Origin of the sequence: Pseudoalteromonas sp. L21 (genome assembly GCF_021728035.1) — a bacterium.
In the GTDB taxonomy this organism is placed as follows: Bacteria; Pseudomonadota; Gammaproteobacteria; order Enterobacterales; family Alteromonadaceae; genus Pseudoalteromonas; species Pseudoalteromonas arabiensis.
Map to the genome: position 1 here is coordinate 14,693 of NZ_JAKKCV010000004.1, position 57,671 is coordinate 72,363.

General features: G+C 41.6%; 47 protein-coding genes, 5 tRNA genes and 1 pseudogene (1 of these 53 cut by a window edge). 26 read left to right on the forward strand and 27 right to left on the reverse strand.

The annotated features are described in order from the left end of the window. Window positions 1-44: 44 nt before the first annotated feature. The 6 genes from L3V41_RS11840 to L3V41_RS11865 all read left to right on the forward strand — a co-directional run bounded on the left by L3V41_RS11840 (window position 45) and on the right by L3V41_RS11865 (window position 1,907). A tRNA-Lys gene (locus L3V41_RS11840) sits at window positions 45-120 on the forward strand. A 54-nt stretch (window positions 121-174) separates the two neighbouring features. Further along, a tRNA-Lys gene (locus L3V41_RS11845) sits at window positions 175-250 on the forward strand. Between the two features lie 50 nt (window positions 251-300). Next, window positions 301-376 (forward strand) — tRNA-Lys (locus L3V41_RS11850). A 49-nt stretch (window positions 377-425) separates the two neighbouring features. Beyond that, window positions 426-501, forward strand: a tRNA-Lys gene (locus L3V41_RS11855). Window positions 502-630: 129 nt separating this feature from the next. Beyond that, window positions 631-1,671: a quinolinate synthase NadA gene (nadA, locus tag L3V41_RS11860; RefSeq protein WP_193987430.1), complete on the forward strand. Its 1,041-nt coding sequence runs from the start codon at window positions 631-633 to the stop codon at window positions 1,669-1,671. Between the two features lie 148 nt (window positions 1,672-1,819). Continuing rightward, window positions 1,820-1,907, forward strand: a tRNA-Ser gene (locus tag L3V41_RS11865). A gap of 10 nt (window positions 1,908-1,917) precedes the next feature. On the opposite strand, the gene L3V41_RS11870 is transcribed toward L3V41_RS11865, so the two are convergent. After that, window positions 1,918-2,442 carry a hypothetical protein gene (locus L3V41_RS11870; protein WP_237127797.1) on the reverse strand — a complete coding sequence of 175 codons (525 nt, stop codon included), beginning with the start codon at window positions 2,440-2,442 and terminating at the stop codon, window positions 1,918-1,920. Window positions 2,443-2,671: 229 nt separating this feature from the next. Here L3V41_RS11870 and L3V41_RS11875 point away from each other — a divergent pair, with 229 nt between their 5' ends. Beyond that, window positions 2,672-3,556: an AraC family transcriptional regulator gene (locus L3V41_RS11875; RefSeq protein WP_237127798.1), complete on the forward strand. Its 885-nt coding sequence runs from the start codon at window positions 2,672-2,674 to the stop codon at window positions 3,554-3,556. A gap of 26 nt (window positions 3,557-3,582) precedes the next feature. Here L3V41_RS11875 and L3V41_RS11880 read toward each other — a convergent pair whose 3' ends face one another. Together L3V41_RS11880 and L3V41_RS11885 are read right to left on the reverse strand one after the other, a co-directional pair. Continuing rightward, a complete protein-coding gene (locus L3V41_RS11880) occupies window positions 3,583-3,981 on the reverse strand; it encodes a DUF2750 domain-containing protein (protein WP_237114174.1) in 399 nt (132 codons plus the stop codon). An 85-nt stretch (window positions 3,982-4,066) separates the two neighbouring features. Then, complete coding sequence (locus L3V41_RS11885) at window positions 4,067-4,648, reverse strand: TetR/AcrR family transcriptional regulator (protein ID WP_193987427.1); 582 nt, start codon at window positions 4,646-4,648, stop codon at window positions 4,067-4,069. Window positions 4,649-4,769: 121 nt separating this feature from the next. Here L3V41_RS11885 and L3V41_RS11890 point away from each other — a divergent pair, with 121 nt between their 5' ends. The 5 genes from L3V41_RS11890 to L3V41_RS11910 all read left to right on the forward strand — a co-directional run bounded on the left by L3V41_RS11890 (window position 4,770) and on the right by L3V41_RS11910 (window position 15,334). Next, a complete protein-coding gene (locus L3V41_RS11890; RefSeq protein ID WP_237127799.1) occupies window positions 4,770-5,813 on the forward strand; it encodes an alkene reductase in 1,044 nt (347 codons plus the stop codon). Window positions 5,814-5,934: 121 nt separating this feature from the next. Continuing rightward, complete coding sequence (recC, locus tag L3V41_RS11895) at window positions 5,935-9,258, forward strand: exodeoxyribonuclease V subunit gamma (RefSeq protein WP_237127801.1); 3,324 nt, start codon at window positions 5,935-5,937, stop codon at window positions 9,256-9,258. Further along, window positions 9,245-12,820 (forward strand): exodeoxyribonuclease V subunit beta, encoded by a 3,576-nt coding sequence (gene recB / locus L3V41_RS11900; protein WP_237127803.1) that lies wholly within the window; start codon window positions 9,245-9,247, stop codon window positions 12,818-12,820. Before recC ends, recB begins: the two co-directional genes overlap by 14 nt. 44 nt (window positions 12,821-12,864) lie before the next feature. Beyond that, window positions 12,865-14,892 (forward strand): exodeoxyribonuclease V subunit alpha, encoded by a 2,028-nt coding sequence (recD, locus tag L3V41_RS11905; RefSeq protein WP_237127979.1) that lies wholly within the window; start codon window positions 12,865-12,867, stop codon window positions 14,890-14,892. Then, window positions 14,879-15,334, forward strand: coding sequence for a GNAT family N-acetyltransferase (locus tag L3V41_RS11910; protein WP_193987422.1), 456 nt, complete (start codon window positions 14,879-14,881; stop codon window positions 15,332-15,334). The genes recD and L3V41_RS11910 overlap by 14 nt, the downstream gene beginning before the upstream one ends. On the opposite strand, the gene L3V41_RS11915 is transcribed toward L3V41_RS11910, so the two are convergent. Both L3V41_RS11915 and L3V41_RS11920 read right to left on the reverse strand, forming a co-directional pair. Continuing rightward, the gene (locus tag L3V41_RS11915) at window positions 15,331-15,960 is read right to left on the reverse strand and encodes a trimeric intracellular cation channel family protein (protein WP_062569289.1); all 630 of its coding nucleotides are present in this window, start codon (window positions 15,958-15,960) and stop codon (window positions 15,331-15,333) included. The two genes, L3V41_RS11910 and L3V41_RS11915, sit on opposite strands and share 4 nt — an antisense overlap. A 113-nt stretch (window positions 15,961-16,073) precedes the next feature. Further along, window positions 16,074-17,363: an amidohydrolase gene (locus tag L3V41_RS11920; RefSeq protein WP_062569288.1), complete on the reverse strand. Its 1,290-nt coding sequence runs from the start codon at window positions 17,361-17,363 to the stop codon at window positions 16,074-16,076. 50 nt (window positions 17,364-17,413) lie between these two features. On the opposite strand from L3V41_RS11920, the gene L3V41_RS11925 reads away from it, so the two are divergent. The 6 genes and pseudogenes from L3V41_RS11925 (at window position 17,414) to L3V41_RS11950 (ending at window position 23,442) form a co-directional block, all read left to right on the forward strand. Next, a complete protein-coding gene (locus L3V41_RS11925; RefSeq protein WP_237127804.1) occupies window positions 17,414-18,076 on the forward strand; it encodes a Crp/Fnr family transcriptional regulator in 663 nt (220 codons plus the stop codon). Window positions 18,077-18,130: 54 nt separating this feature from the next. Next, window positions 18,131-18,535: a hypothetical protein gene (locus tag L3V41_RS20015; RefSeq protein WP_237127805.1), complete on the forward strand. Its 405-nt coding sequence runs from the start codon at window positions 18,131-18,133 to the stop codon at window positions 18,533-18,535. A 103-nt stretch (window positions 18,536-18,638) separates the two neighbouring features. Further along, window positions 18,639-19,142 carry an Mpo1-like protein gene (locus L3V41_RS11935; RefSeq protein ID WP_237127806.1) on the forward strand — a complete coding sequence of 168 codons (504 nt, stop codon included), beginning with the start codon at window positions 18,639-18,641 and terminating at the stop codon, window positions 19,140-19,142. A gap of 21 nt (window positions 19,143-19,163) precedes the next feature. Beyond that, window positions 19,164-19,952, forward strand: a complete 789-nt coding sequence (locus tag L3V41_RS11940) for an SDR family oxidoreductase (protein WP_062569284.1) — start codon at window positions 19,164-19,166, stop codon at window positions 19,950-19,952. A 178-nt stretch (window positions 19,953-20,130) separates the two neighbouring features. Continuing rightward, a pseudogene (locus L3V41_RS11945) lies at window positions 20,131-21,132 on the forward strand (branched-chain amino acid aminotransferase); the annotation flags it as partial. Window positions 21,133-21,288: 156 nt separating this feature from the next. Further along, entirely contained in the window at window positions 21,289-23,442 is a 2,154-nt protein-coding gene (locus tag L3V41_RS11950) for a prolyl oligopeptidase family serine peptidase (RefSeq protein ID WP_237127807.1), read from the forward strand. A gap of 257 nt (window positions 23,443-23,699) precedes the next feature. Here L3V41_RS11950 and L3V41_RS11955 read toward each other — a convergent pair whose 3' ends face one another. Continuing rightward, complete coding sequence (locus tag L3V41_RS11955; protein WP_193987418.1) at window positions 23,700-24,995, reverse strand: anti-phage deoxyguanosine triphosphatase; 1,296 nt, start codon at window positions 24,993-24,995, stop codon at window positions 23,700-23,702. Window positions 24,996-25,208: 213 nt separating this feature from the next. Here L3V41_RS11955 and L3V41_RS11960 point away from each other — a divergent pair, with 213 nt between their 5' ends. The 4 genes from L3V41_RS11960 (at window position 25,209) to L3V41_RS11975 (ending at window position 27,854) form a co-directional block, all read left to right on the forward strand. After that, window positions 25,209-26,027 (forward strand): glucosaminidase domain-containing protein, encoded by an 819-nt coding sequence (locus L3V41_RS11960; protein WP_237127808.1) that lies wholly within the window; start codon window positions 25,209-25,211, stop codon window positions 26,025-26,027. After that, window positions 26,020-26,688, forward strand: a complete 669-nt coding sequence (locus L3V41_RS11965; protein ID WP_237127809.1) for a DUF2987 domain-containing protein — start codon at window positions 26,020-26,022, stop codon at window positions 26,686-26,688. Before L3V41_RS11960 ends, L3V41_RS11965 begins: the two co-directional genes overlap by 8 nt. 184 nt (window positions 26,689-26,872) lie before the next feature. Next, a complete protein-coding gene (locus tag L3V41_RS11970) occupies window positions 26,873-27,232 on the forward strand; it encodes a MerR family transcriptional regulator (protein ID WP_062569278.1) in 360 nt (119 codons plus the stop codon). Window positions 27,233-27,278: 46 nt separating this feature from the next. After that, window positions 27,279-27,854, forward strand: a complete 576-nt coding sequence (locus L3V41_RS11975) for an NAD(P)H-dependent oxidoreductase (protein ID WP_237127810.1) — start codon at window positions 27,279-27,281, stop codon at window positions 27,852-27,854. A 69-nt stretch (window positions 27,855-27,923) separates the two neighbouring features. Here the strand turns inward: L3V41_RS11975 and ttcA are convergent, their stop codons facing one another. The 11 genes from ttcA to ccoN form a co-directional block, all read right to left on the reverse strand. After that, window positions 27,924-28,832, reverse strand: a complete 909-nt coding sequence (ttcA, locus tag L3V41_RS11980) for a tRNA 2-thiocytidine(32) synthetase TtcA (protein ID WP_062569276.1) — start codon at window positions 28,830-28,832, stop codon at window positions 27,924-27,926. 95 nt (window positions 28,833-28,927) lie between these two features. Further along, the gene (uspE, locus tag L3V41_RS11985; RefSeq protein ID WP_062569275.1) at window positions 28,928-29,851 is read right to left on the reverse strand and encodes a universal stress protein UspE; all 924 of its coding nucleotides are present in this window, start codon (window positions 29,849-29,851) and stop codon (window positions 28,928-28,930) included. 101 nt (window positions 29,852-29,952) lie between these two features. Further along, window positions 29,953-30,687 (reverse strand): FNR family transcription factor, encoded by a 735-nt coding sequence (locus tag L3V41_RS11990; protein WP_062569274.1) that lies wholly within the window; start codon window positions 30,685-30,687, stop codon window positions 29,953-29,955. A 37-nt stretch (window positions 30,688-30,724) separates the two neighbouring features. Next, entirely contained in the window at window positions 30,725-31,396 is a 672-nt protein-coding gene (locus L3V41_RS11995; protein WP_062569273.1) for a sulfite exporter TauE/SafE family protein, read from the reverse strand. Then, a complete protein-coding gene (gene ccoS / locus L3V41_RS12000; RefSeq protein ID WP_036967866.1) occupies window positions 31,389-31,556 on the reverse strand; it encodes a cbb3-type cytochrome oxidase assembly protein CcoS in 168 nt (55 codons plus the stop codon). Before ccoS ends, L3V41_RS11995 begins: the two co-directional genes overlap by 8 nt. Beyond that, entirely contained in the window at window positions 31,553-33,928 is a 2,376-nt protein-coding gene (locus L3V41_RS12005) for a heavy metal translocating P-type ATPase (protein ID WP_237114171.1), read from the reverse strand. Before L3V41_RS12005 ends, ccoS begins: the two co-directional genes overlap by 4 nt. A 9-nt stretch (window positions 33,929-33,937) precedes the next feature. Beyond that, the gene (locus L3V41_RS12010) at window positions 33,938-34,429 is read right to left on the reverse strand and encodes a FixH family protein (protein ID WP_062569271.1); all 492 of its coding nucleotides are present in this window, start codon (window positions 34,427-34,429) and stop codon (window positions 33,938-33,940) included. A 150-nt stretch (window positions 34,430-34,579) separates the two neighbouring features. Beyond that, window positions 34,580-35,545 (reverse strand): cytochrome-c oxidase, cbb3-type subunit III, encoded by a 966-nt coding sequence (gene ccoP, locus L3V41_RS12015; protein WP_062569270.1) that lies wholly within the window; start codon window positions 35,543-35,545, stop codon window positions 34,580-34,582. Beyond that, the gene (locus tag L3V41_RS12020) at window positions 35,542-35,727 is read right to left on the reverse strand and encodes a cbb3-type cytochrome c oxidase subunit 3 (RefSeq protein ID WP_062569269.1); all 186 of its coding nucleotides are present in this window, start codon (window positions 35,725-35,727) and stop codon (window positions 35,542-35,544) included. The genes ccoP and L3V41_RS12020 overlap by 4 nt, the downstream gene beginning before the upstream one ends. 5 nt (window positions 35,728-35,732) lie before the next feature. Next, window positions 35,733-36,407, reverse strand: coding sequence for a cytochrome-c oxidase, cbb3-type subunit II (gene ccoO / locus L3V41_RS12025; RefSeq protein WP_062569268.1), 675 nt, complete (start codon window positions 36,405-36,407; stop codon window positions 35,733-35,735). 12 nt (window positions 36,408-36,419) lie between these two features. Further along, entirely contained in the window at window positions 36,420-37,853 is a 1,434-nt protein-coding gene (ccoN, locus tag L3V41_RS12030; RefSeq protein WP_062569267.1) for a cytochrome-c oxidase, cbb3-type subunit I, read from the reverse strand. 345 nt (window positions 37,854-38,198) lie between these two features. Between ccoN and L3V41_RS12035 the strand changes: the two genes are divergently transcribed. From L3V41_RS12035 to L3V41_RS12045, 3 genes are all read left to right on the forward strand, one after another. Beyond that, entirely contained in the window at window positions 38,199-38,609 is a 411-nt protein-coding gene (locus L3V41_RS12035) for a hypothetical protein (RefSeq protein ID WP_237127811.1), read from the forward strand. Between the two features lie 559 nt (window positions 38,610-39,168). Continuing rightward, window positions 39,169-41,871: a TonB-dependent receptor gene (locus L3V41_RS12040; RefSeq protein WP_237114169.1), complete on the forward strand. Its 2,703-nt coding sequence runs from the start codon at window positions 39,169-39,171 to the stop codon at window positions 41,869-41,871. Between the two features lie 108 nt (window positions 41,872-41,979). Beyond that, complete coding sequence (locus tag L3V41_RS12045; protein ID WP_237127812.1) at window positions 41,980-43,347, forward strand: hypothetical protein; 1,368 nt, start codon at window positions 41,980-41,982, stop codon at window positions 43,345-43,347. Between the two features lie 27 nt (window positions 43,348-43,374). On the opposite strand, the gene L3V41_RS12050 is transcribed toward L3V41_RS12045, so the two are convergent. From L3V41_RS12050 to L3V41_RS12095, 10 genes are all read right to left on the reverse strand, one after another. Next, window positions 43,375-43,632, reverse strand: a complete 258-nt coding sequence (locus L3V41_RS12050; RefSeq protein ID WP_062569263.1) for a hypothetical protein — start codon at window positions 43,630-43,632, stop codon at window positions 43,375-43,377. Between the two features lie 11 nt (window positions 43,633-43,643). Further along, entirely contained in the window at window positions 43,644-44,477 is an 834-nt protein-coding gene (locus L3V41_RS12055) for a peptidoglycan binding protein CsiV (RefSeq protein WP_237127813.1), read from the reverse strand. Beyond that, window positions 44,477-47,950: a transcription-repair coupling factor gene (gene mfd / locus L3V41_RS12060; protein ID WP_237127814.1), complete on the reverse strand. Its 3,474-nt coding sequence runs from the start codon at window positions 47,948-47,950 to the stop codon at window positions 44,477-44,479. The genes L3V41_RS12055 and mfd overlap by 1 nt, the downstream gene beginning before the upstream one ends. Window positions 47,951-47,979: 29 nt before the next feature. After that, window positions 47,980-48,873 (reverse strand): carbon-nitrogen hydrolase, encoded by an 894-nt coding sequence (locus L3V41_RS12065; protein ID WP_062569260.1) that lies wholly within the window; start codon window positions 48,871-48,873, stop codon window positions 47,980-47,982. Next, the gene (locus L3V41_RS12070; protein WP_193987408.1) at window positions 48,866-49,924 is read right to left on the reverse strand and encodes an agmatine deiminase family protein; all 1,059 of its coding nucleotides are present in this window, start codon (window positions 49,922-49,924) and stop codon (window positions 48,866-48,868) included. The genes L3V41_RS12065 and L3V41_RS12070 overlap by 8 nt, the downstream gene beginning before the upstream one ends. Before the next feature lie 84 nt (window positions 49,925-50,008). Next, entirely contained in the window at window positions 50,009-50,602 is a 594-nt protein-coding gene (locus L3V41_RS12075) for a PilZ domain-containing protein (protein ID WP_237114165.1), read from the reverse strand. A gap of 104 nt (window positions 50,603-50,706) precedes the next feature. Next, a complete protein-coding gene (locus L3V41_RS12080) occupies window positions 50,707-53,880 on the reverse strand; it encodes a multidrug efflux RND transporter permease subunit (RefSeq protein ID WP_193987406.1) in 3,174 nt (1,057 codons plus the stop codon). Window positions 53,881-53,894: 14 nt separating this feature from the next. Next, window positions 53,895-55,097 carry an efflux RND transporter periplasmic adaptor subunit gene (locus tag L3V41_RS12085; RefSeq protein WP_237114164.1) on the reverse strand — a complete coding sequence of 401 codons (1,203 nt, stop codon included), beginning with the start codon at window positions 55,095-55,097 and terminating at the stop codon, window positions 53,895-53,897. 255 nt (window positions 55,098-55,352) lie between these two features. Further along, the gene (locus tag L3V41_RS12090; RefSeq protein WP_237127815.1) at window positions 55,353-56,045 is read right to left on the reverse strand and encodes a haloacid dehalogenase type II; all 693 of its coding nucleotides are present in this window, start codon (window positions 56,043-56,045) and stop codon (window positions 55,353-55,355) included. 70 nt (window positions 56,046-56,115) lie between these two features. Continuing rightward, a complete protein-coding gene (locus L3V41_RS12095) occupies window positions 56,116-56,769 on the reverse strand; it encodes a peroxiredoxin-like family protein (RefSeq protein WP_193987403.1) in 654 nt (217 codons plus the stop codon). A gap of 106 nt (window positions 56,770-56,875) precedes the next feature. Here L3V41_RS12095 and L3V41_RS12100 point away from each other — a divergent pair, with 106 nt between their 5' ends. Further along, window positions 56,876-57,671, forward strand: partial view of a LysR family transcriptional regulator gene (locus L3V41_RS12100; RefSeq protein WP_062569256.1) — the 5' portion only. 80 nt of this gene lie beyond the right edge of the window; only the first 796 of its 876 coding nucleotides appear in the window; it begins with the start codon at window positions 56,876-56,878; its stop codon lies beyond the right edge, outside the window.

Consider the following 57,671-nt stretch of genomic DNA (forward strand, 5'->3'; position numbering starts at 1 on the left):
ATGGCTATATCGGCGGATTTACGCAGCTTAACAAGCATCAGAGCGGGTCATTAGCTCAGTTGGTAGAGCAGTGGACTTTTAATCCATTGGTCGATGGTTCAAGTCCATCATGACCCACCATTCTTTTTGAATGGCTATATCGGCGGATTTACGCAGCTTAACAAGCATCAGAGCGGGTCATTAGCTCAGTTGGTAGAGCAGTGGACTTTTAATCCATTGGTCGATGGTTCAAGTCCATCATGACCCACCATTCTTTTGAATGGCTATATCGGCGGATTTACGCATCTTAATATCCAGAGCGGGTCATTAGCTCAGTTGGTAGAGCAGTGGACTTTTAATCCATTGGTCGATGGTTCAAGTCCATCATGACCCACCATTCTTTGAATGGTTATATCGGCGGATTTACGCATCTTAATATCCAGAGCGGGTCATTAGCTCAGTTGGTAGAGCAGTGGACTTTTAATCCATTGGTCGATGGTTCAAGTCCATCATGACCCACCATTCTTTATTTATCTTTTCTATCTAAGTTATCCTTTATTTATCTTAACAGCTTACAGCAATACTGTTCTTTAGCGTAAGATTCTCGTATAATTCGCGCCATGAATGCACTGTGGACTAAGTGGTCGAGAAATGAGTCTAGCCGAACAAATTATGCCTGAAGATTATATCTTCCCTCCAAAGCCTGCGCCGTTATCAAAAGACGAGCAAGCTGAGTATAAGGCACGTATCAAACAATTATTAAAAGATAAGAACGCCGTTCTTGTTGCCCATTATTACACTGATCCTGAAATTCAAGCGCTTGCTGAAGAAACCGGTGGTTGTGTTGCTGATTCACTAGAGATGGCACGTTTTGGTGCAAAGCATGATGCTGATGTAATCGTGGTGGCAGGTGTTCGTTTCATGGGTGAAACAGCTAAAATCCTAACGCCTAATAAAACAGTTGTAATGCCTACATTGGCAGCAACCTGTTCGTTAGACGTAGGCTGCCCAATTGAAGAGTTTTCAGCGTTTTGTGATCAGCACCCCGATCGCAAAGTTGTTGTATACGCGAATACCTCAACAGCTGTTAAAGCGCGTGCAGATTGGATTGTTACCTCATCATGTGCTCTTGAAATTGTTGAGCATTTAGATGAGCAAGGCGAAAAGATCATTTGGGGCCCTGATAAACACCTAGGTTCTTACATTCAAAAGAACACAGGTGCCGATATGATTATGTGGAATGGCGCTTGTATCGTTCATGATGAGTTTAAAACCAAAGCGCTTAAGGATATGAAAGCCTTACACCCAGATGCGGCTGTATTGGTTCACCCAGAGTCTCCTGCGGAGATTGTAGCTTTAGCTGATGCAGTTGGTTCAACAAGTCAGCTTATTAAAGCTGCGCAAACTATGGACAATAAAAAGTTCATCGTAGCGACTGACCGTGGCATCTTCTATAAAATGCAGCAGTTATGCCCAGAGAAAGAATTCTTTGAAGCACCTACAGCAGGTGAAGGCGCAACATGTAAAAGCTGTGCACATTGCCCGTGGATGGCAATGAATGGTTTAAAAGCAATTGAAGAAGCACTAACAGACCCAGAGGGTAAAGAAGTATTTGTTGATATGGATTTACGCGAAGGCGCATTAAAGTCGCTTAACCGTATGTTGGACTTCTCTGCATCATTACAACGTTAATAACACGTGTAGTGAATATGAAAGGCAAGGTATTTACCTTGCCTTTTTTGTTTAATTACTAATCGCTTAACCACAGTATTTTAAAAACCCCTTGCGTATGTAGGGTTGTTTTCATACTATAACGCCGCGCTAAACTCAAAGCGCCTTAGGTGACGTGTCCGAGTGGCTGAAGGAGCACGCCTGGAAAGTGTGTATACGGCAACGTATCGAGAGTTCGAATCTCTCCGTCACCGCCATTTCTTAAATTTACCCCACCATAGCAAAGTGCTTTTCGAGATTACATTTAGCACGCATGGCAATATTGCTACTGACTTTTCTAGCAAGTTCTATCACTAATAATTCAAGTTGTTCACGGCTATAACCAAGTAATACACAGCGCTTAAGTTGCTCGTTTACTAAACTGCTGGCATCCTCTAGCGCAAATAGTGCGCCTAAAGAAGCAAGCTCAAATACGGTGTTGTTTTGTTGCTCGATGCCAAAAGGTAGCTGACCAAATGTGAGTGCGGTTTTTAGTTGCTGCTCTGTGCGCTTGATAAGTAACGTATTTGAACCTTGAATATCATCAAGCGACTTTAAAATCTCTAGCGCCATCAGTGATTTTGGCACCCCAGAATACACACTAATATGCGGTAAAATGTCACATAACGCTTGCATTGATACACCATCATTCAATGCGTGCTGACATGCTCGTTTTAACAAAGGCTTGTCATGAACGGTGACCAAAGCAGCGATCGCGACAAACACAAATAAATCCGTGTTGTTTAGGCTCATAATTTCTCTTTTTATTTTAGATATTGAATGTATTGAGGTTTTGTAGCAGTGGTTGATTGCAAAGACTAAGCAATCGAAAATGTGAAAATATATTATGGTCGATAACAGATGTTTATGCTTGCTATAAATGATTTAATTTTTGCCTAAAATAACGAACCATCATCATAAATACTCCTAAGCTTAAATTACGGTGATACACTTAAATGAGTAATTAAAAGAGGTAAGCTAGATGCGTCAGGCATTAATTGAAGCAGTAAAAGCGATTGCAATTGAAGATGGTAATTTTGAAACAACGATTCCTGAGTTACTCGTTTACAGACGTAGTGAAGTGTCGTTACCCATGGCCTGCGTATATCAATTAGGTTTGGGCATTAGTTTACAAGGCTCAAAATGTGTTGTGCTTAGCGAGCACAGTTATGATTATACGGATGGCCAATCATTGGTGACATCGGTTGATGTGCCTGTTACATCACACATTACGCGTGCCAGTAAAGAGCAGCCATTTTATGGCTTGTACCTACGCTTAGATGCCCATGAAATAAGTCACATTGTTGCTGAAATGGAATTCGCAGGGCAAGACAAGTTCCCTAAACACCAAGCCATGTCGGTGGTTGATACTGATAACGGTTTGCTTGATGCTTTGCTGAGACTTATCAAACTCGACAATGAGCCATTGCTAAAAGCTAATTTAGCGCCACTGATTAAAAAAGAGATCATATTGCGGTTATTAAATAGCCCGCATAGCCCTTATTTAAGGCAAATTGTGATGTCTGGTTCAGCTCATCAAAAAATTGCCAAGACCCTATGTTGGTTGAAAGAAAACTTCAGTAGTCAATTTTCGATTGACGAGTTAGCACGAAATGCACACATGAGTCCTTCAACATTTAGGCTGCACTTTCGAGATGTTGTTAAAATGAGCCCGTTACAGTATGTAAAAAACTTACGACTGCAGGCAGCAAGGCAAATTATGCTCAATGAACGCATTGATGTAGGCTCTGCGGCGCTTAAAGTTGGATACGAAAGCGCATCGCAATTTAGTCGCGAGTACACACGCTTTTTTGGCAAACCACCCATAAAAGATATTTCAGCATTACGTCTACAGCAAACGGCATAAATAAGGGAGCTTAAAGCTCCCATAATTTAAAATCGTCTTTTCGGCATTCTCAGTTGTGAGTCAAACTCATCGGGGAATAAAATTGTGCCGTCATCTTCATCAGTTGGAAACACGGCAATGAGTAAGTCATCTTGTTCAAGGCCTGGTGTCCAGCGGCTTAACCAATCTTTTATTGGTATGGCTTTTGGCGTGCAATCTTGCCATTCGCCCGTAGCCCAGCTTTGTGCAAATTCACGGCTAGGCCATACAGGTACACAGTCGTCGTCTTCATTGGAGAGCATGACGCAGCCATGTTCATCATTGAGGATCCACACTTGTTTGAACTCTTGAACCGTTTCAAACATATAAGCGAGTCGTTTCTTAGCGCCTAAAGCGAGAATAGTATCAAACTCAGTTTCAACACGTTTAGCAGTTGCATTATTCATGACAGGCTCACTCTTTTAGTTATACACAGCTACACCTTAATCATAAGGTGATAAATAAATATGACAAGTAAAGTTATTGGGTAAATTAATTTATTAATGCAACGAATAGATCATCAGCAAGTTGCTGCAGAGCCTTAGAATCTTGATTTGTTAGCGCATAGGTACGAATACCGTATATGCCCATCACTAAAAAGCGCGCTAGTTGCTGCGGTGTTTTAGTCGTTGTAAATTCGTTATTATCCAGCGCCTTTTGCAGTTGCTCGGCGAGAGTATTTTCGTAAGCGTTTAAGTTACCACGCAGTACACTGCAAATTTGTGGATCGTTGCCTTCGACTTCAGAAATACTCTTGGTAAGCAAACACACTTTAGCAACTTCACCTTCAATACATTCATCAACAATCACAGTTAAGTAATGTTTCAGGGTCAATAAAATAGGTTGTTGGTCATTAAAAAGCGCTGTAAACTGCTGGTTTCTATCTTTTTGATATTGCTCTGTCGCAGCTAGAAATAGACCTTTTTTATTGCCATAAGCCGCGTAAATAGAACCCGGATGAAGGTGAGTCACTTCCTTTAACTTTTGCATACTTGTCTTGGCATAACCATGTTGCATAAAAGCATGCATGGCTTGGCGTAGGACAAATTCAGTATCAAATTCAGCAGTTCTCATTTGGGTTCCTCGGTGCTTATTGATGAAGTTTACGTAATCTTGAACGATTATTCAAAATAAACCTTGAAGTATGTTTGTTTCGCCCTTATCTTGAATGTATGTTCAAGATAAGGATAAAACCATGACAACCGATTTACTTTCTCCATTTAAACTAAATGACAGCATTGAGCTTAAAAACCGCGTACTAATGGCACCACTGACACGTTGTATGAGTGACGATAATCTCGTTCCAACCCAAGCGATGGTTGATTATTATGCTCGCCGTGCTGATGTGGGTTTAATTATTAGTGAAGCAACCATTATCCGCCCAGATGCACAGGGCTACCCAAATACGCCAGGCCTATTTACCAGCGAACAAATTCAGGGCTGGAAAAAAGTCACCGATGCGGTGCACGCGAAAGGCGGCAAGATGTTTGCTCAGCTTTGGCATGTAGGCCGTGTTGCTCATCCACACTTTTTTGGTGGGGATGTACTGGCACCCTCAGCAATCGGTGTTGAAGGGACTGTTCCTCGTATGCGCGAACTTACTTATGTTACGCCAAAGGCTGCAACCATTGAAGATATCCAAGGTTTAATTACTGATTACGCAAAAGCGGCCGAAAACGCTATTGAAGCAGGTTTTGATGGGGTGGAGATTCATGGTGCAAATGGTTACTTGATTGATCAATTTTTACATTTTGCTGCCAACCAACGTGAAGACCAATACGGTCAAACACCAGAAAACATGTCACGTTTTGCTCTTGAAGTCGTCGATGCTGTCATTGCTGCAATTGGTGCAGATAAAACAGCGTTACGCTTATCACCTGGTGCATACTTTAATATGGATGAAGACAACCGCGATAAAGCTGTGTTCGATTATTTATTAGCGGCTCTTGAAAGTCGCCATCTAGCTTATCTTCATGGCGGTATTTTTGACGACAGCATGCGTTTTGCAAGCTTAGAAGACAAAACGACGTCTGAATACTTACGTAGTGCGTACAAAGGCACCTTAGTGGGAGTGGGTAGTTACACGTTTGAATCAGCAAAAGAGTCAATTGAGAATGATCAATTTGATTTAATTGCGATTGGTCGCCCATTCATTGCGAACCCAGATTACATTAGTAAAGTTAAAAATGGTGAAGCGTTAACACCATACAGCGACGAAATGCTGGCAGAACTAATTTAATTTCATAGGCAGCTTAAATTGTCACCTAAGTATTCGCTTAGGTGACGCTTATACCTATCCCATCTAATTAAAATATCTTACACTGTGTCAATTAGTTAGTTTCAGGCAAGGACAGTGTAAAGTGCTGAATATAATTCAATCAAATCGCATGGAAGCACTGCAAGCGCGGTTTCACGCGCTGCTTAAAGTTAATCCGTTAACAAGTCCCTTTAAAAAAGAAATTGTGCTTGTGCAGTCACCGGGTATGTCGCAGTGGCTAAAAATAGGTTTAAGTGAACACTTAGGGATTGCCGCTCAGGTCGATTTTCCGCTGCCTTCGAGTTTTATTTGGCAGCTTTACCAACAATTATTGCCTGATGTACCCAGTGAATCTCCGTATAACAAAGCTAACCTTGCTTGGAAGCTGTTTGCGATTTTACCAAACTGCATTGATGAGCCGCTGTATTTACCACTCAAAACCTATTTAGATGGTGACAGTGAAGGGCAAAAAACGTTTGCCTTGTGCGAGAAAATTGCCGACGTTTATGACCAATACTTAATGTATCGCCCCAATTGGATTGCCACTTGGGAGCAGGGCATCGATGAGCTTGATGATGTTGATGTAGGCATTGCGCCATGGCAGCCAGATCTTTGGCGCAAGCTGGTGGCGCACAGTAAAGAGCTTGGGCAAAGCCAATATCACCGCGCTAATATGCAAGACAAACTCCTTGCAGCCCTTGAAAAAATGGACGCAAGCCTGTTACCTGAGCGTATTAGTTTATTTGGTATTTCTGCAATTGCGAGTAGCCAGCTTGAAGTGTTTCAGGCCATTGCGAAAAAAACGCAGGTATTTTTGTTTTTCTTTAACCCCAGTGAACATTACTGGGGCGACACACTCGATGAAAAAACAGCAGCCAAAATTACCGCTAAATATGCCAAACGCCCACAGTTACAAGCACTTGAAGACAGTGCGAAAAACCCTGATCACGAGTACTTTTTTATCGGTAACCCGTTACTCTCATCGTGGGGTAAATTAGGCCGAGACTATTTTGAGCAGTTACTACAACTCGATGCGCAGTGGCTAGACGGATTCGATAACGAGTTTGATCAAAGCTTGCTATCGCAAATTCAGTCTGAAATTTACCAATTAGCTTTTAAGGGTGAATCACTAACGCCTGATAAAGAATGGTTTATCAATGATGAGGGCAAACTGCCAATTAAGGCCGATGATACCAGTATTGTGCTGAGCGATTGCCACACGCCTCTTCGTGAAGTAGAGCGACTACACGATTACTTGCTCAATCTATTCAATGAAAATAAAGCGCTAACACCGAAAGATATTATTGTAATGATGCCAGATGTTGGCACATACAGTCCGTATATTGAGGCGGTGTTTGGTGGTGCAGAGGGGCGACGCTTTATTCCTTATGCGTTAGCCGATTTAGCCATAGAGCAAGAAAAACCCGTGCTTAGCTCGTTTGCCAGTTTGGCCGATTTACCTTATTCACGCTTTGGTGTGTCTGACATTCTTGATTTACTGCAAGTTACGCAAATTGCCGAAAAATTTAACCTCGAACCCCATGAATATGAGCAAATTGGCTTTTGGCTTGAACGCGTTGGCGTTAAATGGGGCTTAGATGCCGCCCACAAAGATAGTTTTGGCTTACCCGCAATAGATTTAAATACTTGGCAACATGGCCTAAACCGCTTGTTATTAGGTGTTGCACAACGTGATGAACAACTGCCTTTCTCGGGTATTTACAGTGCCGATGAAGTTGAAGGCATGGCACTAAATACTTTAAATAAACTTATTGAATTTATTGATGTACTGGCCCGTTTTAAAGCTAAGCTGCAAACTGATGCACCGCTTCACGAAAAGGCAGAAACTCTAAAAGAATTATTAAGCGCTGTGTACAGCGAGGAAGGCGAACAAAGCTGGGATTTATTAGTGTTGCAAAAAGTGCTCGATACACTGATTAAGCATTATGATAATGGTGATTACCAACAAAACGTTTCGCAGCGCATTATTAGTTACCTAGTTAAACAAGGTATACAAGAAAAAGGCGTAGGGCAGCGCTTTTTAGTGGGGCAAGTTAACTTTTGTACCTTGATGCCAATGCGTGCGGTGCCATTTAAAGTGGTGTGCATGCTAGGTTTAAATGATGCGGATTACCCGCGTACAGTTCAGCCAATTGGCTTTGACTTAGTTCCTTACTCAAAACGCCAAAAAGGCGATCGTTCTCGCAAACTCGACGACCGTTACCTGTTTTTAGAAGCGATTTTAAGTGCCCGTGAGAATCTATACATCAGTTATATCGGTCGCTCTTGCTTTGATAACCAACCAAGAATGCCCTCAACCTTAGTGAGCGAGCTGCTGGAATATATAGCCCGTAGTTTTGAATTTGCTGACCAAGAAACTCACTTAAAGCTACCAGAGGCGCTGATTAATTATCAGCACTTACAACCATTTAATCCGGCTTATTATCTGACAGAGAAAAGTGCTATCGAGCAAAAAGCAGACAAACCGCTAGCCACACAATTGCATAGCTATAACCCTGTTTGGATGCCAACTCAACCTGTTAACCCTGAGCCTCAGCAAGCGCTTAGTGTTCAGCCAGAAAGCAGTGTTGAGTTAACTCAGTTTATTCGCAGTATTTGCCAGCCTCACGAGAGCTTTTATCAGCAAAGCTTGGGTTTACGCTTGCCGCAATTTAACGATATTGCTAAAGATGAAGAACCGTTTAGCTTAGACGCGTTACGTCGCTACTTTTATCTAGACGAAATTCTCGAAGCCAGTATTCAAGAAATGCCCCTAAACCAAGCGCAAATTATGCAGCGTGGTGAATTGCCACAAGCCCATGTTGGCGACCTTGTATTTGAAAGTATGCAGCACCGAGTCGACGCGCTTGCAGGGCAAGTAAAAGCGCATATTCAAGGTGATGAAGCATTACCCGTTGAAGTAAATATTAAAATTGCCAACACCACACTAGAAGGTTGGTTAAATCATATTTATGGTCAAAAACAGGTGTTTTATCGCACCGCCAGTATTAAAGCAAAAGATGTAATTCGTGGCTTTGTGCATCATTTAGCGGCGCAAATAATGGGTCAGCCAGTTGAAACCCTCATTCTTGGCTTAGACAAACAAATTAGTTTTTCACCCTTGTCAGAAGACGATGCCCGCAAGTATTTAAACGATTGGTTCTCGCTCTATGAAACGCTTTTAACTCGCCCAGTGGCGTTTTTCCCTGTCAGTGGTTACGAGTACATAAAAACAGATAAAGACATGGTCAAAGCAAACAATAAATTCGCACCGCAGTACATAGGCATGGGTGAAGGTGAAAACCCCTATATTCGCTTAACTATAAAGAGCCTAAAAGACTGTGAAGAAGAGTTTATAAAATGGAGCGAGCTGCTGTTATCGCCAATTGTTGAATTAGCACAGGAGGCAGATCATGCAAACGCTTAATCCAATGAGTATGGCGCTGTGTGGGCAGAGCCTTATTGAAGCCAGTGCCGGTACGGGTAAAACCTACACCATCACAGGTTTGTATTTACGGTATTTGTTGGGTTTACAAAAAGCGACCGATGAAGATGAACAATTAAATACGCCGCTTAGTGTTGAGCAAATACTGGTGGTGACCTTCACTGAGGCCGCAACGCAAGAAATTAAAGACCGTGTGCGGGCGCGTATAATCAATGCCAGAGATGCACTGCTTGGTAAAAAGCCCGATGATGAGCTGATTGAGCAAGTAATTAACGAGGTGAGTGACAAACACGCCGCATTTGATTTGTTAGACGCTGCGGCAAAGTCGATGGATGAAGCCGCCATATTCACCATTCATGGCTTTTGTCAGCGAATGCTTAAACAACATGCTTTTGAATCAGGTGTGGCGTTTAACTTAGAGTTTATTTTAGATGAGCGTGAGCTTATTCAAGAAACCCTTAATGACTTTTGGCGTGCCTTTGTCTACCCACAATCAAAAGAGCGCACCCAAGCAATTACCGATATTTTCCCAGTGCCTGCATCACTGTATTCACAGGTAGTGAGTTTACTCAACAAGCAAGGGGCAACAATCACCCCTGAGTACGACCTTGACGATATATGGCAAGCGCGCGACAACTTTGTGGCAAAAGTACCGGCATTTAAAAAGGCATGCCTTGAGAGTGAGTTTATTAATGCTGTAAAAGCATCTGATTTAAGTGGCTCAAAAACCCCAGGTCGAAAAAACAGCCTTGCAGCGCTTGAAGAATACCTTAACAATGACGAGCTGTTCTTTGTATTTGGTACAAATAAATACTCCTTTGAAGTGTGGAGTACAGAGAATTTAAGCGACCCTGCAAATTACAAGAAAAACGGCAATTTGCTTAGTCATGAAATGGTGGCTCAGTTTGGTGAAATGGCCAAACTCAGTAGCCTTATCAATAACGGATTGAATATTGCGATAGTGCAATACGCAGCTAAATGGGTCGCAAATGCATTAGTTAAACGCAAGCAAGAGCAAGGCGTGATCACCCCTGATGATTTATTAAGTAACCTGCATCAGGCGCTTTTAAGCGAGCAAGGGCAAGCATTAAGTGAAAAAATTGCCGCCTTGTTTCCGGTTGCCATGATTGACGAATTCCAAGATACCGATCCAATTCAATACGGCATTTTTAGCCGCATTTATGGCATTAAAAACACCACGCTTGCCATGATAGGTGACCCAAAACAGGCTATTTATGGTTTCCGTGGTGCAGATATTTTTACTTATATTGGCGCAAAAGAAGCTGTTGCGAAAGATAAACAATACACCCTAGATACCAACTACCGCTCAAGTGAAGGGGTTGTTGATAGCGTAAACCGCTTATTTGCTAAAAATGACAATAGCTTTATTTATAACGACGCAATCCCATTTCAAAAGGTCAATGCTAAGGGAAAACAGCAAGACAAAGCGTTTTTAATAAACGGTGAAATGCCCAGTGCGTTTGAGTTTTCGGTTTTTGTTGATGAATACGCCGAAGCGAACAATAAGCCAACCAGCAAAGGGGTGGCTCAACAAGCATTGGCTTTGCAGTATACGAAAAAAATCACCGAGCTACTCAAGCAAGCTGATGCCGGCTATGCGACTATCGCAGGAAAACCACTCACCGCTGCCGATATCTGTGTGTTAGTGCGTGACCGAAACGAAGCACAGTTGATGAAAACCGCACTGGCAGAAGCCGCCATTGCCAGCGTGTATTTGTCGCGTGATAGTGTGTTTAACCAAGAGCTTAGTCATCATTTACTTAACTTTTTAACGGCATTGCATGGTCAGTATGATGAGTCATTATTGCGCGGTGTACTTGCTGGGCCATTGTTTTGCTTAAGCTACAACCGCATTTATGAGCTTCACGAAAATGAAAGCGCATGGCAAGAGCATTTAAACTTTTTTGCTCAGCTAGCCCATATTTGGCATAAACAGGGCGCTATGGCGATGCTCGAGCGTTTATTGAGTCATAATCAACTTGCAGCGCGTTGGCAAGGCTTAGGCTACAACGTTGAGCGCTGGCTCACCGATTTCCGCCATTTAGGGGAAATCTTACAGCAAAAGCAAATTGAGCTTGAGGGAACCCATAGATTGCTGCGTTGGTTTGCGCAAAAAGTCAGTCAACAAGATGGCGAAGCGGTGCAAGTACGCCTAGAAAGCGATGCTAATTTAGTGAAAATTGTCACTATGCACGCCTCAAAAGGCTTAGAGTACCCGATAGTATTCATGCCGTTTGCCTGTGGCTATCGGGAAAGCAAAGAAGCCCTTTATCATAAAGACGGTAAGCTGATTTATGACCTTGCTAAAAGTGACGAGGCAATGCAAAAAGCAGAGCAAGAGCGCTTGGCTGAAGATTTACGCTTACTTTATGTGGCGCTGACTCGTGCCGTGCATTTTTGTTCTGTGGGTATGTATAACATTTCGCAAGGTCGTAGTGCTCGCCCTGGTATTCAAAGTACCAGCATTGGCCACGTATTATTTGCAGGGGTAGAGATCAAATCGGGCGATGAATGGCGCGCAGTGTTACAACAATTTTGTGAAGGCTCAGCGCACATGCACTATGAGGCGTTTCGCCAAGCAGATGAGCTTGAAAAGTTAACATTTGCTGGAGCTGACAGTGAGCAAACCTATCAAGTTAATACTGTAAAAGCAGACATTCAGCGTGATTGGCGCTCAACCAGCTTTAGTAGCTTAACGCTGAAAAAGCATACTGACCATATTGAGCTTGGTCGCAGTGATGAAGACCACGAAAAAGATGAATTTTTAGCCCAAAATGCCAATGCTTTAACTCCTTACAGCTTCCCTAAAGGGGCTAAGCCTGGTAGTTGTTTGCATGAAATTTTTGAGCAATTAGACTTTACCGACCCTTATGCGTTAAAGCGTCCAGCTAGCGAACAAGAAGACCATGCACTTGATAAAGTGATCAAAACGTTATTCGAAAAATACCATATTGATGATAGCTGGCAGGAAATGACCGAGCAGTGGATCCTTGCTACACTGAATTGCCCATTAAACGATAAAGGGCTTAGTTTATCAGTACTTGAGCCTGATACCTGTTTGGTCGAAATGGAATTTAACTTACCGCTGTTATCGCTCTCAAGCGATAAGCTGAATCAAGTGTTGGTAAAACATTTTAACTTACCCAGTCAGCTTGATTTTAGTGAGGTGCAAGGCTTACTAAAAGGCTTTATAGATTTAATATTTTGCTGGCAGGGTAAGTATTATATTCTTGATTATAAATCGAATTTTTTAGGTAACAGTGCGGCAGACTACCAACATGAGCAATTAGAGCAAGCCATGACCAGTCACCAGTATCATTTGCAGTATTTGATATATACCGTGGCATTGCACCGCTTATTAAAACAACGTATTCAAGATTACGATAGCGACACGCATTTAGGTGGTGTTTACTACACCTTCTTACGAGGTATGAGCGAAGGGCAAGGGGTGTATTTTAATCAGCTTACGAAACAGCAAATAACTGAGCTTGATAGCTTATTCGCACAAGGAGCCATGCTATGAGTCAAATGACATTCGGCTTTGATGACCATGAGCCAAACGAGCCAATGAATAAGCAGCCAGAACAACATGCCCAAAGCGATTTAGTGTTGCCTGCCACAGAACTTAAAACACAGCCGTTACTGAGTTATTTACTTGAGGCAAAACGTATTCGCTTAGTTGATGTTAAACTTGCAGAGCTACTTACTGGAACAGAAACAGTAGCCGGTTCGCAATCGTTGATAGAGAATAACGATGCAGCGAACAGTGAAGTATTTTACCTGATTTTATTACTTGCGGCTGCGCAGCAAAGTCAGCACAGTTGTTTAGAGCTCGTGAATATAAACTGGCAAAACCCGTTTGAAATTAAAGAGCAAAGTTTAGCTGATGCCAGCATTGCATCCCCCGAGGTTTTAACCCCGTTTGCGACAGAATTTGGCCTTACTGAGGCCGTTAATAAATTAATGAATGCTGATTGCGTAGGGGATGATAAGCCACTGCTGTTGTTTGCGAATAAACTCTACTTTGCCCGATTGGCTGAATACGAAACCACACTGGCATCACGTTTACATCATTTAGCAACGAAAGAACTCACCCTTGATGAAGGTGAATTAACGGCATTACTTGAGGTGTATTTTCCTCACAGTGAACATACAACAAACCCAAGCTATGCTATTAAAACATTAAACTGGCAAAAAGTAGCCTGTGCGATTGCCGCAACAAAAGGCTTTAGTGTGATAACCGGCGGCCCAGGTACCGGTAAAACCACCACGGTAACTAAACTACTAGCCATTTTACAATCTTTGTATGCCAGTGCGCCGCTAACAATTAAGCTGGTTGCACCGACAGGTAAAGCGGCAGCTCGTTTAACTGAGTCCATTTTAGGGGCAAAGCAAAAGCTTAATATGATCCCTGATAATATCGTGCCACTTATTCCAGACAGTGCACAAACGATTCACCGTTTATTGGGCGTCATTCCGCATACTAATAAGTTTCGCCATAACAAGCGTAACCCACTGCATTTAGATGTATTGATCATTGATGAGGCATCGATGGTAGATTTGTCGCTTATGGCAAAACTAATCGAGGCATTACCGAGCCATGCAAGGCTTATTTTACTGGGTGATAAAGACCAATTAGCTTCGGTTGATACGGGCAGTATTCTCAGCGACCTATGCCAAGGGCTAGAGCTTGGCAAAATGCCTGATTACAGCAGTGAAAGAGCAGCGCAGCTTAATCGCGTTTGTTTTAATAATCAGAGCTTTATACCCGCGGCGAGCAGTCATTTTGTACTTAACGATTGTATTGCGTTTTTACAGCAAAGTTATCGTTTTGATGGCAGCAGCGGCATTGGTCAATTAGCCCAAGCTGTAAATACCAATAACAGTGGCTTACTGGGCTTCGTTGAGCAAACGATTAATCAAGGTGGCTTTAAAGACCTTAAACTTAATTACAGCGTGATCAGTAAACCTATTGAGCAATTTGTGCAACAAGCGGCGTTGCAATATCACGATTATTTGCAGCTTATCCAGCAAGGGGCAAGTGTTGCCAGTGTGCATAAAGCATTTGCGTATTATCAGTTACTGGCTGCCGTTAGAGAGGGAGATTATGGTGTAAATAGCCTTAATCAGCGTATTGAAAAAGCACTGGCTCAACAAGGTTTAATTTCGCCATATCAAAGGCATTATGTGGGTATGCCAATTATGATCAACCAAAACGACTACCAGTTAAAACTGTTTAATGGCGACATAGGTATTTTAATGCACGATGAGCAAGGTCAGTTAAAAGCCATGTTTGTTGATGAACAAGAAAATATTCGCGCCTTTTCGCCCGCACGTTTACCTGCTCACGATAAAGTGTATGCGATGACAATTCATAAGTCGCAAGGCTCAGAATTTGCTTACACAGCGATGATTTTACCGCCAATAAAACAGGCTAATCAGGGCATTAACAGGCAATTGGTTTACACGGGTATCACCCGCGCGAAAAGTACATTTGAGCTGGTGGCCGATAAAAATGTATTGCTTATGGCAATGAATAAATCTGTTACTCGTGCATCGGGTTTATATGATAGGTTAAAACATGAAGCTCGTTAAAGTAACGAGTAACCAACTCAACGAGTTAATGGGTTGGTTTAACACAGAGGCAGAACTGCGTATTTGGTCAGGGCCATTTTTTAATTACCCATTTGATACGCAAAGCTTTAAAAAAGATTTAAACCTAGATGAGTTGAATTCATTCGCGTTGATTAATGACGAAGGCCAGATGTTAGGGTTTGGTCAATACTATTTACGTGAAGGTCGTTGCCATTTAGGGCGGCTAGTTATCGCGCCAAGCGAGCGTGGTAAAGGTTTTGCAAAGCTGTTGATAAATCTATTAGGAGAGCAGGGCAAACAGCAATTGAACTGCGATAGCTTGTCGTTGTTTGTATACACCCACAATATCCTCGCTAAAACGGCCTATGAGAAACTGGGGTTTATTCAAACTCAGTACCCAGCTGACATGCCCCTCGATGGCTGTATTTATATGACCTGCTAAGAGCGTTTAAAGCTGCTTTTACGAAATAGATTAGGTTGCCAGCCAAAATGAAGAGCGCCTAATCTTAAAAAAACGGTGACAACTAAACCACCAACAATACACCAGATATAGTCCACCTCTAAAGTAAATAATGCAGCATAAGTAAGCCCGCCAGATAGGCAAGCGGTTGAATAAAGCTCTTCGCCCATTACCAGTGGAACTTCTCGACAGATTACATCGCGCATCAAGCCACCAAAAATACCTGTTGTCATACCCATAGTAATGGCAACAACCATATCAGCCCCTTCAATAAGTGCTTTTTCAATACCGATAATATTGAAAATTGCCATCCCTACAGCATCCATTAATAGCATGGTGGTGTTACTTAAATCGGGGAGGTGACGAATTGATAAGATAGACGCGAATATGGCTATGTAAGTTGCGTATAAATAATCTGGTTGGGCTATCCAAAATACCGGCTTGTTGAGTAGGATATCTCGTAAAGTACCACCACCTATGGCTGTTACCGTGGCAACCACCACTACACCAAAACCACCGACACTTTTTTCATGACCTAGCAAGGTGCCAGAAATAGCAAAAAATGCCACCCCAATAATGCTTAAAAAGTGAAAGTATTCTGATGTCATGCGGCCTCCTTACCTGTTAGTAAGTTAACCCTAGCAAAATGAACTTTATTGGCGCTGAACAGATAAGAAAGTAGGGCGGGTAATGACCTTACCCGCCAGTGTGGAATTATTGATTATTTAAGGTAATCAACCACTAATTGGGTCATCGCATTTACACCAAGCTGTAATGCTTTCTCGTCTGCAAAAAAGTGTGGTGAATGGTTACTAGGCGCTGTAACTGCATCTTGACCTTTTGGTGTGACACCTAAGAAAAAGAACATGCCTGGTGTTTCTAAAGCGTAGTAACTAAAGTCTTCGGCACCTGTGATAAGTGGCGTTGTGATCAGGTTCTCTTTGCCAACCACACCAGCAAGTGTTGGCGCCATTTTCTTAGTTAATTCAATATCGTTCACGGTTACTGGGTAACCATGGTCAATGTGAACATGCGCTTGTGCGCCACCGGATTCAGCCACCATCTCGGCGGTTTTAGCTAAACGTTTTTTAATGTCAGCGCGCATTTCTTGGTCAAAGGTACGAATAGTGCCCACCATTTCAACTTGATCTGGGATGATGTTGTTACGTACACCGCCATTAATAGCACCAAATGAAACTACCGAAGGCGCTTTGGTTACATCAACTTGGCGCGAAGCAATGGTTTGTGTTGCCATAATAATTTGTGATGACGCTACAATTGGATCAACCCCATTCCAAGGGCGTGAACCGTGGGTTTGACGACCTTTTACTGTGATTGTAAATTTGTCGGCGCTGGCCATCAACGGTCCTTCACGAAAACCAATTTGTCCGGTATTTAGCGAGCTGGTTACGTGTAAACCAAATACGGCTTCTGGCTTTTCTTTAAATAAGCCCTCTTTAAGCATAAGCTCCGCACCGCCTTCTTCACCATCTGGTGCACCTTCTTCAGCTGGTTGGAAGATAAACAGAATATCTCCCGCGAGCTCTTCTTTTATTTTGACTAAAGACTCAGCGGCCGCCATTAAAATAGCCACATGGTTATCATGACCACAGGCATGCATTACGCCAACGGTATTGCCTTTGTACTCTGTTGTTTGAGTTGACGCGAAGGGTAAGTCTACTTGCTCTTTAACAGGTAGTGCATCCATATCAGCGCGCAGCGCAATAAGCGGACCTTTTTTGCCCCCTTTAAGTTTGGCAACCACACCGGTATGAGCCACACCTGTTTGCACTTCAAGGCCTAAAGAACGTAAATGCTTCGCTACGTATTTGGCTGTTTCAAACTCACGGTTACTCAGCTCTGGATATTGGTGTAAATGACGGCGCCATTTAATGACTTTTTCACTGACGCTTTTATTTGCAGATTTAAGCTCAGTATTAATATCACTAGCTAATGCAGGGGTCGAAATCGCACTGAGTAGTAGGCTGGTCGAAAGTAATTTGTTTAACATCCCGTATCCTTTTATTATTAATTTATTAAACCAATGTAAAGTATAAAGCTTTGAATGAACAGGAACAGGCGCTAATAAATCAAGATAATTGGTTTGGGCAGCGCACACAGAACTTTAAAGATAGCCTACTTAAAAATGCTAAATTAATCACCTTAAATGCAGGTGATGCATTGTTTTTGCGTGGCGATGAAAATACCGGTCTGTATTGTGTTATTGATGGCGTGCTTAGAGTTTCTGGGGTTAATAGTCAAGGCAAAGAAGCGGTGCTCAGTTTTATAACCAGTGCGATGTGGTTTGGTGAAGTTGCTTTGTTTGATGGGGGTAAACGCACCCACGATGTGTATGCACAAACTGCGGTACGGCTTTTACACGTACCTGAGCGGGCATTAACTCAGCTATTACAAGAGCATCCTGCCTATTGGCATGATTTTGGGCTGCTGCTTACCAATAAAGTGCGAAACCTGTTTGACTCATTAGAAGATCACGCACTCCTTACAGCAAAGCAAAAGGTGAGTAAGCGGTTATGCATGCTTTATCAGTCGTCAAGCCAAAACCCTTTGCCGCTTACCCAGCAACAACTTGCCGATATGACCTATTTAACACGGCAAACTATTAATCAAATATTACAAACCCTGCAAGCTGACTCAATTATTAATCTTAAATATCAATCGATTGAAATAATTAATATAGATAAATTGCAATCACAGTGCTGATTTGGAACTAAAATTGCTACAAAGCAGCAATCAAGCTTAAACGGAAGACAGCGTGTGGCAATTACATTTCATAATCAGTACAACCCTTATCATTATTCTGGCACTAAAAATAGTGAGACGTCGCTTACTCCATCACAAGCAAAACCCATGGCTCAATCTTCTTCAGCTGCACAACAGTTGTTAAGAAAACATACAGAGCCAAGCTCATTTTTAGAGACAGCAAAGGAAGCGCTTGTTTATCAGCGTTTAGGCGTGGACAAAGAGAAAATTGATGAAATTAAAGCGCAAATAGAAAAGCTTGCTGAACAAATGCAACAACAAGGCGCGGATATGGAAGCCCTGCAAGAAAAAATGGAAGAGTTACAATCTATGCTAGAAGAGGAATATCAAAAAGGACGCGACCGCATGGACATGCAACCAGACGCTGAAAAGGGCAGGGTTATCGATGCACTGGTTTGATGTGTAAGTTAATGCTGGTTCGTTAAATGTCGGCTAGTTGACATTCTTGGTAGTGAATTTTCTGCTAATCTGAACTTTGAACACAGTTTTGTCAGGAAAAATAATGAAAACATTAAAACAACAACTAACAAATTACGCCCTCTATCACCGCTCTAAACGTAATATTTACACTCACTTTATTGGTATCCCATTAATTGTGTTTGCAATTATTTGTTTATTGCAACGCGTCACGCTTCTCTCAGAGCCTGCTGTTATCTCCTTGGCAACTGTGGTGATTGCACTCACTTGTCTTTATTACTTAATGCTTAGCTTATCTATGGGGTTAATTATGGCTGTATGCTTAAGTGTGTTAAGTATTGCCGCTAAGCCTGTGGTATCGCTTTCGACCGAATTATGGCTAGCTGTGAGTATTGGTGGTTTCGTTGTTGGTTGGGTGTTTCAGTTTATTGGTCATTATTTTGAAGGTAAAAAGCCAGCCTTTGTTGACGATTTAATTGGTTTGGTAATAGGGCCTTTATTTGTATTAGCAGAGTTCTTGATTATGCTTGGCTTTTATAAAGACATTGCTGATCATATCGAACAACATGCAGGGCCTAACAAAGCATAACAACAATAATAAGGAACACACATGCAATTAAATGGTAAAACAGTTTGGGTCACAGGGGCATCTTCTGGAATTGGTGAGGCACTTTGTGAGCAACTGGCGGCAAAAGGGGCAACGCTAATACTGTCTGCCCGTAATGAGGAAAAACTCAACGCTCTTAATGCAAGGCTCGGCGGCAATCATCATGTGGTCGCCCTTGATTTGGCAAAGCCCGAAGCCCTACTTGAAGATATGCCAGCGGTGATTGAACGACTGGGCCGAATTGATGTACTTATCAATAACGGTGGGGTGTCGCAGCGTAGCTTATTTTTAGAAAACGAATTTACGGTTTATCGCCAACTGATGGAAGTGAATTACTTTGGTTTAATTGCTTTAACCAAGGCCGTAGTACCACAGATGGTGAAGCAAGGTATGGGTATGGTGGTCTCAATTAGCAGTGTGGCAGGTAAAGTCGGTTCAAAGTTCAGAACAGGTTATTCGGGCTCTAAATATGCGGTTGTGGGTTTTATGGATTGCTTAAGAGCAGAACTAGCCGACAAAAATGTGAATTGCCTGACAATTTGCCCAGGTTCAATCAAAACAGCTATTGCACATAATTCGTTAGATGGCCAAGGTAAACCGCAAAATAAGCCAGAGCAATCAATCGAGAATGGCATGGATGTCGCAAAAGCCGCTGCAAAAATGATCAAAGCCATTGAAGCCGAGAAAGATGAGGTTGTGATTGGCGAGGGAATAAGTGGTTTAGCACCGACCATTAAGCGTTTTTTTCCAAGCTTTTTTAATCGCCTCACAGCAAAAATGAATTATCGATAATTTATAGTCATAAGTTAGTGAATGATTCTTGGTAAACAATGCGCAGCTTAGGTTGCGCATTTTTTGTACCAAACGGTCGAATTTTTAACACTTTAATCGATAAAAGGCACTAGTTTGCTATGGTTAAACGGGGATGGATTAGCTTACAATGAGGTAAAAGTAGTCCAAACAAGAGAGAACAACAATGGCCGCATTTGGTACTGTATTTATGCCACAAATGATCCAAGCACGTTTTGCTGATAACTCATGGAGTGAAAGCGCGCTGGTCCCATCTGATAAAATCGAATTACATGCGGGTGCTCACGTATTACATTACTCAAGCACCTGTTTTGAAGGATTAAAAGCATTTCGTCACGAAGATGGCACGGTCTATATCTTTCGTATGGATGCTAACATTGCGCGTATGAAACAAAGCTCTAAGTTACTAAACTTACCTGACTTTGACGAAAGCATGCTTGAGCAAATGATCAAAGACATTGTAAAAGAGTATGCCGACGAAACACCTACACCTCCGGGGTCTATGTATATTCGCCCTACGCACATTGGGACAGAAGCCGCAATTGGTAAAGCGGCTGCGCCGTCAATGAGTTCCTTGCTTTATGTATTACTTTCGCCAGTGGGTGACTACTTTGCTGGTGGCGCAACGGCACTCCGTGTATTACTTGAAGAAGATGGCATGCGCTGTGCGCCACATATGGGTATGGTGAAAAGTGGTGGTAACTACGCAAGTGCATTAGGTCCAATCTTACAGGCTCGCTCTGAGCACCAAGCAGACCAAATTTTATTCTGCCCAGGTGGCGATGTACAAGAAACCGGTGCTGCAAACTTCATTCTAATTGATGGGGATGAAATCATCACAAAAGCACTTGATAGCACATTCTTACACGGTGTAACGCGTAATAGTATTTTAACGATTGCTAAAGATTTAGGTATGACAGTATCTGAGCGTAATTTTACTGTGTCTGAGTTGCTTGAAAGAGCCGCTAAACCAGGCACTGAAGCTGCATTATCGGGTACCGCTGCGGTATTGACGTCGGTTGGCACGCTTATTCATAATGACCAAGAGTTTAAAGTGGGTTCGGGCGAACCTGGCGAAAAAGTCGCAAAATTACGCCAAGCATTGAATGATATTCAATGGGGTAAATCAGCGGATAAACACGGCTGGTTAACAAAAGTATAATTGCGCAGTAAATATGGAAAGCCACGTAAATTGCGTGGCTTTTTTGTTTTTACATTGGTTTACAGCTCTACCCGTGTTTAGGCGCAAATTACTAGACATTAATGGGTATTAACTTTATTTTCATTTTGTTAATAATGACTAACAAGTAAACCTATTATGATCAAGAAAACGCTTGCATGTGCGATTGTTGTTGCACTGGCGGGGTGTGGTGAATCAACCCCAAAAAATACAGAACAAACTGTAAAAACTGCAGAGGTAAAAGCTGCTGTGAATTATCCAGAAACTAAAAAAGGCACTGTTGTCGATGAGTACTTCGGTGAAAAAGTGGCCGATCCGTATCGTTGGTTAGAAGACGATATGAGCGACGAAACAGCACAATGGGTCAAAGCTGAAAATGACGTCACGTTTTCTTATTTAAAAAATATTCCTTATCGTGATGAGCTTAAAACCACGCTTGAAAAGCTGATGAACTATGAAAAAGTCACAGCACCATTTGAAGAGGGTGAGTATACCTACTTTTATAAAAACGATGGTCTGCAAAATCAATATGTGGTGTATCGCAAAAAAGGCGACTCAGAAGCTGAGGTGTTCTTAGACCCAAATACTTTTAGTAGCGACGGCACAACCTCAATGTCGGGCTTAACCTTCACAGAAGACGGTACGTTAGCAGCTTATCAAATCTCTGAAGGCGGCAGTGACTGGCGTAAAATTATCATTATTGATACAGCGACAAAACAGCCAATTGAAGAAGCGTTAGTCGATGTGAAATTTAGTGGTATTGCTTGGCTTGGTAACGAAGGTTTCTATTATTCGAGCTACGATAAGCCAAAAGGAAGTGAGCTGTCTGCCAAAACAGATCAACATAAAGTTTATTATCACAAATTAGGTACAGCGCAAGCTGATGACCAATTAATTTATGGTGGAACTGAAGTACAAAAGCACCGTTATATTGGCGCAGAGGTAACCCGTGATAATCGTTATTTAATTATCGCTGCAAGTACTTCAACATCAGGTAATAAACTGTTTATAAAAGATTTAACTAAGTCTGATAGCGAATTAGTGACGATTTTGGATAACACAGAATCAGATACTTCTATTATTGATAATGACGGCTCGAAACTCTATTTAGTGACTAACTTAAACGCACCAAATATGCGTGTAGTGACTGTTGATGCCGCTGATCCACGCCCTGAAAATTGGCAAGATTTAATCCCAGAAACTGACAATGTGCTTAGTATTTCAAAAGGCGGTGACTACTTCTTTGCTAAGTATATGGTTGATGCGATTTCGCAAGTAAAACAATACGATAAATCAGGTAAACTGGTGCGCGATATCAGCTTACCAGGTGTGGGCACTGCATACGGCTTTAGCGGTAAGCACGATGCACAAACATTGTATTACTCATTCACAAATTACACCACGCCAGGTAATACCTATTCGTTTGATGTTGAATCAGGCAAGTCTGATGTGTATCGCAAGTCGGGCGCTAAATTTAATAGCGAAGACTATATTTCTGAACAAGTATTCTATACATCAAAAGATGGCACTAAAGTGCCGATGATTATCTCATACAAAAAAGGCACCGAGCTTAACGGTAAAAACCCAACTATTTTATATGGTTATGGTGGCTTTAACGTAAGCCTAACACCAAGCTACAGTCCTACGGTTGCGGCATGGCTTGAGCACGGTGGTGTGTATGCGGTAGCGAATATTCGTGGTGGTGGTGAATACGGTAAAGCGTGGCATGTGAATGGTACACAACTTAAGAAGCAAAATGTATTTGATGACTTTATTGCTGCTGCAGAGTACTTAAACGAAAAGCAATACAGCTCACCTGATTACTTAGCGGTGCGTGGTGGTTCTAACGGTGGCTTATTAGTCGGTGCGGTTATGACTCAGCGTCCTGAGCTATTTAAAGTTGCGCTTCCTGCCGTGGGCGTATTAGATATGCTGCGTTACCACACCTTTACAGCCGGTGCTGGTTGGGCCTACGACTATGGCACGAGTGAGCAAAGTAAGGAAATGTTTGATTACTTAAAAGGCTACTCGCCTGTTCACAATGTTAAAGCGGGTGTAAGTTATCCTGCGACTTTAGTGACAACAGGGGATCATGATGACCGTGTTGTGCCTGCGCATTCATTTAAGTTTGCTGCTGAGTTACAAGAAAAAGGTGCGAAACAAAACCCGTACCTGATTCGAATAGAGACAAATGCAGGACATGGAGCGGGTACTCCTACTAGTAAGGTTATTGATATGTACGCTGATATCTATGGTTTCACACTTTATAATATGGGTGTAAAGAGTCTTTAGTAAAAAGATAACGAGGCTAAATACAACGCCGAGCAATTGCTCGGCGTTGTTGTTTTCAGGCAGCTTTAATACTAACGTCGCGCTCTTTGTGTAATGGGTCGGGAAGAGTGTCAGCGCCGTAGCTCATTGGGGAGTGAGCTAATATGGCACTAAGTATCGTTGAAGCTTTATTGCAATCCATGTTCATTTAATGCGTGAAAAATTTGTCATTCAGTTCTAATTACTCAAGGTTAGACCAACTTCTAAACACACAATGATTAACTAACAGGAAGAAATAATCGCTGATAGGTTTTATATGCGTACTCGTCACTCATTCCCGATAAATAATCGCAAATAATGCGCATTGAGTTTTCTTGTTTGTCATGGGCACTCAACCACATTTCTTGGGTTGTTTCGGGCAGTAGACGCATAGGATCACTGGCAAACGCACTGAATAGCTCAATCAATAAATTTTGTCCTTTAAATTCAACTTGCTGCATTTTGGGTTCACGAATTAAACGCTTAAACACAAAATGCTTTAAAACATTAAGAATGGCTGCGAATTCATCAGGTAAGCTGACCGTGTACTGCAATATTTCAGACTCAAAATCAGCGTTTTGAACCACCAACTGAGCATTAATAATAAAGGTGTTAACCAACTCTCCAATGGCGTCTTTTCGCTCGTACTCATATTCTGAAAATAGCCGTTTGGTTATCGAGTTTAAATGCCCATTTAACCAAGGTGAATTAAGAGCGTCTAATTGTTGTTGAGCGTGGTTGAGCCAATCTGACAGGGTAAGCACTTCTGTTGCTATGGCATCTTCGAGATCATGCACGGCATAGGCAATGTCATCAGCCAACTCCATGATTGCAGCGTCGAGTGATTTATAATGGGTTCTAGCTCTAAATTCATCGGCTTGGTAATGACTAGACAAAAGCTTTTTATCATCGCCTGAAAGCGGAGCGATTATCCAGCTAAATACATCTTGATCATCTTTGTATAAGCCTTTAGCAGGGCGCCAATGATCCGCTTTTATAAAGCTTCTTTTTCCACTTAAAGGCGGAATGGTATGCCATAAATCATCAATAAACGCTGGGTATTTGATAAATCCGAGTAAAGTGCGGCGTGTTAAGTTCATACCGTAACCATTACTATATGGTTCCAGTTTTGAGACAATCCGTAATGTTTGCGCATTGCCTTCAAATCCACCATTTTCACGCATCATGTAGTTAAGTGCTATTTCCCCACCATGTCCAAAAGGGGGATGGCCTATATCATGAGCTAAACATAGAGTTTCAAGTAAACTTGCACTGGGAAAATGTTTAAAATTAGCGTGTTGCGTTTTTAAATGTCTAAGTAGGCCACTGCCAATTTGCGCAACTTCTAGAGAGTGTGTCAGGCGAGTTCGGTAAAAATCATTAAGGCCAATGCCCATTATTTGCGTTTTTGCTTGTAAACGCCTAAATGCGGCTGCGTGTATAATACGTGATCTGTCTACTTGCCACGCAGAACGGTTATCATTTGGGCGATATTTTTGTTGATCAATGATACGGGCTTGCCAATATTGGCACATAAAATAACCTTATAATTACTCGCTCAGATGCCTTTTAGTATACGCAAGCACTTGAAAAATGCGAGCTAATTACTTGAAGCCCGACATAAAATGTAAGGCTATTAAATAACCTTTTTAGTGAAATTCGCCAAAAAAAATACCCTTTGATATAATTCGCTTTTATATGTGTGTGTGACGTTGCCGCACAGAGTTGTTGTTTACTTGAGAGAATACATGTTTAAATACCTTTTTCGAGGCTTACTTACTGCTTTCTTTACTTGGGCATTACTTTATCCATTTATAAATACAGACCATGTTGTTAAAGGCGTAGAACAATCAGACAGCACAAAAAAAGGAACACAACGTGTACAAAAAAAAGAGAAACCTTTACATAATGTAAAGCTGCCTGACTTTTCGAGCTTTACAGATGTAAAAGAAAAAAAGCATGCTTTTTTTGATTTTATTCGTCCGCACATTGAAGCTGAAAATAAAAAGATTTTACAGCAACGTGCAACGTTAGAAATTGCCCGCATGATGCTTGAGTTTAATGAGCCTTTATCTAACAAGCAAAAACAAGATATTAAAAAAATCTTAGCCAGCTACAAGTTACCTAGCTCACTGGATGTTTTATCACTTACGCAAGCATTACGGCGTGTTGATATCATACCCAAAGAACTTGCACTGATGCAGGCTGCAAATGAGTCAGCTTGGGGAACATCTCGCTTTGCAAGAATTGGCTTAAACTTTTTTGGCCAGTGGTGCTACAAAAAGGGCTGTGGCATGGTTCCTCGACGCCGTGCAAATGAAGCCGCACACGAAGTTACTGCATTTAAGTCTGTGCGTGCAGCAGTCAGTTCTTATTTTAAAAATATTAATACCCACGCAGCGTATTCAGATTTGCGCTCAATTCGCGAAGACTTACGACGTCAGCAAAAACCTATTGAAGCGACGAAGCTAACACACGGGTTGATGTCATACTCTGAGCGTGGTGAAGCGTACATAGAAGAATTAAACACAATGATTAATCAAAACAGAGCATACTTTGATGAATAAAACGGTTTCATGGTTGAAAGTAATTGGTGCTGTTGCGGCTTTGAGCTTTTCAAGTTTTAAGGTCGCGGCGAGTGAGTTTGTTGTAGCCTACGATGGTTTTTATGACCGCTTAAAAGTGGTTAATAAAGGTGAGTTTCAATATGCACAAGTGAATTTCTATTTAACTGATATTGCGACTAACGAAGTATGTACCATTAAATCAGGAAAAATCATTACAGAGCAACAAGAGTTTGATCTAACTTATACTGATCAAGCGCAGCTTTTACTGCCTTTTGATAAACAGTTAGATACTGACAAAGCTGTGATTGTGGTACAGCCTATGAATCCTAAACATGATTGTCAGCTTAAGTTACAGATTGAGGCAACACAACTGGATGAGTTCGCATTAACAAAAGCGAATCTATTTGCTCTTGACCAAGAATTTGATGAACTACTCTCCGACCTTTCAGGGTTTTTTGTGAGCAAACTAATGTGGTTCCTGTTACCTGAACAAAAAGGCGTTGTGTTGAAGTTTGATAGCACAGATGCAATGTCAGCAGCAGGAGTTAGCTGTAAAGAAAATCGCTGTTTTATTAATGTTACTGACGACTGGGAGGAGGATGAAACTCGTCTTAGTAATAATGGAGCGTTATTAAGTGCAACTCCTTGGATTGCGAAATAATATTTGGGAGTGCACATTTGCCAGCATAGGTAACTTTTCAAAAAAAGGATCTTAACAGGTCCTTTTTTATTGATTTTAAATTACTCTTTAAGTATTTAATATGACAGATGTTGATAGCTAACACGCTCACATAAATACAATAAAGCGTGTTATATAAATTGATTTGATGAATAAGGAAGTTCGAATGTATATCAATGAGGCGTCAAAACTGACAGGGGCAACACAAAGAGCGATAAGACTTTATGAATCAGTTGGGCTGCTGACTGTTTCTCGCCGAGGCAAGTATCGAGTTTATAGCCAAGAGAATATTCATCTAATCAAATTAATAAAAGAGGCTCAAACTCTAGGTGTTGCCTTGTCAGATATGGTTGCTTTAAAGGGAGAAAATGAGGATTTTGATTGGCAGGCAGTCAGCCATTACCTCATTCAAAAGCAAGCTCTAGTCGAAGAAAATATAAAGCAGCTTGAACTCCAAAGACAGCGTATTAAAAATTATCGAATTTCAATTGATAAGTGTATTCAAGAACTTGACTCTCACCCTTAGGTGAGAGTTTACACTGTATCCTTACTGTAAATGGATATGTAAGTGTATGAAAAGAATACTAGTAATTAATGCGAACCCAAAATCAATGAGCTTGTGTAAATCTTTAGCAGAGCAGTATGCCGCTGTTGCGATAAAAAAACACGATGTGAAACAAGTTCATATTGGTGACTTGAATTTCGCAATAAATTTAGCAGAAGGCTACGATGAAGTAATTGAGTTAGAGCCTTGTTTAGCCGATCTGCAAAAGAAAATCCTTTGGGCCGAACATATTGTGATAGTTAGCCCTGTTTGGTGGGGAACAATGCCTGCTAAGTTTAAAGGGGCGATTGATAGAGTTTTTTTACCAGGGTTTTCGTTTAAATATGTTGAGGGTAAATCTATACCGCAAAAGTTATTAGAAGGGCGTACATCCGAGTTGCTAGTAACGTTAGATACCCCTGTCTTTTGGTATAAATACATTCAAGGAAATGTTATCTATAAGAACTTTAAACATTGTATTTTAGACTTTTCAGGGATTAAAAATAAAGCCACCACATACTTTGGGCCCGTTATAAACTCTAGTAGTGATAAAAGAAAAGCGTGGCTTAACAAAGCAGCTCAATTAGGAGCGAAAGTTACTTAGACTATTTGTGTTCTAAAATTAAAAAGGAGAGCGAATGACTCTCCTTTTTAGCATATTGAATAGAGCTGGTTAGCTTAAATTAATTGTTACTACGTTATTTTCCTGCTCTTGTTCAAGCGCAGGTTGTTTCGGGATATCAGGCTTATCTAGAGCGATATCACCGCCATCAATTACGTCACCACCGGTTTGAAGGTCTTTAAAGTTAAATAAGGCATTGTCAGCTAAGTGTGACGGTACAACGTTTTGCATGGCTGTAAAAATACTTTCAATGCGGCCTGGGTGTTGTTTATTCCACTCTGCAAGCATTGCTTTAGTGTGCTTACGCTGTAAATTTTCTTGTGAACCACACAGGTTACAAGGAATGATAGGAAACGCCATACGGTCTGCATATTTTTCAATATCAGTTTCTTTACAATAAGCAAGTGGGCGAATAACCATGTGCTCGCCATTATCACTCATTAATTTAGCAGGCATGCTCTTTAATTTACCGCCATAGAACATGTTTAAGAAAAGTGTTTCAATCATGTCATCACGATGATGACCTAAGGCTATTTTGGTTGCCCCCATTTCTTTTGCTGTGCGATATAAAATACCACGACGAAGGCGCGAGCAAAGCGAGCAGGTTGTTTTACCTTCAGGAATAATATCGGTGACAATACTGTAGGTGTCTTCTTCTACTATTTTGTATTCAATACCAAGCTTGTCTAGGTATTCGGGTAACACATGCTCAGGAAAACCTGGTTGCTTCTGATCAAGATTGACTGCAAATAAGTCAAACTTAATTGGCGCAACGCGTTGCAAATGTTGCAGAGTATCCAATAGGGTGTAGCTGTCTTTACCACCTGATAAACACACCATGATACGATCGCCTTCTTCGATCATATTAAAGTCCATCACGGCTTGGCCGGTTAATCGACGTAAGCGTTTTTGTAACTTATTAAAGTTATATTGCGCTTTAGCTTCTACTGAGTGAGACACTACGCCCCCTTAAAAATACATGGGTAAAATAAAGGGGCGTATTATATTGGAAGCGCGGGGAAACAACAATTGTTAGTTACCCTTTGCACGGTTAATTATTTTGCAAGGGGACTGATGTAGCCATCAGGTTTCAATGCTAATACATCGCAATCAAGACTATCAATTACATGCTCGGCTGTGTTACCAACCAGTGCGGCGCTCAAACCTGTGCGTCCTACCGTACCAATAACCACTAATTCGCTGTTGAGCTTAGCGGCAACATCAGGAATAACATCTTCAGGTAAACCTTCTTCAATATGACAGTGTTCTTCACTAATTGAAAAGCTCTTTGCAAGCGCTAAGGTTGATTCGAAATGATGTTTTTTTACTGATTCGTTATAAACGCCTGGGTTGAACTCGGGGATTTCAATCGCAATGTTTACCGGCGTTGCTGGGTAAGCATTAACAAGATTAAGCTGCGCATTTGCGAGTTCACAAATAAAGCGGGCGTCATTGATGATACGTTTATTTAGCTCTAGATGTTGTTCATTTTCAGTTACGGCATTAACGGCAGCTAAAATATTGCCCTGAGCCGGCCACTCTTTTTCTTTAACGAGTAATACAGGGGCAGGGCACTTACGAATAAGGTGCCAATCAGTGGGAGTGAAAATAACCGATTTTAGAGTGTCATGCTGATGTGTGCCTTTGACGACAAGATCAAATCCATCATTAATAACAGTATTAATAATCGCTTCGTAAGGGCGATTATGCCAAACAACACACGACTCTATGCTAAGTTCAGGGTAGAGTGCAATTTGCTCATCTAACCAGACTTGCCTATCTTTGATAACAGCTTCGCGCATGGCTTCTCGCTCATCACTGGAAAGCATAGTGGTCATTTCATAAGAAAAATCATAGATACTGAGGAATGCGGTGATGGTGGCACCAGATTTTTTCGCCAAATCAATTGAACGGCTTAAGCCATGTTGGTGTTCTTTAGTTGGGTCTATAACTGCTAGGATTCGTTTAATTGCGTCCATGTGCTGCTCCTTAACTGTTCCGCAAAAAGTATAGGTTGAGTGTAACCTATATTCAGAACAGTTAAAGGGGCAAGCCAGATAAAGTTGCGCTAAATCAAACTCTATTTACATTTGATAGCAGCAGTTGTCGCCAGCGCTTGTTGATCTAAAATCGTAATAAACTTACCTTCAACCTTGATAAGCCCCGCTTTTTGGAAGCGACTTAGTAGACGACTAATCGTTTCAACGGTTAAACCCAGATAGTTGCCGATTTCTCCGCGTGTCATGGTTAAACGAAACTCTTTGCGTGAAAAGCCGCGTTCGCCAAAACGCTCAGCGAGATTAAAAATAAAGCTGGCTAAACGTTCTTCAGCAGATTTTTTATTGAGTAGTAGCAGCATTTCTTGGTCATAGTTAATTTCGTTACTCATCAAACGCATAATTTGCTGACGTAGCTTAGGGAGCTTACCTGCTAACTCGTCAAGGGTATCAAATGGAATTTCACATACCATAGAGGTTTCAAGTGCTTGTGAGAAGCTTTGATGTGCCATTTTATTTATAGCATCAAAGCCAACAAGATCGCCCGCTAAGTGGAAACCCGTTATTTGTTCATCACCCTGCTCAGAGAGTGTATAAGATTTGAATGACCCTGAGCGTACTGCATAGATTGCATTAAGGCTTGCTCCAGACTCGAAAAGGTAATCGCCTTTGTGGAGTGGCTTTTTACGTTCAATAATTTCATCAAGTCGATCCATTTCCTGACCATTGAGTGAAAATGGCAAACATAGCTGACTGATACTGCAATTGTTGCAGCTAATCGTACATAAGCTTTTTGACTTGTTTTGAGAAAAGTCCATACATCCAATCCATTCAAATAAGTTAACAACACGAATACTAATGAACGAGTTTATCGGTTGCTATAATTAATAAGTATATACCGTACCATATTATTACACTTCCTAGAATAACCCTAGTCCAAACATGGTTTAAAAAAGTGTTTATTTTATGGCTAACAAGCCCAACACTGACCATTGCAGGGAAGGTACCTAGTGCAAAAAAGAGCATAACACCGGCGCCATGTGCTGCTGATGGGCTTGTTAGTGCCCATGTTAACGCCGAATAAACCAAGCCACAAGGAAGCCAGCCCCATAATGCACCATATAATAATGCTTTTGGTAGGGAGTTAACCGGCAAAAGGTGGCGATTAAGTTTGACTAAATGCTGCCATATTAGAGTTTTTCCAAGTTTCTCAAGCCATTGTAAAGTGGCAGCTAAACGCATAATGTAAATTCCAACGAGTAGCATAAATAGGCCGCTGAGGAAGGATAATACAATGGCTAACTGAGAATTTTGTGCGGCAAATTTGCTACTGATCCCAGCGACTAGTGCGCCAGCAAGCATATAACTTAGCGCTCTGCCAAGATTGTAAGCAACAGAATAACTGACAGCTTGTTGTTTTTTTGCAGCAAGCTGTAAACTGCTTGCTATACCACCGCACATAGCAAGACAATGCCCACTCCCGAGCAAACCCATAACAAAGGCGCTGATAAATAGGGGGTCAATCATTACTTTTATTATGTTGCTCTTTGTCGTCTTCAAATAAGATGCTGTGGCCTTGCTTATTTAAATCAGAAAATTGTTCGCTTTTTACAGCCCAAAAGAAAACGCCAATTGCAATAATTACAAATAATATAGCAATAGGGATTAGCATATAGATAATACTCATAGTTTTAATAACCTTAATGAGTTAGTAATAACCAGAATGGAGCTTGCAGACATACCAATTACAGCCATCCAAGGTGCAACGAGGCCAAGAGCAGCCAGTGGTAAAATCGAACCATTATAAATGAGTGACAACGCCAAGTTTTGTTTCACAATTCGACGCGTTTTTTTCGATACAGTGAGCAAGTGTTCAATTGCATTTAAGTCACTGTTGAGTAATACCACATCTGCACTATTTTTGGAAATATCAGCCCCTGTTTCCATGGCAATAGATAAATGCGCGCTGGCAAATACAGGGCTGTCATTGACACCATCACCCACCATAGCAACAATGGCACCTTTACCTGCAAGTGCTTCAACATGAGTTTGTTTATCACGAGGGCTACATGCTGCATGCACGGTATCTAGATTTAGCTGCTTTGCGAGTCGCTCACCACTGTTTGACGCATCGCCCGTTAACATATGGCATTTGAGCTGCTGTGAATGAAGTTTAGTAATCAATTTTTCTGCGTTATCACGTAAGCTGTCAGCCAAATAAAAACGAGCAATAACTTGTTTGTTGATATATAACGTTGCTTGTGCATCCGCTTTGTCAGTATCAAACCAACCACTTTTACCTATCGCAAGGTGTTGATCATTAAGCTCAGCTGTAATGCCTTTACCAGGCTCGATGGTAACATTTTCGATTTGATTCACAGTGTCGTTATAACCAGCGAATGCATTGGCAATCGGGTGCTCAGAGAAGCTCTCAAGTTGAGCGGCTAAGCGTAATACATCTGCTTCACTATAACTACTGTTTACCATTTCAACTCGCTCTATGGTAAACCGACCTTGCGTTAAGGTGCCTGTTTTATCAAAGGCGATATCTGTTAATTGTGGTAGCGTTTCTAACACATGGGCTTGTTTAATTAAGATACCGCGTTTAGTGAGACTGGCAACCGCACAAGTTAGCGCAGTTGGAATCGCTAAACTCAGCGCACAAGGGCAGGTTGCGACAAGCACAGAAATAGTAATCCAAAAGGCATGTTCAGGGTCTATTTGATACCAACCAATTGCTGTTATTGAGGCAAACAGTAATAAACAAGCAACAAACCACTGTGCCACTTTATCAGTGATTTCAACTAATCTTGGGCGCTTGGTTAGTGCTGTGTGTTGCAGTCTAATAATTTGATTAAGCAGTGTGTTTTGACCAATTTTGTTAATTTCAATACTGATTACACCATCATGGTTAATGGTGCCAGCGAAAACTTGATGGCTTACAAATTTATTAACAGGTTGATGCTCGCCTGTCATCATGGCTTCATCAACAGTTGTTTTACCTTTGATTACGACACCATCGGCAGGGATGGTTTCACCGGCTTTAATTAAAACAATATCACCTAGTTTTAGCTTTTTAGCGGCAATAATCGATTCTTGATTGTTTTTATCGATAATACGGGCGGTAAGAGGCAGTAATTTTTGTAGATTAGCAGTGAACTCACTGGCTTTTAAACGGGCTCTAAATTCTAAATATTTACCTAATAATAATAAGAAGGTAAACATACAGATAGATTCAAAATAAACTTCGCCAACAGACATTAAAGTGGCATAACAGCTTGCCCCGTAAGCACCAAAAATAGCTAAAGATACGGGTAAGTCCATGTTCAACTGTTTGGCTTTTAACCCATTAATGGCATTGGTTAAAAATGGTAGGGCACTGTATAGGATAACGGGTGATGCAAGTACTAAGCTTATCCATCGAAAGTATTGTTCAAAGTCTTCTTCCATGCCCGAGAACATGCCAAAATACATGGCAAAAGCGAACATCATAACCTGCATGGTCATTAGGCCCGCCACACCTAAACGGCGGATGTACGCTTTTGCGGCTTGTTGTTTTTGACTGGCTTCCAAGTCAGCCTGAAACGGATATGCTTTATAGCCGATTTCGTGTAACGAGGTGATAATTTGGCTAAGTGGGGTAACCGATTTATCCCACTGGATCATGGCACGATTAGTCGATGTATTTACATCCACGCGCTTAATTGCTTTTAAATTAAGTAACTGTTTTTCAATTAACCAAGCACATGCCGCACAGGTTATACCTTCAACGGTGAGAAGCACTTCAGATAAGTCGTTGGCGGCTGAAATAAATTCGTCTTGAATATCCTCGTTATCATAGCTTTTAATTAATTCAAGCTGTTCAGGAACAAGTTGTTCTACCTTGCCAGAGCGCACCGTTCTGAATTTATAGTAATCGGTCATGCCTTGGGCGACGATATTCTCAGCAACCGTTTGGCAGCCAATACAACACATAGGTTGTGCCTTACCGTCTATTTCGACAGTCGCATTAAAGCCTTTTGGCACACTTTCAAGACAATGAAAGCAATTATCAGACATGAGAGTTTACTACTTATATTCAGGGCTAATCGAAATTGTTTTTTCAGTTGGTAGAATAATATCTTCTTTTAGTTTCCAACTACCATCAATAGGTTCAATAAACACTGTGTAAGCACCATTTACATGCGCATCTAATAGGGCGGTGAAATCGCCATGGGCGTTTTTCATCAGGCTAACATCAAAATCGTTTGCTTTAATGGTGCGGTGGTAAAATGACATTTTTAAAGAATGTACATTACTCGCATCACCTTTAGTGAAAACAAACGTGACTTTGTCGTCGGTCACATTTAAGTCACCATGCAAATAGAGCGCCTTTGCTTTGTTAAATTTACTGAGTTCAAGGTTGATAGCTTTGCCTTTTTTATAATAGTCATCGACAACCATGTCGGGCCCGTTGCCAATAGCCATGTAAATAAGACCAGCACAACCAATGATAGCGGCAAGTGGAAAAGAGATTAAAAACCAAGGCCAAAAATTTTTATACCAAGGAGTGGGGTTCATAGTACTTACTACCTTTAAAAACGTTGTACGCATTTTATCGGATCTAAAAGCAAAAGACTAAAAAAAAGCCTCCAGATGGAGGCTTTTTTGATCTTAATTAATCTATTGAATTAAAAGATTAATTGAATATACATATTATTAACCGCGTGGTTATTTTTCTTGTGACAAGCTGTAAACGTACGCTGTTAACAGGTGTACTTTATCTTCACCTAAAATGTCTTTCCATGCTGGCATAACACCTGCACGGCCATTGATAAGTGTTTCTTCAACGGCACGTTTAGAACCACCATATAACCAGATGTTATCTGTGAGGTTAGGTGCACCAAATGGTAAGTTATGAGCTACTGAACCTTTACCGTCAGCACCGTGACACGCAGCACACATTGCAAACTTAGCTGCGCCTGCTTCAGCGTCTTTTTGGTTAACAGTACGGCCAGATAGGCTTAGTACGTGAGCTGTCATTTCTTTAATGCCTTGCTCACCTAATGCATCACCCCAAGGTGGCATCGCAGCAACACGACCATGAAGAAGTGTTTCTTTGATTTTATCTGGTGTGCCGCCATACAACCAATCGTTATCCGTTAGGTTAGGGAAGCCTTGACCACCACGTGCATCTGAACCATGACATTGCGCACAGTTTTGAGAGAATAAACGTTGACCAATTTCAAGCGCTTTTTCATCTTTAACCAGTGTCTCAATATCTTGTTTAGCAAATGCTTCAAAGATAGGGCCGAAACGCTCATCAGCTGCGATAAACTCTTGGTCTAATTGAACGTTTTCACCATTAGCTAATGCTTGCTCAGTTGCCTTTTTAGACTCTTCTAAAGAGGTGATACCTTGGTTAGAACTTGTCCACTTACCTAAACCTTCCCAGTTACCTAAACCTGGGTAAGCTGCAAGGTAGTATACAGACCAAATAAATGTCGCGAAGAACATGTAAGTCCACCACTTTGGTAGTGGATTGTTTAGCTCTTCAATGCCATCAAACTCGTGACCACAGCTCTCACCTTCTTTAACACCTGTGTAGTTTTTTAAGTTCCACAGAAGTAGGCCGAAGATGATAGCAAGACACGCAAGGGTTAAAACGATAACCCATATACTCCAAAAGCTAGTCATTTCTCAGACTCCTTTTCCTCATTAGAGATTGTGTTGTTGTGTTTTTTTTCATCTTCAAATATGGCATTGGCAGCGTCATCAAAACGACTTTTGCTACGCTTGCTGTATGCCCATACAACAATCACAATAAACAGTACTAAAATTACCAGAGTCAAAATGCCTCTGTATGTTCCGTAATCCATAATAATTACTTCAAGTGTGTGCCAAGCTGTTGTAAGTAAGCGATTAGAGCTTGCATTTCAGTTGCGCCTTCACCATTGTTCATGGCTTCAATTTTCGCAATGTCAGCTTGTAGCTCTTCGTCGCTTCCATAACCTTTACCGTCGTAACGGCTACTCGCTTTGTCGATCCCGAAACTATCACGGAATATTTGAAGCTTTTTAAGAGTATGGGTCGTATCGACTCTGTTTTCGTCTAACCAAGGAAACGCTGGCATATTTGACTCTGGAACCACAGCACGTGGGTCCATTAAGTGAGCATGATGCCAATCGTCTGAATAACGTTCACCAACACGAGCTAGGTCCGGACCAGTACGCTTAGAACCCCATTGGAATGGGTGATCCCATACTGATTCACCAGCTACAGAGTAGTGACCGTAACGCTCAACTTCGTCACGGAATGGACGAATCATTTGTGAGTGACAGTTGTAACAACCCTCACGTACATAAATGTCGCGACCTTCCATTTCTAAAGCTGTAAGAGGGCGTAGGCCATCAACAGGTTTAGTTGTATCGTCTTGGAACATTAGTGGAGTAATTTCAACAAGTGCACCAAAGCTGATTGCGAAGACAGTCAAGATAGCCATTAGGCCAACATTTTTTTCGACTATTTCGTGTTTGTTTTGTGAATTATTATTGCTCATCGTTCTACTCCGTTATGCCAATTGTGCGTCAGCGTCTAATTGCAGCGAGTCTTTTTTCGCAGCAACAGTACGATAAACGTTGTAAGCCATAATTAGCATACCTGTTACGATGAATACACCGCCTAGGAAACGCATGATATAGAACGGGTATGAAGCTTCTAAAGATTGTACGAAGCTGTACATTAACGTACCGTCTGAGTTTACTGCACGCCACATTAGACCTTGCATAACACCTGAGATCCACATTGCTACGATGTATAGAACAACACCCACAGTGTGTAACCAGAAGTGCGTGTTAACTAATTTAACACTGTACATACGGCCTTGTGAGAATAGTGCAGGGATTAGGTGATAGATAGCACCGATAGAAATCATTGCAACCCAACCTAGCGCACCTGAATGTACGTGACCCACAGTCCAGTCAGTGTAGTGAGAAAGCGCGTTAACTGACTTGATAGCCATCATCGGGCCTTCAAACGTAGACATACCGTAGAAAGAGAGAGAAACAACTAAGAAACGTAATACAGGGTCAGTACGTAGCTTATGCCAAGCACCTGACAATGTCATGATACCGTTGATCATACCACCCCAAGATGGAACGAATAGGATCACTGACATAACCATACCTAAGCTTTGTGTCCAGTCAGGTAGAGCCGTGTAATGAAGGTGGTGAGGACCAGCCCAAATGTATAAAGAAATAAGTGCCCAGAAGTGAACGACCGATAGGCGGTATGAATAAACAGGGCGGCCTGCTTGTTTTGGTACGAAGTAGTACATCATACCTAGGAAACCTGCAGTTAATAAGAAACCAACAGCGTTATGACCGTACCACCACTGAACCATCGCATCTACAGCACCTGCGTAGATAGAGTAAGATTTAGTGAGTGAAACTGGAATTGCCATGCTGTTTACAATGTGTAATACAGCGACAGTAATAATGAAACCAGCGTAGAACCAGTTCGCAACATAAATGTGCGACACTTTGCGTTTGATTAGCGTACCAAAGAATACAACCGCATAGGTAACCCAAACAACCGCGATAAGAATATCGATTGGCCATTCTAGTTCTGCGTATTCTTTTGAGCTTGTGATACCTAGAGGTAAGGTAATCGCTGCTAGTACGATAACAAGTTGCCATCCCCAGAAGGTAAAGGCTGCTAGTTTATCTGAGAAAAGTCGCGTTTGACACGTACGTTGTACGACGTAATAAGACGTCGCAAAAAGTGCACTCGTACCAAATGCGAAAATTACTGCGTTCGTATGTAACGGACGTAGTCGAGAGTATGTTAACCATGGTGTATCAAAGTTAAGTGCTGGCCAAGCTAATTGGGCAGCAATCAGAACCCCAACACTCATGCCAACGATGCCCCAAATCACTGTCATAATAGCGAATTGGCGTACAACCTTATAGTTGTACTCAGTTTGTGATGCTACTGTTTGGCTCATTTTCTGGCTTCCGCTGCAATTAATGCGTTTAGAAATGAATTACCCACCTACTGTAAAATAAGCGGGCCCTACTATTACTTCACAAGCGTGTTACCTAAAGCTAGCCAAAGACGTTAACTTCAGAAAACAAACTCGAGAAACCCTTATTTTTGCGATGGAAATGATAAAATTTTTGACCTTAAAAAGATAGGTCAATTGCATAAAATTATGACATCAATCAAATTTTAACGTTTTGTTGGTTATTTTTTGTCAGCCATTGTGTTTTTTTAAGTCATTCAATTTAACATAGTTGTTTTTTATAGCGCGGCTGACTAGTATCCGTTTTATTTTTACAGGCAAATAAAAATGAAAAACATCCCACTTCTTCTAACCTTGTGCCTTTTAGTCACTGCTTGTGATAGGGAAAGTATAGAAGAGCCAAGTGTATCTGCAACCTGTAAAAATAATGACCATTGCTTATTTGCTAATAAAACTGAAGTTTGGCTTTCAGCACCCAACATTACTCCTGAAACCCCATTTACAATTAATTTAAAGCTTCCTGATGGGGCAAGCATCAGTTCAGCGAAACTTGAAGGGGTGACTATGTATATGGGTTACATACCTTTGCAATTTAAAAAGGGCACCAATTACTGGCATGCAGATACCATGGTTGGTTTATGCTCAGAAAAAGTAATGACTTGGAAAATGACTGTATCTTATATAGATACGGATGATCAAACACACAGTCTATTTTATTACTTTGACTCTCGTTATTAATAAGAACTCCTTTAAAAGCAAGTGCTTAGAAGTTTATTTCCATTATCTATAGCCGCACTTAAAAGTTTCATCAGTTTTTTCAACAAAAAACGTTAAAAGTTGGAACTTATTACAATATTCATCCCCTAATAATGCATTAGTAAGCTAACTTTATCTATTTAGTTAGTTTTTGTGAATAACTATGGTTAGCAGATTTATTGACCTATTACGGTTTTTATAATGATGTGTGATCAACTTGTAAAAATTTCATAGATAGGAATATTTGCTGAGCAATTACATTTGATTACAAAGTGAATACAATTAGTTTCATTGGTATTTTTTTTGTGTCTCACCTTTTTTATCTACATGTAATACAAGTGTTTTTTATTATTAACATTGACACATCGTGAAACTTTATTACCTGTAAAGGGTACTGAAAATTTAGGTTGTATTTTATTTGATCTATCATTCAGTTTTCATTCAGTTAAACCCGCCTAAGTTGCCTCCCGCTGACTCGTGATTCTAATAATAACGAGCGCTACCTAACTAAAGGTAAATTTCCAACAAGTAGGGTTTTCACATGAAAAAATCAATTCTTGGTTTAGCTGTTGTTTCAGCTATCCCAATGTTCTCAAGCATGCAAGCTTTAGCTGCTGATGACGCAGCTGAGTCAATCGAAAAGATTCAAGTTACTGGTTCACGCATCAAGCGTTCTGATATGGAAAACGCTAGCCCAGTAACAATTATTGGCGCTGATGACATCAAAGCTATGGGTGCAACAAGCATCGATAGCGTATTACAAAAAATGACTGCCACTGGCGGCGCGATGACTAACCCTGGTATCAATAATGGTTCAGGCGGTAACGCACGTATCGATTTACGTGGTTTAGGTTCAAGTCGTACATTAGTACTTGTAAACGGTCGTCGTATGATCGCTTCTGGTACAGGCGCAGCATCGACTGTTGATTTAAATACTATCCCAGTTTCAATGATCCGTTCTGTTGAAGTACTTAAAGATGGCGCATCAGCTGTATACGGTACTGACGCAGTAGCAGGTGTTGTAAATATTATCCTTAAAGATGATTTCGAAGGCCTAGACATGAACGCAAATACTGCGATCACTGGCGAAGGCGATGCTACAGAAAACTCAATTGACTTCACTGTAGGTACATCTTTTGACAAAGGTAATATCGTAATCGGTATGCAGTACACTGACCGTGGTAAAGCTTCTCAAGCAGACCGCGACTTCTCTGAGTGTCCTCTGGCTGAAGGTAGCAATGGCCTATACTGTACTGGTTCTTCATACAATGAAGGCGGTCACATTTGGAATGGTAATGGCGAGAAAGGCCTAACTGTTAACGCTAAAGGTGAAGATACGCCAGTATCTCTTATCAACGACAGCGGTGTAACAGGTCGTGGTGGTGATTATCACCGCTATGGCAATGCTGATGCATACAACTACTCACCAGCTAGCTACCTTTACACGCCAATGGAGCGTTTAAACCTTACTGGTATCGCGACATACGAATTATCTGACGATACGTCGTTATTCACTGAATTCACATACACTAAGCGTTGGTCAGAGCAACAAATGGCTCCACAACCAGTATGGTTCGATTTCGAATACACTGAAAACATGGGTAACGCACTTCTTAGCCAAAGCTATGATGAGCGTGTTGACCTTGATGGTGACGGCTACCTAGATAAAAATGCTGATGGCAGCTACGTGACTCAAGAAAGAAACTACCAATATGGTGATAAGATTTCTTACGGTCGTCGTATGTCTGACACAGGTGCTCGTTACTTCGAACAATCTGTTGATACTGTACGTGCTGTTGTTGGTGCACAAGGTTTCATCGGTGATTACTCTTGGGACGTTTCAGCTAACTTCGGTCGTAACGACTCAGTAGATAAGCTAAGCAACCTTCACAACATGGGTGCTATCCAAGACCAAATTCTTGAAGGTACTTTCAACCCATTAGACCAATCTGCATGGGTATCTGATGACTTCCGTAAGAATGTTTACACAGAAGTAAACAACGGTGGTAGCCAGTTATTTATTCTAGCTGCATCTGTTTCAGGCGAAATGTTTGAAATGCCAGCTGGTTACGCTGCATTCGCTGCAGGTATTGAGCGTCGTCAAGAGAAAGCATGGTACACACCAGATTCTCTAACAGCACAAGGTTTGGCAAATGATCCTCCAGTTGAACCAACAGCAGGTGGCTTTGACGTAAATGAAGCATATGTTGAGTTTGCATTACCACTATTAGCTGATGCACCATTTGCACAAAATGTTGAACTAAGCGCTGCTATCCGTGCGTTTGACTACAGCACATTTGGTTCTGACGAAACGTGGAAACTAGGTTTAACATGGAAAGCAAACGATGAATTAATGCTACGTAGCGTTGTTTCAACAGCATTCCGTGCGCCGACTGTTGATGAGCTTTACTCAGGTAATTCACCATCATTTGAACAAATTAACTTCCCTGGTGCTCAACAGCAAGCTGAAGTAACTGTTGGTGGTAACTCACTACTTACTCCAGAAGAAGCTGACACGCTAACTGCTGGTATCGTATATGACCCAGAGTGGCTAGACGGTTTCAGCATGACACTTGATTACTACAAGATTGAAATCGAGAATGCGATTGCATCTGTGAATGAGCAATATATTGTTGATCAATGTTTAGCTACTTCTAGCAACGCAAATACGACACTTTGCCAATCTGCTAACATCAGCATGGACAGCACTGGCCGTGTTAAATTCAATAACCAATTACAAAACATTGGTTCTGAAGAAACATCTGGTTTTGACCTTAACTTAACATACAGCTTCGAAGCTGCAGGCCTTAACTGGAGAGCAACGCTTGATACAACATACCTAGACGAGTACGTTGTAACGGTTCTTGATGACACTGTTGATTACGCTGGCCTTATCACTTCTGGCCTAGGTGGTTATGCTGACCTTAAGTCTAACTTTACATTATCAGCACGCGGCGAAAGCTGGGATGCAACGTATAAAGCACGTTACATTGCTGGTATGGATAGCTACTCTTGTCAAGCAGATCCATCAAGCTGTTTAGCACCTACAACACCATCTGTTGTTTATCATGACATCAGCGGTTCATACTTACTATCTGACCGTGTGACGTTATCTGCAGGTGTTAACAACTTGTTTGATAAAGAGCCACCTTACTACTCAGGTAACAATGACTCAAACACTGACCCGTACACATACGATGTACTAGGTCGTCGTTTCCACGCTGGTATTAACGTTAAGTTCTAATCTAGCTTGAAATGAATACTAAGGCCCAGTTTTTACTGGGCCTTTTTTATTGTCTGAAAGTCTATCAACGCGTAAACTATAGAGGTATTTTTAACAAACGAGGTAATATTGCTTAAACAAGACGAAAACTTATCTTTTATTATTGAGCCTGAGCTTAACCCACGTTCAGAGCAGCGTCTCGACCTGTATTTCTCTATTCCCAATGAAATGAGTGTGAACCCGCAAACACTCAGTGAAGAATCCTATTTTAATAATCATTTTAAATCGCACTTAGCTTATAATGCTAACAACATTCACTTACCTTTAGTACGCAGTCGCTTTGTCAGTAAAAATAAAGGTGAGCAGCAAGATTATCGCCAAAACTTAAACTTGTATTGCTACCAAGTAAGGCTTGCATTGAATGCTGATGTGAAAGACACCTTGCAATATAAAGAAGCAGAATTATTTTACCCCGCAGCAATAGAGCTATGTGAACAAACTCAAGGTCTTCTGAAAAAGTTAAGACGCTATACCCCAGACGATGAAAAGCTTTTACCATTTTATAAGAACGCAGATAATTATTTAAGTTGGCACGTAGAACAGTCATTTTTGAAGTTACTAGACGAGGGGCCACGTAGCAGTGACTATGCAAAAGAGCGGGGCGATCTACTGCAATTTTGTAAAGCGGAAAATAACTACAGAGAAGAGCAAGAATATAACTCGCAATCCACTTTAGAAGATGCCAATCGCATCACGAACAAGATGCGTTTACTGCAGCGCTTAATTGAGCATGGCGTCATTTTAAGCCGACATACGCGTTACTTGAATAGTTACCTAAAGCGTATGGTTAAAGGCACAGTCACAGCAGTTATCATGGCTTTTGTGATGCTTGTTGTGCTTAATGCGCGTTCTAACTTTACTGAAGTGACGGCCACGCTGATTTTGATATTAGGAGTTATTTATGGCCTACGTGAGATATTTAAAGAAGATATCACGCGGGTTATTTGGCGTGCTATTGTTAGAGGGCGTCCAAAGTGGCGTTTTCAGTTTAGAAATAGTATTACAAAGGATAAAATAGCCAGTCAATATATTTGGCTTGAGTATACCTCTTTCAAACGTATTCCTTTGAAGGTAAGGAAAATCTTTTCAAAACGTCGCCACCAAAATAAGCAGGCTGCACAGTGGTTACATTTTGCCAGTGAAACGCAAGTTAATGCAAAAAAGTTCTTACCTGGTTATGATAGCTTGCAGCAAACAATTAACTTTAGTTTAGCGCCGTTTGCTCGTTACTTAAAACGGGGTGAAGGTAAGCTTTATCATTTAGAAAGCAATAAAATATCAAAACAGTCGGTTGAGCGGCGATATCAATTAAATTTAGTGCTTGTGTTCAGTGAAAGTGGGCAAGAAACCTTGTATCAACGCTATAAAATTACGTTAAACCGCAGCAAAATAGTGAATATAGAACAAATTTACAGCCAAGCTGAAGAAAAGGAGTAGGGTAGCTTGAGCCGCCCTACGAGGAAGTTATTTAGCGCCCAAACCTGTTTTGCTGTATAGCGAAACTTTGTCAGAAACGAGCGTTATTTCGATATTTTTATCTTTATTACCCCAAATGCAGTTCGTGTGTAGGGTTTTCTCCTCACATGAATCAGCAGAGCCTAAAATGGCTTCTACTTCTGTTTTATCCATACCGATTTTGATCTTTTCGTAATTTTCTAAACTTACTTTTGAACAGCCGGCTAATGCAAGCGCTGTTGCAGCAATTACCATATATTTTTTCATAGTCATTTCCATTAATGGTTGTAGCGTCGTATTTGTACAATCATCCCCATTCTAGGATGATCGAAATAGTGTATTTCATTACTAATCACACGTTTAAATTGTGAAAAGCGAGCTTTCTCGTAGTCACCAGTCTCTAAACGTTTGCTAATATCAAAGTCGGCATTAATGAAAAGGTAATGGCGTACATATATTTTCATTAAGCCATCTAACTCCCACTTGGGAGCACTTTGTATTGTGTCAGGTATATATTGCTGTGTAGGCGAGACCAAGCTTATAAAATCGTTATCAATATTTGTAGTCGTTGATTGTTCAGATTGTAAATGCTCCCCAGCAAATAGGCGTATACTGGGCGCTCTTGATTGGCTCATTTCAGGGAAACGCCAACCGGTATGCAAAATAGGGGTTAAGCCTTTTCTTTCCAGCTGGTTTTTTTGTTCAGTGAATTGTAAATCTGATGAAGCGATAAGATATATTTCATCAGTATCTTCACGAAACTTAACTGAAGGTGTAACAGGTAATTGCGTATAGCTAGATAAAAAGTCCACACTATCATCACACACATTAGAGTGCGGTGAGTTGCTGACTAGACTGTCTGTAAAAGAGTTTGATTTAAAACGAGTGTCACCTTCTATACAGGCTTGCCTTGCTTGTTCTTCAAGGGCTGGCGTGAGCAAGTCAAGTTTGTTCTTTGCATTGATTTCATCGTGTTTTAAACTGAAATCTTCTTGTAAGTAAGGGGCAGGGCGCTGTTTATAAATAAGAACTTCAATTTCGAACCAGCGAGTTGCAAAGGCTGAGCTCGTAAATAAGCAGCAAAGCAAAATAAAACTATTTCTAAACAACATTAATGGCTAACCTTTTTTTCGAAATCTGCAATCATTGCAGTGACCATTTTTAAGCGTTCACGAGGATTTGCCTCGCTAATAGCAAAGCGCAGTTTGTTTGCGCCATCCATTTTATACACCTGCGGTGCACTTTGTATCAAACCTATAATGAAGCTAGGGTTAATCTTTGTATGCTGGCTAAACTCAAAATAGCCGCCTTTCGGGTTTGCTTCAATCTTCTTAATACCAATATGACTTGCTTGTAGTTTTAATTGCTGCAGACTGAATAAGTTTTTCGTCGCGTCAGGCAGCAGACCAAAACGGTCAATCAGCTCGACCTGTAACTCGTCCATATCATTGAGGTTAGCACAGCTTGCAATGCGTTTATAGATACCTAAACGTGCATTTACATCATGAATATAATCATCGGGTAATAACGCTGGTAGCTTTAAGTCAACCTCAGTTTGCTGGCCGAGCAAGTTTTCAAGGGTTGGCTCTTTGCCTTCTTTGAGCGAGTTGACCGCCTGTTCAAGCATCTCCATATACAAACTAAAACCAATGGTTTGCATTTGACCTGATTGATCATCACCGAGCAGTTCACCAGCACCACGAATTTCTAAATCATGCGTTGCGAGCGCAAAACCTGCACCTAGATCTTCCAGTGATTCAATTGCTTCTAGGCGCTTAACGGCATCTTTAGTTAACGATTTGGGGTTGCCAGTCAGTAGGTAGGCATACGCTTGGTGGTGGCTACGGCCAACACGACCACGCAATTGGTGAAGCTGTGCCAGACCGAGCTTGTCTGCTCTATCCATAATAATAGTGTTGGCAGTGGGTACATCGATACCGGTTTCGATAATGGTGGTACACACAATCACGTTATATTTTTGGTGATAAAAATCACTCATAATTTGCTCAAGCTCGCGCTCTCGCATTTGACCATGTGCCGTTGTTACGCTGGCTTCAGGGACCCATTCAGTGATTTCTTCCGCAACTCGGTCGATCGTTTCAACATTATTATGTAAGAAATACACCTGACCACCACGTTTAATCTCACGCAGAATTGCTTCGCGGATAAGTTCAGCATCTCTTTGTCTAACAAAGGTTTTAACGGCTAAACGTTTCGCAGGCGGTGTGGCAATAATGGATAAGTCACGCATGCCACTCATTGCCATGTTTAATGTACGTGGGATAGGGGTTGCAGTGAGCGTTAAAATATCGACATCGGCACGTAATGCTTTAATTTTTTCTTTTTGGCGCACACCAAAGCGATGTTCTTCATCAACAATCAATAATCCCAAGTCTTTAAATTGAATATCTTGTTGAATAAGCTTGTGCGTACCAATTACGATATCTAATTTACCCTCGGCCATTTTATCTAGGGTATCTTTCTGCTCTTTGGTTGAGTTAAAACGTGATAAAACACCCACCTCAATGGGTAAATCGGCAAAACGGTCTTTAAAGTTTTCATAGTGTTGTTGAGCAAGCAGTGTGGTTGGGACAAGTACAGCGACTTGCTTATTATCATTTACTGCAACAAAGGCTGCGCGCATTGCCACTTCTGTTTTACCAAAGCCAACGTCACCACACACTAAACGGTCCATTGCTTGTTTACTTTGCATATCACCCAGCACAGACTCTATGGCGTTGCGTTGATCGTCAGTTTCTTCAAATGGGAAGCTATCGCTAAACTGACGATATGCACTGCCATCAAGCTTAAATTTATTGCCAGGCTTTGCTTGTCGTTTAGCGTAAATATCTAATAGCTCAGCAGCCACATCACGGACTTTCTCGGCGGCACGTTTCTTGGCTTTTTCCCACGCATCGGAGCCTAATTTATGGAGCGGGGCAGAGGCTTCTTCGCCACCTGAATAGCGGCTCAGCATATGTAACGCAGAAACGGGCACGTATAGTTTTGTCTCGTTGGCGTAGATGATCGTAACAAACTCGGTGATCACACCCGCAGCATCGATAGTTTCAAGGCCTTGATAGCGGCCGACACCATGGTCAAGGTGAACAATTGGTTGGCCTTCACGTAATTCAGCAAGGTTACGAATAAGCGCATCTTGGCTGGCTTCGTATTTGTGTTTACGGCGTCGTCGCTGCGAAACCTTGATGCCTAATAATTCTTGCTCTGTGATGATGGTTAAACGCGGTTTACCGTCTAACACCACACTTTGCTCAAGTGGTGAAACGATAAGGCCAACATCACTGGTACTATTGGTAAAATCGCTAAACGATTCAAATTCTTTAAGCTTTAAACCACTTGGTTTTAATAAGGTGAGTAATGATTCGCGGCGGCCATCCGATTCAACTGAGAGCAGCACGCGGCCTTTTTGTTTTTTCTCGCTGGCAACATAGTCAATTAAACCTTGATACGGTTCATGTAACTTATGATCAATACGCACATTCGGCAGCTCTTTACTGGCAAGGTTTGTATGCCCTGCTTTGGTGCCTAACTTTGCTTGCGATAAACGAATACGTGCGTATTTAGCAAATTCACCAAATAGTTCATTAACGCTTTGATAGAGCTTTACAGGTTCAAGTAAAGGCCTGAGCGGATCAACACGGCGGTTTTCATAGCGTACATTCACATCATGCCAAAATTGATCAGCTGCATGTTCTATATCGCCAAAATGCATAAACGTCGTATTGCTTGGTAAGTAATCGAAAATAGTTGCCAGTCCATCAAAAAACAGTGGCATGTAATATTCGATACCCGCAGGCCAGGTTCCTTTAGTCACCTGCATATAAATTGAGTCTTGCTCAGAGCTTGCGCCAAAATGTTCACGATAATTAATACGAAAACGCTCAATGTCAGCATCGTTGGTTGGGAATTCGTGAGCTGGCAGTAACTCAATTTTGTCGACTTTTTCATCAGAGCGTTGGCTTTCAACATCAAATAAACGAATGCTGTCGAGCTCATCATCAAAAAAGTCTAAACGAAATGGGTGCGGGCTACCCATAGGGTATAAATCAACGATAGAGCCGCGAATCGCGTATTCACCATGCTCCATCACTTGTTGTACGTGTAAATAGCCTGCTTGTTCTAAGTTTTCACGTAGTGTGTGTGTATCTAACGTATCGCCAACTTTAAAGTTAAGGGTTGAACCATAAATAAACGAAGCAGGGGCAGTACGCAGCATCAAGGTCGACACTGGCACGATTAATACGCTTTGTTGTTCTTTTTTTAAGGTATTTAACGTGGCTAAGCGCGCCGAAATAATATCTTGATGCGGCGAAAAATGATCGTAAGGGAGTGTTTCCCAGTCAGGGAAGACCATGACTGGGTTTTCAGGCAACAGAAATTCGAGTTCAGTTTCAAGGCGTAGGGCGCTTGGCGTATCAGGGGTGACAATCACAACCAGCTCGTTGTGTTGTTTTACACCTTCTGCGATAGCGATGCTAAGTCCGCTACCGGTAAGTTGTCCCCATTGAATTTTATCTTTTTCAGATTTTACCCAAGGCAATGCTGCCCATTGCGCAAACGCCATTTACTACTCCTTTAAACTGTTTTTACTGCTTAGTCTCGATAAATCTTGGTTAAGTCCTGATAGTGATCGATACGACGATCACGAAGGTATGGCCAAATTCGACGTATGTTTTCACTACGTGCTTGGTCTAATTCAACAACGAGTAATTGCTCATCGCTGTTGTTCGCTTCAGCTAAAATTTCACCTTGAGGACCCGCAATAAACGAGTTACCCCAGAACTGAATACCTTCACTTTGAGTGCTTGGATCACTTTCGTGGCCAACACGGTTACAGCTGATCACCGGTACGCCATTGGCAACTGCATGAGCGCGTTGTGAAATAACCCAGGCGTCTTTTTGACGTGTTTGCTCGTCTTTTTCATCACGCGGGTCCCAACCAATGGCTGTAGGGTAAATTAAAATTTCAGCACCGGCCATGGCCATTAAGCGTGCAGCCTCTGGGAACCACTGATCCCAACACACTAATACGCCTAGTTTACCAACAGAGGTTTGAATAGGCTCGAAACCTAAATCACCCGGTGTGAAGTAAAACTTCTCGTAAAAACCTGGGTCATCAGGAATATGCATTTTACGGTATTTACCGGCAATGCTGCCGTCAGTTTCAAGTACCACAGCAGTATTGTGATAAAGACCTGTAGCACGCTTTTCGAATAATGATGACACGATCACCACATTGAGTTCTTTGGCAAGTGCACCTAAGATGTCTGTGCTTGGGCCCGGAATGGTTTCTGCTAAATCAAAAACATCTACATCTTCGGTTTGGCAAAAATATAAACTGCGGTGTAGCTCTTGTAGAACAATAAGCTTAGCGCCTTGGCTTGCTGCATCACGAATACCAGCAATTGATTTTGCCATATTGTCTTGAGCATTATCGGTGTTTGATTGCTGAACAAGAGCAACCTTTAAATGCGTTGGTTTAGTCATTGTTTGTTCCTGCTAAAAAGCCGCGCGGTAATTGCATTGTAATACAGTGTAAGCTGCCAAATTGGTGAATAATTGGCACACAATTAATACCCACCACAGTGTGATCTGGGTATGCTTTGGCAACTTGACCAAGCGCCAGTTGGTCGTTTTCGTCACCATAAATTGGCACTAAAACGGTTTTATTGATAATTAAATAATTAGCATATGTGGCAGGGAGTCTGTCACCATCTTCATTGAACACTGCTTTTGGCCAAGGTAAGGCAATCAGCGTGTAGTTTTCACCTTCTGCTGTTTTAAATGATTGCAGTTGTTTTTCCATTGCATCAAGGGCAGCAAAGTGCTCATCATTTTTATCGTCGCACTGAACATAAACAAGGGTGTTGTTTGGTGCAAAACGTACCAGCGTATCAATATGGCTGTCGGTATCATCACCTGCAAGATAGCCGTGATCAACCCAAAGGAAAGACGTAGCACCCAGTTGCTCAATCAGCGTCTTTTCTATATCCGCTTTTGTAAGTTCTGGGTTACGATTTGGGTTTAATAAACATTCGCTGGTTGTGAGTAGCACGCCGTGTTCATTAATTTCAACGCCGCCGCCTTCAAGAACCAGCTCACTTTGCTGATAAGCATTTTTAGGATTAGCGATTTGCTTTACAAGCACTTGATTAATTTGGTTATCGAGATCACTTGCAAATTTATTGCCCCAGCCATTAAAAATAAAATCCATCACTTTTAATTGCGTTGCGTCATCAATATTCGCGCAGGTCAATGGGCCATGGTCACGTGCCCAGGTATCGTTACACGGTGTCACCACAAAGTGAATGCGATTAGCATCAACCTCTGTATTTGCAAGTAAAGCTGCAATATGTGTTTTTAGGGCATTATCATGGGCCACGATAACAACATCTTGTTGTTGGCTAATTGCTTGGCAAAGCGCTACATACACAGGCTCAACAGCTGTTAAATTTGCTGCCCAATCCGTGTCTTGATGAGGCCAAGTGAGCATTACGGCATCTTGCTCAGCCCATTCAGGTAAAAGTCTAAATTTCATGAAGGTAATAAACAAACTAAGGTGGGGCTAGTTTAGCATTTTAGCCATAGATGTCAGCTTTTTGTGCGCGATTAAGCGCGATTTTTAATTGTCTTGCTGATTGTTTTCTTGCTGACGTTTTTTTAGTTGACGTGTTTGTGCGTGTAAGGCAGCCCTTACGACTAAATCTTGGTCAGCATCACGAATGGCAGTAAACAATAAGGTATATTGATATTTATCATCATCGCATTTTTCAATGGCCACTAATTCGGTATAGCAATAAATAGCCGATGCTTCGTGTTGTAAGAATAACTTAGTGCGAAATGTTTGCCCTAATTCATATACATCAGTTGAGGTCAATTTTACGCCACCGCCGCCATAACTATCGCAATAGTTTGCGTTATCGTCAGGCTGCTCTGAAGCTAAGATATGACTCATGATTAAATCGATTTTACGAGACTGCGCCTGTAAAAACGCTGCCAATTCCTGTGCAACATCACCTAGATTACGCAGTGGTCGTAAGCTTGTTTGTTCAAGTTCGTTTACTTCGTTGGCAAGTTTAAATAGAGCAGGGATATCCGCTTCGAGTTCAGCATTGGTTTTTGGCACAGCACTTGATTCAACCGCATATAAATTGACACGGTTGCTCTCGTTGATTTGAAAAAACTGTTCAAATTCGGCTAATTTTTGATTATTCATGCTGTACTCCACACATCTTTCCTTAATACTAGCGTTGGAAGCTGTAAATTGCTAGTAATCCAATAATCAAAAAAAGGGCAAACTCATTGTTTGCCCTTCATTTTTTACAGATTACCCTCTTGGGTTTTGACATGTTCTTGTTGATGATGTTCTGCTATCTCATCAGCAAGTTCATGTCTTGAGCGTTTTTCAGTTAACTTACGCGCCGTTAACCAATAAAAGAATAAAGGCACAAAGAATACCGCAAGGAATGTGGCGGCCATCATTCCGCCCATAACACCCGTACCAACACTGTGACGTGCCCCCGCGCCTGCACCAGTGCTCAGTACTAAAGGCACTACGCCTAAAATGAAAGCAAGCGAAGTCATAATGATTGGTCTAAAACGTAAACGAGCAGCCTCAAGTGCAGCAGTACTTGCGCTCCAGCCTTGTTGATGTTTCATCAAGGCGTATTCAACGATAAGAATCGCGTTTTTACTGGCAAGACCAAGTAGTGTTACCAGGCCAATTTGGAAGTACACATCGTTTGTCATGCCAACAACCCAAACCGCTATAAGCGCACCAAAGGTACCAAATGGCAGGGCAAGCATAACTGAAAATGGTAATGACCAACGTTCATATAGCGCTGCTAAAATCAAAAATACCATGATCACAGCAAGGCCTAAGGCAATTCCTGTGGTACCAGAACTGCGTTTTTCTTGGAATGCAGAGCCTGTCCATTCGTAGGTCATATTAGGGGGTAACACGGCTTGTGCAATTCGTTCAACTTCAGCAATGGCTTGGCCTGAGCTGTAACCTGGCGCTGCATTACCCATCAGTTTAACAGCTGGTAAGTTGTTGTAGCGGTTAAGATTTTCTGGGCCACGGCTATACTCAATGGTGGTGAATGCTGAAAGCGGTACCATAGTACCTTGGTTGTTTTTAACATAGATACGGCCAATGTCATCAGGCTTCATTCTAAATTCGGGTTCAGCAGACATTAGCACTTGCCATGCTCTACCAAATTTATTGAAGTCGTTAACGTAATAAGTCCCTAAGTTACCCGCAAGGGCATTAAATGCAGCATCTATCTCAACACCCATGGCACGCGCTTGTTCACGATCAATATCCACTTTTAATTGTGGGGCATCTGGTCGCCAGAGTGTTTGCAGACCACTGATGATAGGGCTCTTTTGCGCTTCGGCTGTCATTAACTGCATGGCTTGCTGTAGCTTATCAGGGTCACTATCACCTTTGTTTTGAATGTAAAACTCAAAACCACCGGTATTACCTAAACCAAAAATAGCCGGAGGATTAAAGGCAAGCACCAGCGCCTCCTTAATACCTGCTGTTTTCATGAAGAGCTCTTGCACCAATGCTTTGGTATCAACTTCGCGTTCATCCCAATGCTTTTGGGTCACGAATAAGGTCGCAGCACTATTTTTGTAGCCACCACCAATAAAGTCAAAACCGGTAAACGCCACCACGTTCTCGTTAGCAGGGTTTGACTGCACGGCTTTTACAACTTGTTGCGTTACTTGTTCGGTGCGCTCAAGTGATGAACCGTCAGGTAAGAAAATCGCAGAGATGTAATAACCTTGGTCTTCATCAGGCACTAATGAACCAGGCGTATTTTGCCAAAGGCCTATAGTTGCAACAATCATCCCAGTCATAAGAATTAAACCGAGTAAACCGCGTCGAATCATAAAGCCAACGGCACCTACATATCGCCCTGTGATTTTTGTAAAAGTAGCATTAAACCATAAGAAGAAGCGGGCTGTTTGCTTATGCTCTTGCTTCAAAATAAGCACACAAAGAGCAGGCGTCATTGTTAAGGCGACCACACCCGATAAACTTACAGCAATCGAAATGGTAATAGCGAACTGGCGGAATAATTCACCAGTTAAGCCACCTAAAAATGCGATAGGCACAAACACTGAACACAGTACTAGAACAATCGCCACAACAGGGCCGCTAACTTCACCCATGGCCTTAACTGCGGCGTCTCGTGCACCTAGTCCTTCTTCGTGCATGATACGCTCAACGTTTTCAAGTACAACGATAGCATCATCAACAACGATACCGATTGACAGCACCATGCCGAATAAGGTTAACGAGTTAATTGAGTAACCCAGCATGTACATACCCGCAAACGTGCCCAGTAGTGATACGGGGACTGCGAGAGTTGGAATAAGTGTTGCGCGCCAGTTTTGTAAGAATAAATACACTACTAAGAATACCAATACCATGGCTTCAAGCAGTGTTTTTACTACTTCACGAATCGATACTTCAACAAAGCGGGTTGTGTCATATGAGGTTAAATGAGCAAGTCCGATAGGGAACTGACTTTTCATTTCTTCAATAACACTGTTTACTTCTTCAGCAACATCTAGGGCATTGGCGCCTGGTTGTAAGAAGATACCTAATAGTACCGCTTCTTTACCGTTTATTGTGCCTTTAAAGTTATAGTCTTTTGAACCCAGCTCAATGCGTGCTACGTCTTTTAATCTTAAGCTACTGCCATCAAGATTTGAGCGAATAATAATATTTTCAAATTGCTCAGGCTCTGACAAACGGCCTTGTGCGGTCACACTGTAAACCAGTTCTTGAGGAGATTTAGACGTTGGTGTCGCACCAATTTTACCGGCAGCATATTGTGAGTTTTGCACACGAATGGCGGCTGAGATTTCTTCAACAGTGACACCGAGCTGGCTCATAACATCTGGACGTAACCAAATACGCATGGCGTAATCTTTGGCACCAAATATTTGCACACTCGTAGTGCCTGGAATACGTTTAATACGATCCAGCACATTCATAGTGACATAGTTTGATGTCCACAAACTTGAGCGAGAACCATCAGGTGAATAAAAAGCGTGCACCTGTAAAAAGCTAGAAGAGCCTTTTTGTACCACCACACCTTGGCGGCGTGTTTCTTCTGGTAAGCGTGCTTCGACCTGCTTAACACGGTTATTAACATTGACTGCGGCCTGATCGACATCAGTGCCAATTTCAAATGTTACTTCGATTGTGGTCGAACCCGAGCTAGTTGAAGTAGACGACATATACATCATGCCCTCAACACCAGTTATTGCATTTTCGATCGGCGCTGCCACTGTTTGTTCGAGTACCTCGGCAGATGCACCTGGATAGGAAGCTGTCACTTGCACTACAGGAGGCGCTATTTCAGGGTACTGAGCAATAGGTAAACTGCGCATCGCAGCAAGGCCCGCAAGCACAATAACAATCGATATAACAAACGCGAAAATCGGTCTGTCTATAAAATAACGAGAAAACATAAGACTCCCTGTGCTTATTCTGCGTGGCTTGAGTTAGCGGCTGGTTTGCCAACATTGACTGGCATACCTGGGAAGAAAATACGCGCCATGCCATCAACAATCACTTGGTCGCCTTCTTTTAAACCACTGCGAATTAACCAAAAGTTTTGGAATTGTTCATTGTTTGGTTTTTTTATCCATTCACCCACTTCAACAGGCGCAGGTAGTGCTACATCCATACCTTGTTCATTTTTACTCACAACATAAACAAACTTGCCTGTGCCGTTATCGAGTACGGCGCGCTGTGGTACGATGATGGCATTTTTGCGTACCGCGCCAGTTAGCTCAATTCGGACAAATTGGCCAGGTCGTAACTGAAAATCAGGATTTGGGATCACAGCTTGAAACTCGCTGGTGCCGGTGTTCGGATTGATACGCACATCAGAGAAGTTCACTTCGCCAGTTTTAGCGTACAAAGAACCATCTTGAAGTTTTATTTGCGTTCTCCAGTGGCCTTGCTCTGGTAACGTTAGTGAGCCATTTTTAACATCTTGACGCATTTGTAGTTGTTCGCGTTCTGACAAACCAAACCGAATACGTATAGGGTCAAACTGGGTCATTTGCGTGAGTAAAACGTCAGGGCCTGAAACAAACGTACCTTCAGAAACAAATTCACGTCCCATTACACCCGCAACAGGGGCTTTTACTTGGGCATATTCAAGATTTAATTGTGCTTCTTTTAGCGCAACCTTGGCCGCTGCGAGGTTTGTTTTGGCAATATCATTAGCTGAGCTCGCGTTATCATAATCGCGTTGTGAAACTGACTTCTCTGCACGAAGTTTTCCTAAACGTTTAACGTCTCGTTCAGTTTGTACCAGCGATGCCTTGGCACCATCAAGAGCCGCCTGGGCACGATCAACAGCTAGCTGGTATGGTTCAAGATCAATAGTAAATAGTGATTGACCTTGTTCGACACGCTGACCTTCTTCAAAATTACGTGATTCTAGAATACCCGCTACACGCGCTCGAACTTCAACTTCTTTAGAGCCAGATAGGGTTGCTGGTAATTCAATCGTGAATGGTGCATCTTCTGTTTTTATGGTCATTGTAGCAACAGCAGCAGGATGCATTTGCTCTTGTGGTTTAGGGGCTTCGGAACAGCCTTGCAATACAAGTGGTGCAGCGATCAAAAATAGTAAAGATAATGATAATTTGGCAGGTGCGAAAGACAGACGCATGTTTACTCCACAGTCCAATTGTTAAGTATAGTAAGCATAGTCGATAGCCCACAAGTCATGAAAAGGCGAACCATGCTAGGATTAAGCGCAATCAGTGTATACCTAAAACTTTTAAAGGTACACCATTTAGTTTACTTTTTGGTTTGTTTTTTAGACTAAATAATGAATGCTCTATACATTAAAATTACTGAGTTTTGTGCGAAGTGAACAATAAAAAGTATGAAGACTACCGTTTGTAGTCTTCTGAGGGTTTAATTAACGATTAAGTAGTAAAGCGAGCTCTTTTATATCATTAACAATGTAGTCAGGTTTTGTCGCTAGTGGATAAAGCGCTTTACCGGGTCTTGCAACAAAGGCTGTTTGCATACCTGCGGCCTTTGCACCGGCAACATCCCAACCGTGAGCGGCTACCATCAGTGCCTCATGGGGTGCTACATTAAGTTGTTTAAGTAGCCACTGATACGAGCGAAGATCGGGTTTATATACCTTGATATCTTCAACACTGTATCGGTCGCTAAAAAATTTCGTCAAATCAGTGTGTTTAAATTGCGCTGCTACCCCTTTATTTGATGAATTAGTAAAGCTTACTAACTTAAAGCCTTTATCATTAAGCTGAGCAAGTCCGTGCTTTACATCTGGGTGTGCTGGAAGAGATAAAAGCGGTGGTACAATCGCTTGTTTTGCCTGCTCTTTAGTAATATTAATTTGATGGTTACTTGCCACCATCATCAATGCTGCGACACCAATTTCACCAAAATCATGGTAGTCATTCGTCACGGTGCTAACTAATGAGTGATGTAACATGGTCGAAAACCAAAGAGGCAATAGTTGTGTTTGTCCGTTAAGTGCTTCCCCGACAGAGTCCCTCATTTGTTCAAGGTCAAGCAAGGTTTCGTTAACATCAAATACAATTACTTTTGGGGTTTCAAGATGTTGACTATTTGCCATAGCTTCACTCCCAATTAAGGTGCTAAATATTAATATACAAGCACCTAATAATTTAGTTGATAGACTGACATTACGCATCCTGCAACCCTTTTGCCGCATTTAATACCTCACTTGGCTCTGCACGTAGCGTATAGTCTTCTTTAGCAAATACATATTGAACAGTACGGTCTTTATCAATAACGTAGGTTGCAGGAAGAGGAAGCTCGTAACTGTTATCCCCATTTGCACTAGGAATATCCAAGCCCAGCTCTTGATAGACTGGAATTAAGCGTTCATCTAATGTGAACACTAATCCACATGCTTTTGCTAGTGTATTTTCAACATCTGATAAGACCGTAAAGGCTAATTCATTCTGTTGTTCAGTGGATAACGAGTGATCAGGTAACTGTGGTGAAACTGCTACTAGTTGAACATGGTGTTTAGCAAACTCGTCCTTAAGTGCATTTAGCGCACGTAATTCTAAGTTACAGTATGGGCACCAACCGCCACGGTAAAAGCTAAGCACCAGAGGTCCTTTGTCTAATAACTGCGAGAGTGTCACGGTTTCACCATGACTATTTGGCAAGCTAAAGTCAGGAAATACGGCGCCTACTGGTAATGCATGTTGATTTAACTGCTCAGCGATCAGTTTGTCGGTGGTAATGTCCATTAAGTTTAAGATATCGCTTGGGACATTTGCTTTTTTCTGTACTTCGAATGCGTCAATTTGGCTTTTTAAAGACATAGTGTGGCTCCAGACCATTAGGGTAAAAAATGCAGTATAGTGTTTTATTTTTTTATATATACTAGGCAAAAGTGAAAGCTAAATTCGAAAATGTTGAATTGAAAATATGTATAGCCTATCCGATTTAGAAACATTTATAGCGATTGTTGAGAACCAAGGGGTCGTGGCGGCTGCAAAAGCACAAGGTTTATCGCCAGCAACAGTGAGCCACCGTTTAAGTAAGCTTGAAAAGGCACTTTCAACCGTGCTTATTTTTCGGGATAGCCGACGGATTAGGTTATCACCAGCAGGAGACGTCTTTTACCAACGCGCAAGCGCAATTTTGGAAGCGTTGTATGATGCTGAGCATCAAATAGGTGCAAGAGGGTCGGCAATATCAGGGTTATTACGTGTCACCATGCCGCCATGGGTCTTTTCTAAATTTGTTATGCCTGAGCTTAATCAGTTTGAGCAACAATACCCTGATTTAAAACTGGATTTTATGATTACAGATCATTTTGTGAATGTAGTGGATGACGCACAAGATGTGGCGATTAGGGTAGGACAGTTAGTTGACTCTAATTTATTATCTCGAAAACTTGCTGTTAACTCGCGTATTCTATGTGCTGCACCAAGCTACATTGAAAAATATGGTATGCCAAAGTCAGTGGCTGATTTGGTTGATCATTACTGGGTGTGTTTACCGTGGCAACGCCAACTTAAGCTCATCGAAAATAATCAAGTCATTCATCACAATGCGCGTACTCGATTTACTATTTCAAACTCAGATAACATGACTCAAGCAGCGATTGCAGGGCATGGTATCACCATCAAATCACACATTGCTATTCAGGATGAACTCAGCAAAGGAGAGTTAATTGAAATATTACCCAATTGCTTAGCTGATGCAGATGCGCCAGTCT

What these genes read in the sequence shown, in the direction of transcription:
- nadA (WP_193987430.1), top strand. Translation starts at nt 631, where the DNA reads ATGAGTCTAGCCGAACAAATTATGCCTGAAGATTATATCTTCCCTCCA.
- L3V41_RS11870 (WP_237127797.1), bottom strand. Translation starts at nt 2,442, where the DNA reads ATGAGCCTAAACAACACGGATTTATTTGTGTTTGTCGCGATCGCTGCT.
- L3V41_RS11875 (WP_237127798.1), top strand. Translation starts at nt 2,672, where the DNA reads ATGCGTCAGGCATTAATTGAAGCAGTAAAAGCGATTGCAATTGAAGAT.
- L3V41_RS11880 (WP_237114174.1), bottom strand. Translation starts at nt 3,981, where the DNA reads ATGAATAATGCAACTGCTAAACGTGTTGAAACTGAGTTTGATACTATT.
- L3V41_RS11885 (WP_193987427.1), bottom strand. Translation starts at nt 4,648, where the DNA reads ATGAGAACTGCTGAATTTGATACTGAATTTGTCCTACGCCAAGCCATG.
- L3V41_RS11890 (WP_237127799.1), top strand. Translation starts at nt 4,770, where the DNA reads ATGACAACCGATTTACTTTCTCCATTTAAACTAAATGACAGCATTGAG.
- recB (WP_237127803.1), top strand. Translation starts at nt 9,245, where the DNA reads ATGCAAACGCTTAATCCAATGAGTATGGCGCTGTGTGGGCAGAGCCTT.
- recD (WP_237127979.1), top strand. Translation starts at nt 12,865, where the DNA reads ATGAATAAGCAGCCAGAACAACATGCCCAAAGCGATTTAGTGTTGCCT.
- L3V41_RS11910 (WP_193987422.1), top strand. Translation starts at nt 14,879, where the DNA reads ATGAAGCTCGTTAAAGTAACGAGTAACCAACTCAACGAGTTAATGGGT.
- L3V41_RS11915 (WP_062569289.1), bottom strand. Translation starts at nt 15,960, where the DNA reads ATGACATCAGAATACTTTCACTTTTTAAGCATTATTGGGGTGGCATTT.
- L3V41_RS11920 (WP_062569288.1), bottom strand. Translation starts at nt 17,363, where the DNA reads ATGTTAAACAAATTACTTTCGACCAGCCTACTACTCAGTGCGATTTCG.
- L3V41_RS11935 (WP_237127806.1), top strand. Translation starts at nt 18,639, where the DNA reads ATGAAAACATTAAAACAACAACTAACAAATTACGCCCTCTATCACCGC.
- L3V41_RS11940 (WP_062569284.1), top strand. Translation starts at nt 19,164, where the DNA reads ATGCAATTAAATGGTAAAACAGTTTGGGTCACAGGGGCATCTTCTGGA.
- L3V41_RS11950 (WP_237127807.1), top strand. Translation starts at nt 21,289, where the DNA reads ATGATCAAGAAAACGCTTGCATGTGCGATTGTTGTTGCACTGGCGGGG.
- L3V41_RS11955 (WP_193987418.1), bottom strand. Translation starts at nt 24,995, where the DNA reads ATGTGCCAATATTGGCAAGCCCGTATCATTGATCAACAAAAATATCGC.
- L3V41_RS11960 (WP_237127808.1), top strand. Translation starts at nt 25,209, where the DNA reads ATGTTTAAATACCTTTTTCGAGGCTTACTTACTGCTTTCTTTACTTGG.
- L3V41_RS11965 (WP_237127809.1), top strand. Translation starts at nt 26,020, where the DNA reads ATGAATAAAACGGTTTCATGGTTGAAAGTAATTGGTGCTGTTGCGGCT.
- L3V41_RS11970 (WP_062569278.1), top strand. Translation starts at nt 26,873, where the DNA reads ATGTATATCAATGAGGCGTCAAAACTGACAGGGGCAACACAAAGAGCG.
- L3V41_RS11975 (WP_237127810.1), top strand. Translation starts at nt 27,279, where the DNA reads ATGAAAAGAATACTAGTAATTAATGCGAACCCAAAATCAATGAGCTTG.
- uspE (WP_062569275.1), bottom strand. Translation starts at nt 29,851, where the DNA reads ATGGACGCAATTAAACGAATCCTAGCAGTTATAGACCCAACTAAAGAA.
- L3V41_RS11990 (WP_062569274.1), bottom strand. Translation starts at nt 30,687, where the DNA reads ATGGACTTTTCTCAAAACAAGTCAAAAAGCTTATGTACGATTAGCTGC.
- L3V41_RS11995 (WP_062569273.1), bottom strand. Translation starts at nt 31,396, where the DNA reads ATGATTGACCCCCTATTTATCAGCGCCTTTGTTATGGGTTTGCTCGGG.
- ccoS (WP_036967866.1), bottom strand. Translation starts at nt 31,556, where the DNA reads ATGAGTATTATCTATATGCTAATCCCTATTGCTATATTATTTGTAATT.
- L3V41_RS12005 (WP_237114171.1), bottom strand. Translation starts at nt 33,928, where the DNA reads ATGTCTGATAATTGCTTTCATTGTCTTGAAAGTGTGCCAAAAGGCTTT.
- L3V41_RS12010 (WP_062569271.1), bottom strand. Translation starts at nt 34,429, where the DNA reads ATGAACCCCACTCCTTGGTATAAAAATTTTTGGCCTTGGTTTTTAATC.
- ccoP (WP_062569270.1), bottom strand. Translation starts at nt 35,545, where the DNA reads ATGACTAGCTTTTGGAGTATATGGGTTATCGTTTTAACCCTTGCGTGT.
- L3V41_RS12020 (WP_062569269.1), bottom strand. Translation starts at nt 35,727, where the DNA reads ATGGATTACGGAACATACAGAGGCATTTTGACTCTGGTAATTTTAGTA.
- ccoO (WP_062569268.1), bottom strand. Translation starts at nt 36,407, where the DNA reads ATGAGCAATAATAATTCACAAAACAAACACGAAATAGTCGAAAAAAAT.
- ccoN (WP_062569267.1), bottom strand. Translation starts at nt 37,853, where the DNA reads ATGAGCCAAACAGTAGCATCACAAACTGAGTACAACTATAAGGTTGTA.
- L3V41_RS12035 (WP_237127811.1), top strand. Translation starts at nt 38,199, where the DNA reads ATGAAAAACATCCCACTTCTTCTAACCTTGTGCCTTTTAGTCACTGCT.
- L3V41_RS12040 (WP_237114169.1), top strand. Translation starts at nt 39,169, where the DNA reads ATGAAAAAATCAATTCTTGGTTTAGCTGTTGTTTCAGCTATCCCAATG.
- L3V41_RS12050 (WP_062569263.1), bottom strand. Translation starts at nt 43,632, where the DNA reads ATGAAAAAATATATGGTAATTGCTGCAACAGCGCTTGCATTAGCCGGC.
- L3V41_RS12055 (WP_237127813.1), bottom strand. Translation starts at nt 44,477, where the DNA reads ATGTTGTTTAGAAATAGTTTTATTTTGCTTTGCTGCTTATTTACGAGC.
- mfd (WP_237127814.1), bottom strand. Translation starts at nt 47,950, where the DNA reads ATGGCGTTTGCGCAATGGGCAGCATTGCCTTGGGTAAAATCTGAAAAA.
- L3V41_RS12065 (WP_062569260.1), bottom strand. Translation starts at nt 48,873, where the DNA reads ATGACTAAACCAACGCATTTAAAGGTTGCTCTTGTTCAGCAATCAAAC.
- L3V41_RS12070 (WP_193987408.1), bottom strand. Translation starts at nt 49,924, where the DNA reads ATGAAATTTAGACTTTTACCTGAATGGGCTGAGCAAGATGCCGTAATG.
- L3V41_RS12075 (WP_237114165.1), bottom strand. Translation starts at nt 50,602, where the DNA reads ATGAATAATCAAAAATTAGCCGAATTTGAACAGTTTTTTCAAATCAAC.
- L3V41_RS12080 (WP_193987406.1), bottom strand. Translation starts at nt 53,880, where the DNA reads ATGTTTTCTCGTTATTTTATAGACAGACCGATTTTCGCGTTTGTTATA.
- L3V41_RS12085 (WP_237114164.1), bottom strand. Translation starts at nt 55,097, where the DNA reads ATGCGTCTGTCTTTCGCACCTGCCAAATTATCATTATCTTTACTATTT.
- L3V41_RS12090 (WP_237127815.1), bottom strand. Translation starts at nt 56,045, where the DNA reads ATGGCAAATAGTCAACATCTTGAAACCCCAAAAGTAATTGTATTTGAT.
- L3V41_RS12095 (WP_193987403.1), bottom strand. Translation starts at nt 56,769, where the DNA reads ATGTCTTTAAAAAGCCAAATTGACGCATTCGAAGTACAGAAAAAAGCA.